Source organism: Flavobacteriales bacterium (genome assembly GCA_016779935.1).
In the GTDB taxonomy this organism is placed as follows: domain Bacteria; phylum Bacteroidota; class Bacteroidia; order Flavobacteriales; family UBA7312.
In genome coordinates this window covers 57,672-100,583 of the sequence record JADHMQ010000005.1, presented here as the reverse complement: position 1 = coordinate 100,583, position 42,912 = coordinate 57,672, and the positions used below count along the sequence as shown (strand labels likewise).

At 35.4% G+C, this 42,912-nt stretch carries 56 protein-coding genes (1 of these 56 cut by a window edge); 43 read left to right on the top strand and 13 right to left on the bottom strand.

Annotated elements, in window-relative coordinates:
• The 39 genes from ISP73_04425 to purT form a co-directional block, all read left to right on the top strand.
• On the top strand, positions 1-291 hold a 291-nt coding region (locus ISP73_04425; protein ID MBL6657833.1), incomplete at its 5' end, for a T9SS type A sorting domain-containing protein.
• 162 nt (positions 292-453) lie between these two features.
• Positions 454-828, top strand: a complete 375-nt coding sequence (locus tag ISP73_04420; protein ID MBL6657832.1) for a 30S ribosomal protein S12 — start codon at positions 454-456, stop codon at positions 826-828.
• A gap of 25 nt (positions 829-853) precedes the next feature.
• Entirely contained in the window at positions 854-1,324 is a 471-nt protein-coding gene (gene rpsG / locus ISP73_04415) for a 30S ribosomal protein S7 (GenBank protein ID MBL6657831.1), read from the top strand.
• 4 nt (positions 1,325-1,328) lie between these two features.
• The gene (gene fusA / locus ISP73_04410) at positions 1,329-3,440 is read left to right on the top strand and encodes an elongation factor G (GenBank protein MBL6657830.1); all 2,112 of its coding nucleotides are present in this window, start codon (positions 1,329-1,331) and stop codon (positions 3,438-3,440) included.
• 13 nt (positions 3,441-3,453) lie between these two features.
• Positions 3,454-3,759 carry a 30S ribosomal protein S10 gene (gene rpsJ, locus ISP73_04405; protein ID MBL6657829.1) on the top strand — a complete coding sequence of 102 codons (306 nt, stop codon included), beginning with the start codon at positions 3,454-3,456 and terminating at the stop codon, positions 3,757-3,759.
• Positions 3,760-3,793: 34 nt separating this feature from the next.
• Entirely contained in the window at positions 3,794-4,411 is a 618-nt protein-coding gene (gene rplC / locus ISP73_04400) for a 50S ribosomal protein L3 (protein ID MBL6657828.1), read from the top strand.
• The gene (gene rplD / locus ISP73_04395) at positions 4,411-5,037 is read left to right on the top strand and encodes a 50S ribosomal protein L4 (protein ID MBL6657827.1); all 627 of its coding nucleotides are present in this window, start codon (positions 4,411-4,413) and stop codon (positions 5,035-5,037) included. Before rplC ends, rplD begins: the two co-directional genes overlap by 1 nt.
• 4 nt (positions 5,038-5,041) lie before the next feature.
• On the top strand, positions 5,042-5,332 hold the full coding sequence (gene rplW, locus ISP73_04390; GenBank protein ID MBL6657826.1) for a 50S ribosomal protein L23: 291 nt from the start codon (positions 5,042-5,044) through the stop codon (positions 5,330-5,332).
• A 12-nt stretch (positions 5,333-5,344) separates the two neighbouring features.
• Entirely contained in the window at positions 5,345-6,172 is an 828-nt protein-coding gene (gene rplB / locus ISP73_04385) for a 50S ribosomal protein L2 (GenBank protein ID MBL6657825.1), read from the top strand.
• Positions 6,173-6,180: 8 nt separating this feature from the next.
• Entirely contained in the window at positions 6,181-6,450 is a 270-nt protein-coding gene (gene rpsS / locus ISP73_04380) for a 30S ribosomal protein S19 (protein MBL6657824.1), read from the top strand.
• Between the two features lie 5 nt (positions 6,451-6,455).
• Entirely contained in the window at positions 6,456-6,869 is a 414-nt protein-coding gene (rplV, locus tag ISP73_04375) for a 50S ribosomal protein L22 (protein MBL6657823.1), read from the top strand.
• Positions 6,869-7,579: a 30S ribosomal protein S3 gene (gene rpsC, locus ISP73_04370; protein MBL6657822.1), complete on the top strand. Its 711-nt coding sequence runs from the start codon at positions 6,869-6,871 to the stop codon at positions 7,577-7,579. The genes rplV and rpsC overlap by 1 nt, the downstream gene beginning before the upstream one ends.
• Positions 7,580-7,604: 25 nt before the next feature.
• Positions 7,605-8,027 carry a 50S ribosomal protein L16 gene (gene rplP, locus ISP73_04365; GenBank protein ID MBL6657821.1) on the top strand — a complete coding sequence of 141 codons (423 nt, stop codon included), beginning with the start codon at positions 7,605-7,607 and terminating at the stop codon, positions 8,025-8,027.
• A 10-nt stretch (positions 8,028-8,037) separates the two neighbouring features.
• Entirely contained in the window at positions 8,038-8,241 is a 204-nt protein-coding gene (gene rpmC, locus ISP73_04360; protein ID MBL6657820.1) for a 50S ribosomal protein L29, read from the top strand.
• Positions 8,242-8,248: 7 nt separating this feature from the next.
• Positions 8,249-8,500: a 30S ribosomal protein S17 gene (rpsQ, locus tag ISP73_04355; protein MBL6657819.1), complete on the top strand. Its 252-nt coding sequence runs from the start codon at positions 8,249-8,251 to the stop codon at positions 8,498-8,500.
• Between the two features lies 1 nt (position 8,501).
• Positions 8,502-8,870: a 50S ribosomal protein L14 gene (gene rplN, locus ISP73_04350; protein MBL6657818.1), complete on the top strand. Its 369-nt coding sequence runs from the start codon at positions 8,502-8,504 to the stop codon at positions 8,868-8,870.
• A 12-nt stretch (positions 8,871-8,882) separates the two neighbouring features.
• Positions 8,883-9,206 carry a 50S ribosomal protein L24 gene (rplX, locus tag ISP73_04345; protein MBL6657817.1) on the top strand — a complete coding sequence of 108 codons (324 nt, stop codon included), beginning with the start codon at positions 8,883-8,885 and terminating at the stop codon, positions 9,204-9,206.
• Positions 9,206-9,751 (top strand): 50S ribosomal protein L5, encoded by a 546-nt coding sequence (rplE, locus tag ISP73_04340; protein MBL6657816.1) that lies wholly within the window; start codon positions 9,206-9,208, stop codon positions 9,749-9,751. The genes rplX and rplE overlap by 1 nt, the downstream gene beginning before the upstream one ends.
• 3 nt (positions 9,752-9,754) lie before the next feature.
• Positions 9,755-10,024: a 30S ribosomal protein S14 gene (gene rpsN, locus ISP73_04335; GenBank protein ID MBL6657815.1), complete on the top strand. Its 270-nt coding sequence runs from the start codon at positions 9,755-9,757 to the stop codon at positions 10,022-10,024.
• A gap of 21 nt (positions 10,025-10,045) precedes the next feature.
• Complete coding sequence (rpsH, locus tag ISP73_04330) at positions 10,046-10,438, top strand: 30S ribosomal protein S8 (protein ID MBL6657814.1); 393 nt, start codon at positions 10,046-10,048, stop codon at positions 10,436-10,438.
• A 23-nt stretch (positions 10,439-10,461) separates the two neighbouring features.
• Complete coding sequence (rplF, locus tag ISP73_04325) at positions 10,462-11,016, top strand: 50S ribosomal protein L6 (protein MBL6657813.1); 555 nt, start codon at positions 10,462-10,464, stop codon at positions 11,014-11,016.
• Positions 11,017-11,036: 20 nt separating this feature from the next.
• Complete coding sequence (gene rplR, locus ISP73_04320; protein ID MBL6657812.1) at positions 11,037-11,378, top strand: 50S ribosomal protein L18; 342 nt, start codon at positions 11,037-11,039, stop codon at positions 11,376-11,378.
• Positions 11,379-11,390: 12 nt separating this feature from the next.
• Positions 11,391-11,903: a 30S ribosomal protein S5 gene (gene rpsE, locus ISP73_04315; GenBank protein MBL6657811.1), complete on the top strand. Its 513-nt coding sequence runs from the start codon at positions 11,391-11,393 to the stop codon at positions 11,901-11,903.
• A gap of 12 nt (positions 11,904-11,915) precedes the next feature.
• Positions 11,916-12,098: a 50S ribosomal protein L30 gene (rpmD, locus tag ISP73_04310; GenBank protein MBL6657810.1), complete on the top strand. Its 183-nt coding sequence runs from the start codon at positions 11,916-11,918 to the stop codon at positions 12,096-12,098.
• A 20-nt stretch (positions 12,099-12,118) separates the two neighbouring features.
• The gene (gene rplO, locus ISP73_04305; protein ID MBL6657809.1) at positions 12,119-12,568 is read left to right on the top strand and encodes a 50S ribosomal protein L15; all 450 of its coding nucleotides are present in this window, start codon (positions 12,119-12,121) and stop codon (positions 12,566-12,568) included.
• Between the two features lie 9 nt (positions 12,569-12,577).
• A complete protein-coding gene (secY, locus tag ISP73_04300) occupies positions 12,578-13,963 on the top strand; it encodes a preprotein translocase subunit SecY (GenBank protein MBL6657808.1) in 1,386 nt (461 codons plus the stop codon).
• A gap of 10 nt (positions 13,964-13,973) precedes the next feature.
• A complete protein-coding gene (map, locus tag ISP73_04295) occupies positions 13,974-14,750 on the top strand; it encodes a type I methionyl aminopeptidase (GenBank protein MBL6657807.1) in 777 nt (258 codons plus the stop codon).
• A gap of 2 nt (positions 14,751-14,752) precedes the next feature.
• Positions 14,753-14,968 carry a translation initiation factor IF-1 gene (gene infA, locus ISP73_04290; GenBank protein MBL6657806.1) on the top strand — a complete coding sequence of 72 codons (216 nt, stop codon included), beginning with the start codon at positions 14,753-14,755 and terminating at the stop codon, positions 14,966-14,968.
• A gap of 5 nt (positions 14,969-14,973) precedes the next feature.
• Positions 14,974-15,090: a 50S ribosomal protein L36 gene (gene rpmJ, locus ISP73_04285; protein ID MBL6657805.1), complete on the top strand. Its 117-nt coding sequence runs from the start codon at positions 14,974-14,976 to the stop codon at positions 15,088-15,090.
• 16 nt (positions 15,091-15,106) lie between these two features.
• Complete coding sequence (gene rpsM, locus ISP73_04280; GenBank protein ID MBL6657804.1) at positions 15,107-15,484, top strand: 30S ribosomal protein S13; 378 nt, start codon at positions 15,107-15,109, stop codon at positions 15,482-15,484.
• Between the two features lie 10 nt (positions 15,485-15,494).
• The gene (gene rpsK / locus ISP73_04275) at positions 15,495-15,878 is read left to right on the top strand and encodes a 30S ribosomal protein S11 (GenBank protein MBL6657803.1); all 384 of its coding nucleotides are present in this window, start codon (positions 15,495-15,497) and stop codon (positions 15,876-15,878) included.
• Positions 15,879-15,904: 26 nt separating this feature from the next.
• The gene (rpsD, locus tag ISP73_04270) at positions 15,905-16,507 is read left to right on the top strand and encodes a 30S ribosomal protein S4 (GenBank protein MBL6657802.1); all 603 of its coding nucleotides are present in this window, start codon (positions 15,905-15,907) and stop codon (positions 16,505-16,507) included.
• Between the two features lie 22 nt (positions 16,508-16,529).
• Positions 16,530-17,522: a DNA-directed RNA polymerase subunit alpha gene (locus tag ISP73_04265; GenBank protein MBL6657801.1), complete on the top strand. Its 993-nt coding sequence runs from the start codon at positions 16,530-16,532 to the stop codon at positions 17,520-17,522.
• A gap of 4 nt (positions 17,523-17,526) precedes the next feature.
• Positions 17,527-18,132, top strand: coding sequence for a 50S ribosomal protein L17 (gene rplQ / locus ISP73_04260; protein ID MBL6657800.1), 606 nt, complete (start codon positions 17,527-17,529; stop codon positions 18,130-18,132).
• A gap of 80 nt (positions 18,133-18,212) precedes the next feature.
• Positions 18,213-19,322 (top strand): glutamine-hydrolyzing carbamoyl-phosphate synthase small subunit, encoded by a 1,110-nt coding sequence (gene carA, locus ISP73_04255; GenBank protein MBL6657799.1) that lies wholly within the window; start codon positions 18,213-18,215, stop codon positions 19,320-19,322.
• Positions 19,322-20,611: a phosphopyruvate hydratase gene (gene eno, locus ISP73_04250; GenBank protein MBL6657798.1), complete on the top strand. Its 1,290-nt coding sequence runs from the start codon at positions 19,322-19,324 to the stop codon at positions 20,609-20,611. The genes carA and eno overlap by 1 nt, the downstream gene beginning before the upstream one ends.
• A gap of 5 nt (positions 20,612-20,616) precedes the next feature.
• Positions 20,617-21,903: a citrate synthase gene (locus ISP73_04245; GenBank protein ID MBL6657797.1), complete on the top strand. Its 1,287-nt coding sequence runs from the start codon at positions 20,617-20,619 to the stop codon at positions 21,901-21,903.
• 67 nt (positions 21,904-21,970) lie between these two features.
• On the top strand, positions 21,971-23,746 hold the full coding sequence (locus ISP73_04240) for a UbiD family decarboxylase (protein ID MBL6657796.1): 1,776 nt from the start codon (positions 21,971-21,973) through the stop codon (positions 23,744-23,746).
• A complete protein-coding gene (gene purT / locus ISP73_04235) occupies positions 23,743-24,906 on the top strand; it encodes a formate-dependent phosphoribosylglycinamide formyltransferase (protein MBL6657795.1) in 1,164 nt (387 codons plus the stop codon). The genes ISP73_04240 and purT overlap by 4 nt, the downstream gene beginning before the upstream one ends.
• A gap of 485 nt (positions 24,907-25,391) precedes the next feature.
• Here purT and ISP73_04230 read toward each other — a convergent pair whose 3' ends face one another.
• From ISP73_04230 to ung, 6 genes are all read right to left on the bottom strand, one after another.
• The gene (locus tag ISP73_04230) at positions 25,392-25,781 is read right to left on the bottom strand and encodes a hypothetical protein (GenBank protein MBL6657794.1); all 390 of its coding nucleotides are present in this window, start codon (positions 25,779-25,781) and stop codon (positions 25,392-25,394) included.
• 133 nt (positions 25,782-25,914) lie between these two features.
• Entirely contained in the window at positions 25,915-27,150 is a 1,236-nt protein-coding gene (locus tag ISP73_04225) for a DEAD/DEAH box helicase (protein ID MBL6657793.1), read from the bottom strand.
• The gene (gene rlmB, locus ISP73_04220; protein MBL6657792.1) at positions 27,147-27,893 is read right to left on the bottom strand and encodes a 23S rRNA (guanosine(2251)-2'-O)-methyltransferase RlmB; all 747 of its coding nucleotides are present in this window, start codon (positions 27,891-27,893) and stop codon (positions 27,147-27,149) included. Before rlmB ends, ISP73_04225 begins: the two co-directional genes overlap by 4 nt.
• On the bottom strand, positions 27,880-29,118 hold the full coding sequence (rmuC, locus tag ISP73_04215) for a DNA recombination protein RmuC (GenBank protein MBL6657791.1): 1,239 nt from the start codon (positions 29,116-29,118) through the stop codon (positions 27,880-27,882). Before rmuC ends, rlmB begins: the two co-directional genes overlap by 14 nt.
• Positions 29,119-29,144: 26 nt before the next feature.
• Positions 29,145-29,618 (bottom strand): L,D-transpeptidase, encoded by a 474-nt coding sequence (locus ISP73_04210; protein MBL6657790.1) that lies wholly within the window; start codon positions 29,616-29,618, stop codon positions 29,145-29,147.
• Between the two features lie 98 nt (positions 29,619-29,716).
• Complete coding sequence (gene ung / locus ISP73_04205) at positions 29,717-30,394, bottom strand: uracil-DNA glycosylase (protein MBL6657789.1); 678 nt, start codon at positions 30,392-30,394, stop codon at positions 29,717-29,719.
• Positions 30,395-30,599: 205 nt separating this feature from the next.
• Between ung and ytxJ the strand changes: the two genes are divergently transcribed.
• The 4 genes from ytxJ to gap all read left to right on the top strand — a co-directional run bounded on the left by ytxJ (position 30,600) and on the right by gap (position 35,641).
• Positions 30,600-30,923 carry a bacillithiol system redox-active protein YtxJ gene (gene ytxJ / locus ISP73_04200; protein ID MBL6657788.1) on the top strand — a complete coding sequence of 108 codons (324 nt, stop codon included), beginning with the start codon at positions 30,600-30,602 and terminating at the stop codon, positions 30,921-30,923.
• Positions 30,923-31,777 carry a lipoyl synthase gene (lipA, locus tag ISP73_04195; GenBank protein ID MBL6657787.1) on the top strand — a complete coding sequence of 285 codons (855 nt, stop codon included), beginning with the start codon at positions 30,923-30,925 and terminating at the stop codon, positions 31,775-31,777. The genes ytxJ and lipA overlap by 1 nt, the downstream gene beginning before the upstream one ends.
• Before the next feature lie 74 nt (positions 31,778-31,851).
• Positions 31,852-34,596 (top strand): T9SS type A sorting domain-containing protein, encoded by a 2,745-nt coding sequence (locus ISP73_04190; protein ID MBL6657786.1) that lies wholly within the window; start codon positions 31,852-31,854, stop codon positions 34,594-34,596.
• A 46-nt stretch (positions 34,597-34,642) separates the two neighbouring features.
• Positions 34,643-35,641 (top strand): type I glyceraldehyde-3-phosphate dehydrogenase, encoded by a 999-nt coding sequence (gene gap, locus ISP73_04185; GenBank protein ID MBL6657785.1) that lies wholly within the window; start codon positions 34,643-34,645, stop codon positions 35,639-35,641.
• Here gap and ISP73_04180 read toward each other — a convergent pair.
• The 7 genes in view from ISP73_04180 to hemE are tightly spaced (at most 23 nt apart) and all read right to left on the bottom strand, a layout consistent with a single transcriptional unit that may run on beyond the window.
• Complete coding sequence (locus ISP73_04180) at positions 35,628-36,362, bottom strand: UDP-2,3-diacylglucosamine diphosphatase (GenBank protein MBL6657784.1); 735 nt, start codon at positions 36,360-36,362, stop codon at positions 35,628-35,630. The two genes, gap and ISP73_04180, sit on opposite strands and share 14 nt — an antisense overlap.
• The gene (locus tag ISP73_04175; protein ID MBL6657783.1) at positions 36,355-37,470 is read right to left on the bottom strand and encodes an AhpC/TSA family protein; all 1,116 of its coding nucleotides are present in this window, start codon (positions 37,468-37,470) and stop codon (positions 36,355-36,357) included. Before ISP73_04175 ends, ISP73_04180 begins: the two co-directional genes overlap by 8 nt.
• The gene (gatB, locus tag ISP73_04170) at positions 37,467-38,918 is read right to left on the bottom strand and encodes an Asp-tRNA(Asn)/Glu-tRNA(Gln) amidotransferase subunit GatB (GenBank protein MBL6657782.1); all 1,452 of its coding nucleotides are present in this window, start codon (positions 38,916-38,918) and stop codon (positions 37,467-37,469) included. Before gatB ends, ISP73_04175 begins: the two co-directional genes overlap by 4 nt.
• Before the next feature lie 23 nt (positions 38,919-38,941).
• Entirely contained in the window at positions 38,942-40,225 is a 1,284-nt protein-coding gene (hemL, locus tag ISP73_04165) for a glutamate-1-semialdehyde 2,1-aminomutase (protein MBL6657781.1), read from the bottom strand.
• The gene (gene hemB / locus ISP73_04160; protein ID MBL6657780.1) at positions 40,218-41,198 is read right to left on the bottom strand and encodes a porphobilinogen synthase; all 981 of its coding nucleotides are present in this window, start codon (positions 41,196-41,198) and stop codon (positions 40,218-40,220) included. The genes hemL and hemB overlap by 8 nt, the downstream gene beginning before the upstream one ends.
• 10 nt (positions 41,199-41,208) lie before the next feature.
• Positions 41,209-42,111, bottom strand: coding sequence for an oxygen-dependent coproporphyrinogen oxidase (hemF, locus tag ISP73_04155; GenBank protein ID MBL6657779.1), 903 nt, complete (start codon positions 42,109-42,111; stop codon positions 41,209-41,211).
• Positions 42,112-42,116: 5 nt separating this feature from the next.
• Positions 42,117-42,912: the 3' portion of a uroporphyrinogen decarboxylase gene (hemE, locus tag ISP73_04150; GenBank protein ID MBL6657778.1), read on the bottom strand. 245 nt of this gene lie beyond the right edge of the window; only the last 796 of its 1,041 coding nucleotides appear in the window; the start codon falls outside the window, past its right edge; its stop codon occupies positions 42,117-42,119.

The window sequence follows — 42,912 nt, the reverse complement described above, 5'->3', positions numbered from 1 at the left end:
GTGACTAGAGACTTCACAAAGGTTGGATTAGATGAGTTTAGCAGTATGGATGTATTGATTTATCCAAATCCTGCGAGAGATTACTTTACAGTGGATCTATTGGGAAATAGTAATGATAATGAGTATACCTTTAAACTAAAGGATTCCAGAGCACGAGTATTACGAGAGTCTACCATCACTAATTCTATAGTAATAGAAAGAGGTGATTTAGCTTCTGGAATATATTTTATTTCCGTTGAAAATGGAACTAAAATAATACGTCAAAAAATACTTTTTGCTGAAAAAAAATAACATTAAGTATATCAAATACAAACTTTTGAGGCACTCACATAAATTTATGTGAGTGTTTTTTTTATGAAAAAAAGCCTAAATTCTATTTGATAGTTAAGAAAAATGATTAGATTTGCACCCCCTAAAAACGGGGTTTTAACTAGAAACAAAATATGAAATAGTATGCCAACTATTCAACAATTAGTAAGAAAAGGAAGGACTAGAATCACGAAAAAGTCCAAATCTATAGCGTTAACAAGCTGTCCGCAAAGACGTGGAGTTTGTACGAGAGTTTATACAACTACTCCTAAAAAGCCGAACTCAGCAATGAGGAAGGTTGCTAGGGTAAGATTGACCAACGGAAACGAGGTTAATGCTTATATTGGTGGTGAAGGTCACAACTTGCAGGAACACTCAATTGTGCTTGTGAGAGGTGGTAGAGTTAAGGATTTGCCGGGTGTACGTTATCACATCGTGAGAGGTGCTTTAGACACTGCCGGTGTTGACGGAAGAACTCAGCGAAGATCTAAGTATGGTACTAAACAACCAAAAAAATAATTTAGCTTTTTAAGAATAAATAATAATGAGAAAAAGTCCAGCTAAAAAAAGAAGATTGTTGCCAGACGCAAAGTTTAACGACACTATGGTAACACAGTTCGTTAACAATATGATGTTAGACGGCAAGAAATCTACAGCGTTCAAAATATTCTATGATGCACTTGAAACGGTAGAAAATCGAGTTGATGATGTATCTGCTCTTGAAGTATGGAAGAAAGCAGTTGAAAATGTAACTCCTGCGGTGGAAGTAAGAAGCCGTAGAATTGGAGGTGCTACTTTTCAGATACCACAGCCTATTAGAGATTCTAGAAAATTATCTATGGCTATGAAATGGATGATAGGTTATGCTAGAAAGCGAAACGATAAAAGTATGAGTCAGAAATTAGCTGCTGAAATTGTTGCTGCGTACAAAGAAGAGGGTGCTGCATTCAAGAAAAAACAAGATACTCACAGAATGGCTGAAGCTAATAAAGCATTCTCACACTTTAGATTCTAAGAAAATGGCAAAAAGAGATTTAACATATACAAGAAATATTGGTATTGCAGCTCACATTGATGCTGGTAAGACTACTACTACTGAGAGAATTTTATACTATGGTGGTGTAAGTCACAAGATTGGTGAAGTGCATGATGGTGCTGCTACTATGGACTGGATGGAGCAAGAGCAAGAAAGAGGAATTACCATTACTTCTGCCGCTACTACTCTTAACTGGAACTACAGAGATAAAGATTATCATGTTAATATTATTGATACTCCAGGTCACGTTGATTTTACAGTTGAAGTAAACCGTTCATTAAGAGTATTAGATGGTTTAGTATTCCTATTTAGTGCAGTTGATGGTGTAGAGCCGCAATCTGAAACTAACTGGAGACTAGCTGACAATTACAATGTTCCTAGAATTGGATTCGTAAATAAAATGGATCGTCAAGGTGCTGACTTTTTGAATGTATGTAAGCAAGTAAAAGAAATGCTTGGTAGTCATGCATTGCCTCTGCAAATTCCAATTGGTAATGAAGATAACTTTAAAGGAGTTGTTGATTTAATCAACTTTAAAGGTATTGTTTGGAATGAAGAAGATATGGGTATGACTTTTGAAGAAATCGACATTCCTGCCGATGTTATTGATGAAGCAAGAGACTATAGAGGAAGACTTCTAGAAGCAGTTGCTGAATTTGACGACACATTACTTGAAAAGTATTTCGAAGATGAAAACTCATTAACTGAGAGAGAAATCCTTGATGCTTTAAGACAAGCAACCATTGGTGGTAAGGTAATACCAATGATGTGCGGTTCAGCTTTCAAAAACAAAGGTGTTCAAGCAATGTTAGACATGGTGATGGAAATTCTTCCATCTCCAATTGACACAGAAGCAATTACAGGTACAAACCCAAGAACAGAAGCGGAAGAAAGTAGAAAACCTTCAATTGAAGAGCCGTTTGCAAGTTTAGCATTTAAAATTGCTACCGACCCTTATGTGGGAAGATTATGTTTTACAAGAGCATACTCAGGCGTACTTAATTCTGGTTCTTATGTATTAAATACAAGAACAAGCAAGAAAGAACGTATTTCTAGAATATTCCAAATGCACGCTAACAAGCAAAATCAAATTGACAGCCTACAGGCAGGTGATATTGCTGCATTAGCTGGATTTAAAGATATTAGAACTGGTGATACGTTATGTGCTGAAAATGCACCTATTGTATTAGAATCAATGGATTTCCCAGATCCGGTAATTGGTATTGCTATCGAGCCTAAAACTCAAAAGGATATGGATAAATTAGGCGTAGCTTTAGGAAAGCTTGCTGAAGAAGATCCAACATTTACAGTTAAAACGGATGAGGATTCAGGTCAAACTATTATATCAGGTATGGGTGAGTTACATCTTGATATTATCATTGACCGTTTAAAAAGAGAATTTGGTGTTGAATGTAATCAAGGTGCTCCAAAGGTGGCCTACAAAGAAACGATTACATCATCAGTTACAACTCGTGAAACATATAAGAAACAATCTGGTGGTAGAGGTAAATTTGCCGATATGCAATTTGAATTATCTCCAGTTGATGAAGACTTCGAGGGCGAAGGTTTACAATTTGTTGATCAAATTAAAGGAGGTTCAATTCCAAAAGAATTTATCCCAGCTATCGAAAAAGGATTTAAACAAGCAATGCAAAATGGTGTTTTAGCAGGTTACGAAGTTGATACATTAAAGGTCAGACTATTTGATGGTTCATTCCATGATGTGGATTCTGACCAGTTATCGTTCGAGATATGTGCCAAACTAGCATTTAAAAATGCTTGTAAACAAGCTAATCCTGTACTTCTTGAACCAATTATGAAAGTTGAAGTTGTTACACCAGAACAAAACATGGGTGATGTTGTAGCTGACCTTAACAGAAGAAGAGGTATCATGCAAGGTATGGATTCGAGAAATGGTGCAGAGGTTGTAAAAGCTCACGTGCCACTTTCAGAAATGTTTGGATATGTTACAACTTTGAGAACAATTACATCAGGTAGAGCAACATCTACTATGGAGTTTTCACATTTTGCACAATGCCCTAACAATGTTTCTGAATCAGTAATTGCAGAAGTAAAAGGATTAAAACAAGCATAAATTCATTAAAATAATGAGTCAAAAAATAAGAATCAAGCTTCAATCGTATGATCACAATCTAGTAGACAAGTCTGCTGAGAAGATTGTTAAAACTGTAAAATCAGCCGGTGCTGTAGTTAGTGGGCCAATTCCATTGCCAACACACAAGCTTATATATACTGTTTTACGTTCACCTCACGTAAACAAAAAGTCTAGAGAGCAATTTCAATTGTGCGCTCATAAAAGATTGATGGATATTTATTCTTCATCATCTAATACCATCGATGCGTTGATGAAATTAGAGCTTCCAAGTGGAGTTGATGTTGAAATAAAAGTATGATAGTTTAAATTAAGAAAACTAAAAGACAATAAAAATGTCAGGAATAATTGGAAAAAAAATAGGTATGACCAGCATATATGATGCTAATGGAAAGAACATTCCATGTACTATCATTGAAGCTGGACCATGCGTAATTACTCAGGTTAAGACTCCTGAGACGGATGGTTACAGTGCCTTACAGCTTGGTTTTGAAGACCAAAAAGAAAGTAGAGTTAACAAACCTAAAATGGGACATTTTAACAAATCTAAATCTACACCTAAGAAAAAATTAGTTGAATTCAGAGATTTTGATGGCGACTATAACTTAGGAGATTCGGTGTCTGTTGATATTTTCGAAGAAGGTGAATACGTTGATGTTGCTGGTACTTCAAAAGGTAAAGGGTTTCAAGGTGTTGTTAAAAGATATAACTTTAGAGGTGTAGGTGATGCTACACACGGTCAGCACAACAGAATGCGTGCTCCAGGTTCTATTGGTGCTGCATCTTACCCTGCTCGTGTATTCAAAGGGATGCGAATGGCAGGACAAATGGGTAACAAGAGAGTCAAAGAGACCAACCTTATGGTAATGAAGGTTTTTCCTGAAAAGAACTTATTAGTTGTTAAAGGAGCTGTACCAGGAGCAAAGAATTCATACGTAATTATTGAGAAATAATGGAATTAGCAGTATATAATATAAGCGGAAAAAAGACTTCTAAAACAGTGAAGTTGGATAAAAATATATTTGGTATAGAACCTAATAACCATGCCGTATATCTTGATGTAAAGCAGTATTTAGCTAATCAACGTCAAGGAACACACAAGGCAAAGGAAAGAGGTGAAATTACTGGATCAACCAGAAAAATTAAAAAGCAGAAAGGTACAGGTACTGCTCGTGCTGGTTCAATCAAAAACCCATTATTCAGAAGTGGTGGTAGAGTATTCGGTCCACAGCCAAGAGACTACGGTTTTAAATTGAACAAGAAACTAAAAAGAGTGGCTCGTATATCTGCGTTGTCTCAAATGGCAAAAGATAAAAACATTACTGTATTAGAAGATTTCAATTTTGATACTCCTAAAACAAAGCAGTATGTCGACATGCTTTCAAATTTTGAGTTAGATGGAAAGAAAACTCTTTTGATTTTGGATAAACCAAATCAAAATATCTATTTATCAGCAAGAAATTTAGAAAGAACACACGTTACAACTTCAACAAACTTGAATACTTACCAAATTATGAATGCAGGTAATATTCTTATGGTTGAAAGTTCTGTTAAAGAAATAGAAAACATTTTAAGTTAAGACGATGAGTATTTTAATAAAACCTATCATAACTGAGAAAATGACTGCCGCAAGCGAAGAATTCAATCGCTATGGTTTTGTTGTTGATAGAGCTGCAAACAAAATTCAAATTAAGGGAGCAGTTGAAGAAGCGTATGGTGTTACAGTTGATTCTGTAAGAACTATGAATTACGCAGGTAAATCAAAAAGTCGTTTTACTAAAGCTGGAGTAATTAGCGGACGTACAAGCCACTTTAAGAAAGCTATTGTACAGCTTGCAGAAGGAGATACTATTGATTTTTATAGCAACATCTAATTAAGATATAAGATGGGATTAAGAAAACTAAAACCAACCACACCTGGACAACGTTTCAAAGTAGTAAATGACTTTGAGCAGTTGACAATTGGAAATAAACCAGAGAAATCATTGATTTCTAAAAAGTCAAAATCAGGTGGTAGAAATAATACCGGTAAAATGACTATGCGCTACTCTGGTGGTGGTCACAAAAAGAGATACCGTGTTATTGATTTTAAAAGAAATAAGTTTGGAATACCTGCAATAGTAAACACTATTGAGTATGATCCAAACAGATCAGCGTTTATTGCTTTGTTAAACTATGTTGATGGTGAAAAGAGATATATTGTTTCTCCTAATGGTTTAAAAGTTGGTCAGACTGTTGTTTCAGGAAAAGATGCTCCCCCTGAAGTAGGCAATGCATTATTCCTTTCTGAGATACCACTTGGTGCAACAATTCATAATATTGAATTAAGACCAGGTCAAGGTGGAGTACTTGTAAGAAGTGCTGGTGCATATGCACAACTTATGGCAAGAGACGGTAAGTATGCTATTATCAAATTAGCTTCAGGTGAAGTTAGAATGATTTTGCAAACCTGTTTAGCAACAATGGGTTCAGTATCAAACTCGGAGCACAGTTTACAGAACTCTGGAAAAGCAGGTCGTAGCCGTTGGTTAGGTAGAAGACCAAGAACAAGACCAGTAGCGATGAACCCTGTTGATCACCCAATGGGAGGTGGTGAAGGTAGAGCATCTGGAGGTCATCCAAGATCAAGAAAAGGTATACCAGCTAAAGGGTTTAAAACTCGTGCTAAGAAAAATAACTCTAACATTTATATAGTCGAAAGACGTAAAAAATAAATTAGGCTATGGCTAGATCATTAAAAAAAGGTCCATATATACACTTCAAACTTCAGAAAAAAGTTGAAGAGAATGTTTCCTCAGGAAAAAATAATGTTATCAAAACTTGGTCACGTTCGTCAATGATTTCACCAGAATTCGTTGGTCAAACAATTGCAGTCCATAACGGTCGTCAGTTTATTCCTGTTTTCATTACTGAAAATATGGTAGGACACAAGTTAGGTGAGTTTTCTCCTACTAGGACGTTTAGAGGCCACTCTGGTAACAAGAAAAAATAATTGAAATGGGAGTAAGAAAAAGAAATACAGCTCAAGAGTTAAAAGAGGCAAGAAAAAACGTTGCCTTTGCTAAGCTTAACAATTGCCCTACATCACCAAGAAAAATGAGATTAGTTGCTGATATCATTAGAGGTGAAAATGTAGAGAAAGCATTAAATATTTTAAGATTCAATGCAAAAGAAGCTTCTGGTAGATTAGAAAAATTATTGATGTCTGCTATAGCTAATTGGGAATCTAAAAACGAAGGTTCTAAAATAGAAGATAGTAACCTTTTTGTTAAAGAAATAACTGTTGATAGTGGTAGAATGTTAAAACGTGTTCAGCCTGCACCACAAGGTCGTGCACATAGAATTAGAAAAAGATCTAATCATGTTACCCTCGTATTAGGAAGTAGAACACAAGAAAACCAAGATTCATAATGGGACAAAAGACAAATCCAATAGGCAATAGATTAGGATACATCAAAGGATGGGATTCTAACTGGTATGGTGGAAGAAACTACGGCGATAAAATTGCTGAAGACAGTAAAATTCGTCAGTATGTAGGCGTAAGACTTTCAAATGCAAGTGTTGCAAGAGTTGTAATCGAAAGAACACTTAAGATGGTTACAGTTACTATCCATACTGCACGACCTGGAATTATTATTGGTAAAGGTGGGCAAGAAGTTGATAAGTTAAGAGAAGAGCTTAAGAAAATCACCAAGAAAGAGGTTCAAATTAACATCTACGAAGTAAAGCGTCCAGAGCTTGATGCAACATTAGTAGCTGCTAGTATCGCTCGACAAATCGAAGGAAGAATATCTTTCCGTCGTGCTATCAAAATGGCAGTTGCAGGAACCATGAGAATGGGTGCAGAAGGAATTAAAGTAAAGATTTCTGGTCGTTTGAATGGCGCTGAAATGGCTCGTTCAGAAATGTTTAAAGACGGAAGAACTCCACTTCACACTTTTAGAGCTGACATTGATTATGCTTTAGAAGAAGCACACACAACATACGGAAGAATTGGTATCAAAGTGTGGATATGTAAAGGAGAAGTTTATGGCACAAGAGATTTATCACCAAACGTTGGTTTATCAAACAAGCCAAAGGGAATGAAACCTGGTGGAAAATTTAAGAGAAAAAGAAAATAATTTAGTTTAAAAGCGTAATACAGATATGTTACAGCCAAAGAAGACAAAGTTTAGAAAGATGCAAAAGGGCAGAATGAAAGGAAATGCCCAAAGAGGTCACCAGTTGGCTTTCGGATCTTTCGGAATAAAAGCATTAGAAGAAACGTGGATAACTGCTCGTCAGATTGAAGCTGCTCGTATTGCTGTTACCCGTTATATGAAAAGACAGGGTCAAGTTTGGATTCGTATTTTTCCAGACAAACCTGTTACTTCAAAGCCTGCAGAGGTAAGGATGGGTAAAGGTAAAGGTGCTCCTGATTATTGGGCTGCAGTTGTAAGGCCTGGTAGAGTACTCTTCGAATGTGATGGAGTCTCTCATGAAATAGCTCAAGAAGCTTTGCGTCTTGCAGCTCAGAAGTTACCAATTAAAACAAAATTTGTCGTACGTAGAGACTACGTTGAGGCTTAAAAATTTAGTAATGAAACAATCAGTAATTAAAGAAAAGACAACTAACGAACTCGAAGATCTTTTAGGATCTGAGAAAGCTCGTTTAGAAAAAATGAGAGTAAATCATATGGTATCTCCTTTAGAGAATCCAAAGCAAATTACTTTCGCTAGAAAAACTGTAGCTAGAATTCTAACTGAGTTGAAATCTAGAGAATTAAACGAAGTTCAAAACTAATAAGGAAATGAGAAACCTCAGAAAGGAAAGAATAGGTGTTGTAACTAGTGACAAAATGGATAAGTCTGTTGTTGTTTCTGTTACAAGAAGAGAAAAACACCCTCTCTATGGAAAGTTTGTTATGAAAACAAGCAAGTTTACTGCTCATGATGAAAAGAATGAATGTAACCCAGGAGATACAGTAAAAATTATGGAAACCCGTCCAATCAGTAAAAACAAATGTTGGAGGTTAGTTGAAATTATAGAAAGAGCTAAGTAAAATGATACAACAAGAAAGTAGATTAAAAGTAGCCGACAATTCTGGAGCTAAAGAAGTTCTTTGTATTAAAGTTCTAGGTGGAACTAAGCGAAGATATGCTTCTATTGGTGACACTATTGTGGTAACAGTTAAAGATGCAATCCCTTCAGGTAATATTAAAAAAGGTACCGTTGCTAAAGCTGTTGTCGTAAGAACAAGAAAAGAAATTCGTCGTCCAGATGGTTCATACATTCGTTTCGATGATAACGCTTGCGTATTGTTGAACCCAACAGGTGAAATGAGAGGTACACGTATATTCGGACCTGTTTCAAGAGAATTGAGAGATAAGCAATTCATGAAGATTGTTTCATTAGCACCTGAAGTGCTGTAATAAAAAATAATTATGTCGAAGTTACACATAAAGAAAGGAGATACTGTAAAGGTAATTGCAGGAAACTCAAAAGGTCAAGAGGGCAAAGTAATTGAGGTTTTAGTTGCAAAATCTAGAGCACTTGTTGAGGGTGTTAATATGGTTTCAAAACATACTAAACCTAATGCTGCAAATCCTCAAGGTGGTATAATAAAACAAGAATCATCTATTCATATTTCTAATCTTATGGTTGTTGACCCAAAATCTGGAGAAGCAACTAGAATTGGTAGAAAAATAGATGAGAAAACAGGAAAATTAACTCGTTATTCTAAAAAATCAGGGGAGGTAATTAAGTAATGTATACACCTAGATTAAAATCAAAATATTCAGAGGAAATCGTAGCAAGGCTACAAGAAAAGTACTCTTACAAATCAGTAATGCAAGTGCCAAAACTTGTTAAAATCTGTCTAAACCAAGGGTTAGGTGATGCCGTTTCTGATAAGAAAATGGTTGACCAAGCTTGTAGTGAAATGACATTGATTACTGGTCAGAAAGCTGTTGCTACGAAATCAAAAAAAGATATCTCTAACTTTAAGTTAAGAAAAGGTATGCCAATTGGAGCTCGTGTAACACTTAGAGGAGACAAAATGTTTGAATTCTTAGACAGATTGATTACATCTTCTTTACCTAGAGTACGTGACTTCAGAGGAATTAACGCTAAAGGTTTTGACGGTAGAGGAAATTATAACTTAGGAATTAAGGAGCAAATCATTTTTCCTGAAATCGATATTGATCAAGTAAACAAAATTACTGGTATGGATATCACCTTTGTTACTACAGCAACTACTGATGACGAAGCAAAAAGTTTATTAACCGAATTTGGTTTACCATTTAAAAAATAAATTATGGCAAAAGAATCAATGAAAGCAAGAGAAGTGAAGCGCCAAAAGTTGGTTGAGAAGTATGCTGAGAAAAGAGCAGCTCTCAAAGCAGCCGGTGATCACGAAGCACTTCAGAAACTTCCTAAGAATGCGTCTCCTGTTCGTTTACACAATAGATGTAAATTAACTGGTCGTCCAAAAGGATACATGAGACAATTTGGAATCTCTAGGGTAACTTTCAGAGAAATGGCAAATCAGGGACTAATCCCTGGTGTTAAAAAAGCAAGTTGGTAATTTTTTACTCAATATAAAGATATGTATACAGATCCAATAGCAGATTACTTGACGCGAATTAGAAACGCTTCAAAAGCAGGGCACAAAGTTGTTATGATTCCTTCTTCAAACACAAAGAAGGAAATGACAAAGATTTTGAAAGATAAAGGTTATATCTTAAACTATAAGTTTGAAGAAGATAACAAACAAGGGATGATTAAAATCGCTCTAAAATACAATGGTTCAACTCCAGCTTTCGAAAAGATTGAGAGAATCAGTAAGCCTGGTTTAAGAAAATATGCAAACAAACAAACTATGCCAAGAGTCCTTAACGGATTAGGTATAGCAATATTATCAACATCAAAAGGTGTTATGACAGACAAGGAAGCAAAAAACCTTAATGTTGGTGGTGAAGTTTTATGTTACGTTTATTAATATATTTTAATTAGAGATATAAAATGTCTAGAATAGGAAACAACCCAATTACATTGCCACAAGGAGTCACTATCTCCAAAGGTGAAAACAACACCTTTGTTGTAAAAGGTAAGTTAGGGGAATTAACTAAAACTTTTCATCCTGATATGGATGTTAAAGTAGAAGAAACATCAGTTGTTGTAGCACGTCCATCTGACAGTAAAGAACATAAGTCATTTCATGGACTAACACGTTCTTTAATCAACAACATGATTATAGGAGTTAACGAAGGATTTAAAAAACAACTAGAACTAGTTGGTGTAGGATATAGAGCCAGTAATTCAGGACAAAAACTGGAACTAGCTTTAGGTTTTTCGCACAATGTTATATTTGAAATTCCTTCTGAAGTAAAGGTTGAAACACTTTCTGAAAAAGGGCAAAACCCAACCATTACATTAACGTCAACTGACAATCAATTATTAGGGGTTGTTGCCGCTAAAATTCGTTCACTAAGAAAACCTGAACCGTACAAAGGGAAAGGAATTAAATTTGTAGGAGAACAATTGAGAAGAAAAGCTGGTAAAACTTCTGCTAAGTAATAGAAATAAAAAATAAGAAAATGGCATTTTCAAAAGATTCAAGAAGAAGAAAAATTAGAAAAAGAATTAGAGCAACTATTTCTGGCTCAGCACAGACGCCAAGACTTGCGATATTCAGAAGTAATAAAGAGATATACGCTCAAGTAATAGATGATATTAGTGGTAATACTCTAGCTGCTGCATCTTCGAAAGAGGTTCAGGGAACAAAAATTGATCAAGCTACAGAGGTAGGTAAGTTGATTTCTGAGAAGAGTCAAGCTGCTGGTATTTCAAATGTCGTATTTGATAGAGGTGGTTATCTATACCATGGTAGAGTGAAAGCTCTAGCCGAAGGTGCACGTGAATCAGGATTAAAATTTTAAGAATTTATATACATGTCAAACATCAAAAAAGTAAAAGCAAGCGACATTGAGTTAACGGATAGGCTAGTTGGTATCCAACGAGTGACTAAAGTAACTAAAGGTGGTCGTACATTCAGTTTTTCTGCAATAGTTGTTGTAGGAGACGGAAATGGAATTGTAGGTCATGGCCTAGGAAAGTCGCAAGAAGTTACTGTCGCTATCAGTAAAGCTATTGATTCAGCAAAGAAAAATTTAGTTAAAGTATCTATTCATAAAGGCACTATTCCACATGAACAAGAAGCTAAGTTTTCAGGCTCTCAAGTTTTAATTAAGCCAGCATCAAACGGTACTGGAGTAAAGGCTGGTGGTGCAATGCGTGCTGTTCTTGAAAGTGCAGGTGTTCACGATGTATTAGCAAAGTCTAAAGGTTCATCCAACCCTCATAACCTTGTTAAGGCTACAATGAAAGCATTAACTGATTTAAGAAGCCCTAAGCAGGTAGCTAATCAAAGAGGTGTGAATGTAGAAACAGTTTTTAACGGATAAAAAAATAAACTGATGGCTAAAATCAGAGTAACACAAGTAAAAAGTAAAATCGGACGACCAGAGAGTCAAAAAAGAACAATTTTGGCATTAGGTCTAAAGAAAATTAATCATAGTGTAGAGCACGAAACTACTCCTCAAGTGTTAGGAATGGTAAAAAAAGTTGCTCACCTATTGAAGGTAGAAGAAGTAAAATAATTTAAGTTTTAAAGAAAACTATGGATTTAAGTAATCTAACTCCTGCAAAAGGGTCAATAAAAAATAGAAAAAGAATCGCTAGAGGTGAAGGTTCTAAAAAAGGTGGTACTTCTACAAGAGGTCACAAAGGAGCTAAATCTAGATCTGGTTATTCAAGAAAGATTGGTTTTGAAGGTGGTCAAATGCCACTTCAAAGAAGAGTTCCAAAGTTTGGATTTACAAACCCAAACAGAAAAGAATTCAGAGGTGTTAATTTACACACACTTCAATCTTTAGTTGACAACAAAAAAATAAAAGATACTATTGACTTAGATGTTTTAATTGCAAACGGTCTAGCTCATAAAAACGATTTAGTAAAAATATTAGGAAGAGGTGAATTAAAAGCTAAACTTAATATTACTGTTCATGGTTTTTCCGCTACAGCAAAGTCTGCAATCGAATCAGTTGGAGGTACAGCAACTACTTTGTAACGAATAAATATGAAAAATTTAATCACTACATTAAAGAATATTTGGAAGATTGAGGAACTAAGAAATCGTATCTTAGTAACTCTTGGATTTATCCTCATATATAGATTAGGAGCACAAGTCCCACTTCCTGGTATTGATGCAAGGGTTTTATCTGCTGCCAATGAAGCTAGTGGTGGACCTGATGGATTATTGGGTCTATTAAATTTATTTACGGGTGGTGCTTTTGCACAAGCTTCAATATTTGCACTTGGTATCATGCCATATATTTCTGCATCTATTGTAATTCAGTTAATGGGTATAGCAGTACCTTATTTCCAAAAGTTACAGAGAGAAGGTGAAAGTGGAAGAAGAAAAATCAACAATATTACACGTTATTTAACTATTCTTATTACTGGTTTCCAAGCACCAGGATTTATATCTAACCTTAAGAGTCAGTGGCTTAACAAGCCCATTGAGCTTGCAGATGGAACTATTGGTTATGTATTTGTGAATAACGAAGCTACATTCTTTTTCTCTATCATGTCCATCATTGTTCTAGTAACAGGAACCATGTTTGTAATGTGGTTAGGAGAAAAAATTACAGATAGAGGTATCGGTAATGGTATTTCAATAATCATTATGATTGGTATTATTGCAGCATTACCAGGATCATTATTTGCTGAGTTTGCTACATCATTAGAAAGTCAAGGTGGTGGATTAGTTATGTTCCTCATAGAAATCCTTGCTCTAATGCTTGTGATACTCGTTAGTATATTACTAGTCCAGGGAACACGAAGAATACCAGTCAATTTCGCTAAGCGAGTAGTTGGTAATAAACAATACGGTGGCGTTCGTCAATACATCCCACTAAAAGTTAATGCATCTGGTGTAATGCCAATTATATTTGCTCAAGCTATTATGTTTGTTCCCATTACCTTAGTTGGATTTTCAGAATCAGAAGCATTGCAAGGATTTGCAGCTGCTTTTACTGATTTCGCAGGATTTTGGTACAACCTAGTATTCTTTTTCATGGTTGTAATTTTCACATATTTTTACACAGCTATTACTGTTAATCCAAAACAAATGGCTGATGATATGAAAAAGAATGGAGGATTTATACCAGGTGTAAAACCTGGACGTAAGACAGCAGAGTTTTTAGATGACGCAATGTCAAAAATTACTTTGCCTGGCTCTTTATTTCTAGCATTTGTGGCTATTCTTCCAGCATTTGCTATGCAGTTTGGAGTTAACCAAGGATTCGCTCAGTTTTATGGCGGAACCTCATTATTAATTATGGTAGGGGTAGTGTTGGATACACTACAGCAGATTGAAAGTCACTTATTAATGCGTCATTATGACGGATTAACAAGTACTGGAAGGATAAAAGGAAAGTCATCTGGAATGATGGCACAATAAAACGGATTCGATGATCTTTTTAAAGACCGACGAAGAAGTTGAATTGATAAGAAAAAGTTCTTTACTTGTTGCAAAGGCACACGCCGAAGTTGCCAAAATGATTGAGCCCGGAGTTAGTACTCTAAAACTTGATCAACGTGCTGAAGAGTACATAATGGATAATGGAGGCGTACCAGCTTTTAAGGGATACAATGGGTTTCCGAACACATTGTGTATGTCACCAGACAGTCAAGTGGTGCATGGTATTCCGAATGATGAACCTTTAAAAGAAGGCTCAATACTTTCGGTAGATTGTGGAGTTTTGATGAATGGATTTTATGGTGACTCTGCTTATACCTATGCTATTGGTAGTATAGATGCAGAAACTCAAAAGCTACTGGACGTGACCAAAGACAGTTTGTACAAAGGAATTGAACAAGCTGTTGTGGGTAACCGAGTTGGAGATATCAGCTATGCGATACAGCAATTCGCAGAATCTCATAAATACGGAGTTGTTCGCGAGTTAGTTGGACATGGTGTGGGTGAACATTTACATGAAAGCCCGGAAGTGCCGAATTATGGTAAAAGAGGACGTGGTCCTAAGTTACAAGATGGATTAGTCATTGCGATAGAACCAATGATTAATTTGGGAGTTAAAAATATCCGTCAACATTTAGATGGATGGACAATAACTACCGCAGATAACAAACCTTCTGCACATTTTGAACACACTGTAGTTGTAAGACAAGGAAAAGCGGATATTTTATCAAGCTTTGAATGGATTGAGAAAGAATTGAATAAAAAATAAATATGGCCAAACAGGCACACATAGAACAAGATGGAGTAATAACTCAAGCACTCTCAAACGCAATGTTTAGAGTGGAACTTGAAAATGGGCATATTATTACAGCTCATATTTCAGGTAAAATGAGAAAATTTTACATCAAATTGTTACCAGGAGACAAAGTTAAATTAGAAATGTCTCCATATGATTTAACAAAAGGAAGAATAACTTACAGATACTAAGAAAAATGAAAGTTAGAGCATCATTAAAAAAGAGAAGTGAAGATTGTAAAATTGTTCGAAGAAAAGGACGATTATACGTTATCAATAAAAAGAATCCTAAGTTTAAACAACGTCAAGGTTAATTTTAAAAAATAGTAAATGGCTAGAATTGCAGGTATAGATTTACCAAAAAACAAAAGAGGTGTTATAGGACTTACCTATATTTTCGGTATAGGTTCGACCGTAGCTAAACAGATTTTAGATAAAGCTGGTATTGATCACAGTGTTAAAGTTCAAGACTGGAACGATAAGCAGCTTTCAGACATTCGTCAAATTATAGGTGACGAAATTAAAGTTGAAGGTGAGCTACGTTCTGAAACACAAATGAACATTAAGCGTCTTATGGATATAGGATGTAACAGAGGTATTAGACATAGAGTTGGTTTACCTTTAAGAGGTCAGCGTACCAAGAACAATTCCAGAACTAGAAAAGGAAGAAGAAAAACAGTTGCTAATAAAAAGAAAGCTACTAAATAATCACTGAAATATGGCTAAATCAAATCAGAAGAAAAGAACTGTAAAAGTTGATGCTGTTGGACAAGCTCACATTCAAGCGACGTTTAACAACATTATTATTTCACTAACCAATAATCAAGGTCAAGTAATCTCTTGGTCTTCAGCTGGTAAAATGGGATTTAGAGGTTCAAAGAAAAATACTCCTTATGCTGCACAAACAGCTGCACAAGATTGTGCAGGTAGAGCACACGAAGCAGGTTTAAGAAAAGTAAAGGTATATGTTAAAGGACCTGGAGCTGGAAGAGAATCTGCTATTAGAACTCTCCATAATAATGGAATAGTAGTAACTGAAATTGTTGATATTACACCAATCCCTCACAATGGATGTCGCCCTCCTAAAAGAAGAAGAGTTTAATTTATTAAGCATAAACAAGCAAAAAAATGGCAAGATATAGAGGTCCTCAATCAAAAATTGCAAGACGATTCAACGAACCAATCTTCGGTCCTGATAAAGCATTGGAAAGAAAGAATTATGGTCCAGGTCAGCACGGTAACAACCGTAGATCTAAAAAATCGGAATATGCTGGTCAGTTAGCTGAAAAGCAAAAAGCTAAGTATACTTATGGTATTTTAGAAAAGCAATTTTCTAACTTATTTAAAGAAGCTACAAGAAGAAAAGGTATTACAGGTGAAATTTTATTACAATTGTGTGAAACTCGCCTAGATAATATCGTATATAGGCTAGGAATAGCCCCAACACGAAGAGCAGCAAGACAATTAGTTACGCACCGTCACATAACAGTAAATGGTCAAATAGTTAATATACCATCATTTTCAGTTAACGTAGGCGATAATGTAGCTGTTCGTGAAAAATCAAAATCACTAGAAGTTATTTCTAACTCTCTAGTTAATTCAACTGATAAGTGTGAATATGTTGAATGGAATTCTGACCTTATGTCTGGTAAGTTATTAGTATTACCACAAAGAGAGCAAATTTCAGAAAATATTAAGGAACAACTGATTGTTGAATTATATTCTAAATAATAACTAAAACAAGCTTACTGATATGTCAATTTTAGATTTTCAAAGACCAGATAAAGTATATATGATTGAGTCAACAGACTCACATGGAAACTTTGAGTTTAGACCTCTCGAACCTGGGTACGGTCTAACTATAGGAAATGCCTTAAGAAGAGTATTATTATCTTCTTTGGAAGGTTTTGCTATAACTTCGGTAAAAATAGAAGGTGTTGAGCATGAGTTCTCATCTATATCGGGTGTTGTTGAGGATGTTACAGAAATGATTCTTAACCTAAAACAAATTCGTTTAAAGCAACAAATCGAAGATGAAAACTCTGAGAAAGTAACTGTTCGTTTTGACGGTAAAAATCAGTTTACTGCTGGTGATATAGGTAAAAACCTAGCATCATTTCAAGTTCTTAACCCAGAGCTAGTTATCTGTAACTTAGATAAGTCAGTTAATTTAGAAATGGAACTTACTATCGAAAAAGGTAGAGGATATGTTCCATCCGAAGAGAACAAAAAGGCGACAGCTCCATTAGGAACAATATTCATTGACTCTGTATTTACACCTATTAAAAACGTTAAATTCAGTGTTGAGAACTTTAGAGTTGAGCAAAAAACTGACTACGAAAAGTTGGTTTTTGAAATAGCTACTGACGGTTCAATCCACCCTAAAGACGCTTTAACTGAAGCTGCGAAGATTTTAATTCAGCACTTTATGTTATTTGCTGATGAAAACGTAACTTTTGAGCAAACTGAGTCAGAAAATACTCACGAGTTTGATGAAGATACACTTCATATGCGTCAATTGTTAAAAACAAAGCTAACTGATTTGGAATTATCTGTTAGAGCATTAAATTGCTTAAAAACAGCTGAAGTAGAAACTCTTGGAGAATTAGTTTCTTTCAACAAGTCAGATTTATTAAAGTTTAGAAATTTCGGTAAAAAGTCTCTAACTGAACTTGAAGAAATGGTGCTTGTTAAAGGACTTAACTTTGGTATGGATGTAGCTAAATATAATTTAGATAAGGAATAACATAATGAGACACGGAAAGAAATTTAATCATTTAGGTAGAAAAGCAGCTCACAGAAAAGCGATGCTTTCTAACATGGCATGTTCTTTAATTGAACACAAAAGAATCAAAACAACAGTTGCTAAGGCAAAAGCTCTTAGAAAATTCGTTGAGCCTTTAATCACTAAATCAAAAACAGATACTACTCATTCCAGAAGGATTGTCTTTAGTCATTTAAGACAAAAGGAAGTCGTTACAGAATTATTTGGAGATGTGGCTTCAAAAGTATCTACTAGAGATGGAGGGTATACACGTATCTTAAGAACTGGTAATCGATTAGGTGATAATGCTGAAATGTGTTTCATTGAGTTAGTTGATTTTAACTCAACCTACACAACGGACAAACCTAAGAAAAAGGCTAAGTCAACTAGACGTTCTGGTGGAGCTAAAAAAGCTACTGCTGAAACAGTTGCACCTACTGTTGAAGAGGCTACAGTTGTTGAAGAAACTACAGTAAAATCTAAGGTAGAAGAAGTGTTAGCTGAAGAAACTACAGAAGCTACAGAGGTTACTGCTGAAGAAACAGAATATAATAAAGACAACGCTAAAGAGGAAGAAGAAAAGAGTGAGTAAACTCATTTATTTTCTTAAATACTAATTTCAAAGGGGGTAGGCGTTAGCGTTTCATCCCCTTTTTTTTGATAATTATGAAGATGAAATATCGAAGTAAATCAGATGCTGTTCTTTTACTAGAGGATGGCACTGTGTTTTATGGGAAGTCTGCTGGAAAGGTAGGGACTGCTACCGGTGAGATTTGTTTTAATACTGGTATGACTGGATATCAAGAAATTTTTACTGACCCTTCTTATTATGGTCAAATAATGCTTACTACCAATGCTCACATTGGTAATTATGGTATTCATTCAGAAGAAATTGAATCTGAAAATATGAAAATTTCAGGTTTAATTTGTAAGAATTATAATGTCAATTTTTCTAGACCAGACGCTACTGAATCAATTCAAGACTACTTTGAGTCTGAAGAAATGGTAGGAATCTCAGACGTAGATACAAGATCATTAGTGCGTCATATTCGAGATAAAGGAGCAATGAATGGTATAATTTCATCTGAAACTACAGATTTAGAAGTTCTAAAAGAAAAATTAAGTTTTGTGCCATCAATGAAAGGCTTACAATTATGCGATAAAGTATCTACTAAAGAGCCTTACTTTTTTGGTGATGAGAATGCCAAATTTAAAGTTGCTGTACTAGACTTCGGTGTAAAGAAGAATATCTTAAGGTGTCTTTCAGAAAGAGGATGCTATTTAAAAGTATTCCCTTACAATACACCTTTTGAAGAATTAGAATCATGGAATCCCGATGGATACTTTTTATCAAACGGACCTGGTGACCCTGACACAATGCCAGAGGTGATTGAAAATGTAAAGAAGATAACTTCAACATTATTTCCTGTCTTTGGAATCTGCCTTGGTCATCAAGCCTTAGCTATTTCTGAAGGTATTTCAACTTATAAAATGCACAATGGACACAGAGGGATTAACCATCCTGTTCAAAATTTAACCACTGGAAAGTGTGAAGTTACATCTCAAAACCATGGATTTGGAATCAAAACTGAAGATGTTGAAAATCACCCAACAGTAAAAGCTACTCACATTAACTTAAACGATAATACAATTGAAGGGATTGCAGTAAGCGATAAAAATGCTTTTTCTGTTCAATACCATCCTGAATCATCACCTGGACCACATGATTCTAGGTATTTATTCGATAACTTTATTAACTCTATACAAGAACATAAAAAATAATGACTAAAATAGTTAGCATACACGCAAGACAAATATTAGACTCGAGAGGTAACCCTACAGTTGAGGCGGATGTAACCACTGAAAACGGTATTGTCGGAAGAGCAGCAGTTCCTTCAGGAGCTTCTACGGGAAAACATGAAGCCGTTGAATTAAGAGATGGAGATAAAGATGTTTACGTTGGTAAAGGCGTGTTAAAAGCAGTTAATAATGTTAATACTTTAATCTCAGATGAATTAAAGGGAATGTCTGTCAATAATCAAGCTTCTATTGATAAGGCTATGATTCAGCTTGATGGTACTGAAAATAAAAGCAAGTTAGGAGCGAATGCTATGTTGGCAGTCTCTATGGCTGTTGCAAAAGCTGCCGCTCTAGAAAATAATCAAATGCTATTTCAATACTTAGGAGGTAACGATTCTACTATCTTACCAATTCCGATGATGAACATTCTAAATGGAGGTTCACATGCTGATAATAGTATAGATTTTCAAGAATTTATGGTAATGCCTGTTGGAGCCGACTCATTTAGTGATGCTTTACGTATGGGTACCGAAGTTTTTCATAATTTGAAAGAGGTTTTAAAAAGTAAAGGTTTCTCGACAAATGTTGGTGATGAAGGTGGATTTGCACCAAATATTGGATCTAATGTAGAAGCTATTGAAATCGTATTACAGGCTATCGAAAAAGCAGGCTATAAGCCAGGTGACGATATGTATATTGCAATGGATGCTGCTGCTTCAGAATTTTATCATGCTGAAGAAAATGTATATCATTTTCACCAATCCACTGGAGATAAATTAACACCTTCAGAAATGGTTAGTTTCTGGAAAGACTGGTCAGAAAAGTATCCTATCCTTTCAATTGAAGATGGATTAGACGAGGATGATTGGGATGGTTGGAAACAACTCACCGATGCAATAGGCGATAAAGTTCAACTAGTAGGAGATGACTTGTTTGTTACTAATGTTAACAGACTATCTACAGGTATAGAAAAAGGCATAGCAAACTCTATTTTGGTAAAAGTAAATCAAATAGGAACTTTAACAGAAACAATTGACGCTGTTAAACTAGCACAAGATAATTCTTTCACCTCTGTAATGAGTCATCGTTCTGGAGAAACTGAAGATACTACCATTGCTGATTTAGCAGTAGCATTAAGTACAGGACAAATTAAAACTGGTTCTGCTTCACGTTCAGATAGAATGGCAAAATACAATCAACTCTTAAGAATTGAAGAGAAATTAGGAGACGAAGCGAAATATTTAGGTAAATCATTTAAGTTTTTAAAATAAGATATATGTCAAACAAAGCCGAATTGCACTACAAAGGGAATGTGTACCAAATCCCTGTTATTGAAGGTTCAAAGCAAGAAAAAGCTCTAGATGTAAGTAGACTAAGGGCAGAATCTGGTCTAATTACATTAGATAAAGGGTTTAAAAATACTGGTTCTACCGAAAGCTCTATTACATTTTTGAATGGAGAAGAAGGTATTTTAGAGTATAGAGGCTATTCAATAGAAGAATTGGCTGAAAAATCTAGTTTTGTCGAAGTTTCTTACTTGCTGATATATGGAGAATTACCTACCCAAAGTCAGTTAGATTCGTTTAAATCTGAAATTACGAACCATACTTTAGTTCATGAGGATGTAAAGTCAATTCTTGATGGTTTTCCATCAAAGTCTCATCCAATGGGTGTGCTCTCTTCACTAGTATCATCCTTAACAGCATTTTATCCTATGTCATTAGATCCAAATCGTTCTATTGAAAAGGTAAACGGAACTATTATTCGCTTGTTGGCGAAACTTCCAACATTAGCAGCTTGGAGTTATAAAAATAGAATGCGCCAGCCTGTAGTGTATCCTAAAAACAGTTTAGATTATTGTTCTAACTTTTTAAGAATGATGTTTGCTCTTCCAACCGAAGACTATGAAATCAACCCTGTCGTTGCAAATGCGTTAGATAAGTTATTGATTTTACATGCTGATCATGAGCAAAACTGTTCGACTTCAACTGTAAGAATAGTCGGCTCATCACATGCTAGTTTATACACTTCTGTTTCAGCAGGAATAGCTGCTTTATGGGGTCCGCTTCATGGTGGAGCTAATCAAGCTGTTATAGAAATGCTCGAATCTATTAGAAAAGATGGAGGCGATATTGAAAAGTATGTAGCTAGAGCTAAAGATAAATCAGACCCATTCAGATTGATGGGCTTTGGACACCGTGTATATAAAAACTTTGATCCAAGAGCAACTATTATTAAGAAAGCGGCTGATGACGTATTAAGAGAATTAGGAGTAGATGACCCTGTGTTAGATATTGCTAAAAAGCTCGAAGAAATAGCTTTAAATGATGAGTACTTTGTGGCAAGAGGATTATATCCTAATGTTGATTTTTACTCTGGAATTATATACCGTGCTCTAGGAATACCAACCGATATGTTTACTGTTATGTTTGCTATTGGAAGGCTTCCAGGATGGATTGCACAATGGAAAGAAATGCGTGAAAACAATGAACCTATAGGTCGACCAAGACAAGTCTATCAAGGGCATGTCGGAAGAGAATATGTGTCGATTGAAAAGCGTTAGAATAGATTAATTACAATTACTTTAAAAAAAGGGCTCTTTTAAGATGCCCTTTTTTTATTTTTGTACCATGGCTTACAAGTCTCTAAAAGATTGCATAACAGATTTAGAAAAAAATGGAATGCTCATTCGTATTAAGGATGAAGTAGATCCATATTTAGAGATGTCTGCAATTCATCAATTGGTATTTAAAAATCACAAAAAAGCCATTCTATTTGAAAATGTAAAAGGAAGTAGATACCCAGCTGTATCGAATCTATTTGCAACTCTAGAGCAGAGTCAATTTATTTTTAGGAAGACCTTGAGTTCTGTAAAAGACTTGGTGGGTTTAAAAGGCGACCCTATGTTAGCATTTAAAAAGCCATTAGCCTATGTGTCATCCATTTTCCAAGCTCCCTTAGCCCTGCCTTTAAAAAAATGGACCCATCAATTTGAAGAAATAAAAATAGACGATATTCCTCAGATTCAATGTTGGCCTATGGATGGTGGTCCTTTTGTAACGCTACCTCAAGTATATTCGGAAGATATCGATAAGCCTGGAATAATGAATTCTAATTTGGGAATGTATCGAATTCAATTAGGAGGTAATGATTACGTTCAGAATAAAGAAATAGGCTTACACTATCAAATTCATAGAGGTATTGGAGTGCATCAAACAAAGTCTAATGCCAAGGGTCAACCTTTAAAGGTTAGTATTTTTGTAGGTGGACCTCCATCACATTCATTAGCAGCCGTAATGCCATTGCCAGAAGGAATGAGTGAATTAACCTTTGCAGGTATTATGGGAGGGAGAAACTTTAGATATCATGTTGTTGATGGATATACCCTTTCTACAGATGCAGATTTTGTAATTTGTGGTGAAATAAATGCAGATGATGTAAAAGTTGAAGGACCCTTCGGAGATCACCTGGGCTACTACAGTTTGAAGCATTATTTCCCTGTATTAAAAGTGCATAAAGTATACGCCAAGAAAGACGCAGTTTGGCCCTTTACCATTGTAGGTCGACCACCACAAGAAGATAGTCAATTCGGTGCATTAATACATGACATTACAGATGGAATTATTCCAACAGAAATACCAGGCTTAAAAGCTGTTAATGCAGTTGATGAAGCGGGCGTTCATCCTTTGTTGCTGGCTGTTGGTAGTGAGCGTTATACCCCTTATCAAAAAACACGACGACCACAAGAGCTACTTACAATAGCTAATCATATTTTAGGAAAAGGTCAGTTAAGTTTAGCAAAGTATTTGTTTATAGTTGCCCAAGAAGATAATCCTGATTTGGACGTTCAAAATGAATATGATTTTTTCCAACATTTCTTTTCAAGAGTAGATTGGTCAAGAGATTTACATTTTCAGACAAAAACAACAATGGATACACTAGATTATAGCAGTACTGGTGAAATTAATGAAGGCTCAAAGGTGGTTTGTGCTGCTGTGGGAGAAGAAAAACGCAAGCTATTAACTTCGATATCCGATTATACTTTTCCAAATACTATTCGTCATGCAAAACTAGTGATACCCGGGGTTTTAATTATTGAAGGGGATAATATAGAAAGTGTGAAAGCGGCTTTAGAGCCTATGGACTTAGAAGGAATAGCCCTTATAACATTAGTTGACGATGCTAATTTTGTTGCTGAAGATATTAGCAATTGGTTATGGGTTACATTTACGCGTTCCAATCCAGCTGAAGATATTTTTGGTTTAAATGAAAAAGTGGAGCAAAAGCATTGGTCATGTCGACTTCCGATAATTGATGCACGTGTAAAGCCTCATCACGCCCCATCAATGCAAATGCCAGAAGAAGTTATACTATCTGCAAAAGAAAAATTACAAAAGTCACTATGAGAAAAAAGATTTTACTTTTAGGTTCAGGAGAATTAGGCAAAGAGTTAGTAATAGCTTTGCAAAGATTAGGACAGTATGTAATAGCAGTTGATAGCTATGAGAATGCACCAGCTATGCAAGTAGCACATGAATTTGAAATCATTGATATGCTTGATGGTAATGCTCTTGACGAATTAGTAAATAAACATCAACCAGATTTGATAGTTCCAGAAGTGGAGTCCATTCGTACTGAACGTTTCTTCGATTATGAAAAGCAAGGCTATAAGGTTATACCATCAGCTAAAGCGGCAAACTTTACAATGAATAGAAAAGCCATAAGAGACTTAGCGGCTAAGGAATTAGGTATAAGAACAGCGACATATCGCTATGCTAAAAATTACGATGAGTTGGTTGACGGAGTTGAGGTTTGTGGAATGCCTTGCGTTGTAAAACCTCTGATGTCGAGTTCAGGAAAAGGACAGTCCATAATAAAAACAGAAGAAGATATTCAAAAAGCATGGGATTATGCCATGGAAGGTTCTCGAGGAGATTTAGCAGAAGTTATTGTTGAAGAGTTTATTGATTTTGATTTTGAAATTACCCTTTTAACGCTTACACAAGATAATGGAAAAACATTGTTTTGCCCACCAATAGGTCACCGACAAGAAAGAGGAGATTACCAAGAAAGTTGGCAGCCTATGTCCATGAAAGAGGATGATTTAATAGAAGCTCAAACTATGTCTGATAAAGTAACTGCTGCTCTAAAAGGCTCTGGAATATGGGGAGTTGAGTTTTTTATTGCTAAGAATGGAATCTATTTTTCTGAGTTATCGCCACGTCCACATGATACTGGTATGGTTACTTTAGCTAATACACAGAACTTTTCAGAGTTTGAGCTTCATGCCAGAGCTATACTTGGAATTCCGGTAAATGAAATAAATCTTTTAAAAAATGGTGCTAGTGCCGTTGTATTAGCGAAAGAAAATAACCTTAATTTTCCAGTCTTTAAAGGCTTAGAAAAAGCAGCATTAATACCTAATTCTGATTTCAAAATTTTTGGTAAGCCATCTAGTAGTCCTTACAGAAGAATGGCAGTAGGGTTATCTTATGGAATAAATGAGCCTGTTGAACAATTGGTTAAAAGAGCTAAGCAAATAGCAGGTTTAATAAATATAGATTAAAGCCATTTTTTTTATAATTTAGTGATTTGAGTTATGATATATGACAACTTTAACTTTATTATTCCCACTAGCACCACTCTTTTTTGTTTTAATTGGACTAATTAAAAGAGATAGATTTTACTTCCTTTTAGGTTATACTGTTTTCGCGTTTTTAATAATAGTATCAGAATTCATTTTTTTTAAATCAGATAACAATTTAACCCATTTACTTGTATCTTCATTGTTCTGCGTTCAATTAGTGATTTCTTTCCCAAATAATTTGAAGTATGATGGGACATCTCTGTTTAGATTTCGTTCATATAAAAACTGTTTAATTTTAAGTTTAATTAATAGTGTTGGGATTTTTATTGTTCTAGATAATACTGAAATTAGCATTATGGGAGTAGCGTATCATTCTATATTCGCTGTACTTCCGTTTAGATTTTATTTTCTAACACTATCAAACAGGATATCTCTCTATGAGGCACCTATTAAATAAGAAGTTTTTAGTCTTTAGTTTTACCCAAACTATATCCAATCACACCACACATTATTGCTGTTGATACAGTCGTGATAAGTACGTCTGTAATAAAGTGATCAACGTTTAAGTCACTTGAAGAATACATGAAGAAATTCATGCTTATACTGTATAAAATTCCTAAATATATACCTGCTATAGTTCCGCTTTTAAATGTGCTGATATGAGCCCATTTGCTAAATATTAATGAGAAAATTAAGGAGTAAAAAAGACAACCAACAAATATAAAAGTTAGTGATTTTTCACTTCCAGTAGTCGGATAAATTTCTGTAAAAAGTGTTCCGTAAAATAGCCATCCTAAAAGATAGTAAACTAGAGTTCCAGCGATGGCTGATAATGTAAATGATTTAATGTGCATTTTTTCAAAGTTTTAAGTTAATAAATGAGTTATCTATAAAGAAAATAATCAGTACAGCTACATCAAAAAAATTAAGAGAAAGTGAGGGAAAGAATTTAAAGTTCCTATGGCTAATATATACAAAAAAATAAAGTTAAGATTTAGGCTTTCTTTTTTCATTGAAATGCTTTTTCTTTCCTTTAGAGTGTTTTTTAAATTTTTTTCGTCCACCACCTTTTCTATTGGTGTTGTAAATTGGAGCAGCTTCAAAGCCTGGTGGAAGAGGTTCTTTTTCTAGATTTCGCTCAATCAGATCTTCAATTTGCTTAAATTTCAAGCATTGCTCGCCATTAATGAATGTAATAGCCTCACCTTTACGGTCAGCCCTTGCAGTTCTTCCTATTCTGTGAACATAATCTTCAGCATCATTTGGTACTTCATAATTAATTACAATCTCAATACCTTTTATATCAATACCTCTTGACAGAATATCTGTAGCTACTAAAATTTTAATTTTCTTATTTTTAAAGTCGAGGAGTGCTTTTTCTCTTTCCTCTTGCTCTAAATCTGAATGAATATCCTTAGCGGGAAGACCAGCTTTATTTAAACTTCTGGTTAAATCTTTCACACTTTTCTTCGTTGAGCAAAACACTAAAACATGATTAAGTTCTTTATCTTTCAAAAGCTCTTTGGTTAGAGCAATTTTTTGATTGTCGTGAACCATATAAGCCTTTTGAGTAATTCCTTCAGCTGGTTTTGAAATACTAAGGCTTATGCTTTCAGGTTTTACCAATATCTCTCCAGCTAGTTTTCTTATTTTAGGTGGCATGGTAGCCGAAAACATAAGGTTTTGTCTGCTTTTAGGTAGCTTTTTAGCAATATCCATAATGTCATCATAAAAGCCCATGTCAAGCATTCTATCTGCTTCATCTAGTATGAAATGCTTTACGCCAGATGGATCAAAGTAATTAAATTTCATATGTGCCAATAAGCGTCCTGGGGTACAAACTAATATGTCTGAACCATTTTTAATAGCTTTTTTCTGAGCGTCAAAATCAGAGCCAGTTCCACCGCCATAAATTGGAAATGAAGAAGAATTTGTAAAATAACTAAACCCCTCAATTTGCCTATCAATCTGCATGGCCAATTCTCTAGTTGGAGATACAATGATGGTGTTGATTTTTGATGATTTTCCTTTGCAAAGTTTGTTTAGAATCGGTAATACGAAGGCGGCAGTTTTTCCTGTTCCCGTTTGTGCACAGGCAATCAAATCTTTGTTTTTTAATATAATGGGTATGGCTTTTTCTTGTATTGGTGTGGGTGTATTGAAGCCCATCATTTCTAAGCCTTCTTGAAGTTGAGGTTCAAATCCTAAATCGTCAAATTTCATAATTGTCGTTGTCTTACTGCTTCATAGAGTATTACTCCTGCTGAAACAGATACGTTTAATGACCCAATTGACCCCATCATTGGTATTTTAGTTTTGTGAGTACTGCGTTTTAAATATTCATCAGAAATACCATCTTCTTCTGAGCCCATAATTACAGCAGTAGGGAGTTTGTAATCAGGCTCATAAATCATCTCATCTGTTTTTTCGGTGCAGGCTACAATTTGAAGTCCACTATTTTTTAGAAAGTCAATAGAAGCTTTTAAATTAAATTCTCTGCAAATAGGAACACTACTCAATGCACCAGCAGAAGTTTTCATAGCATCTCCATTGATGGCGGCACTGCCTTTTTCCGGAACAATGATAGCATGAACACCAGAGCATTCTGCACTTCGTACTATGGCTCCAAAGTTTCGCACATCCGTTACTCTATCTAAAATTAAAATAAGAGGATTTTTACCCTCTTCAAATAGTTGTGGGATTATGTTTTCAGTTCTGTGAAAAGTTATGGGGGAGATAAAAGCAAAAACACCTTGGTGGTTTTTTCGAGTTAAACGGTTTAATTTTTCAACAGGAACGTGCTTGTAATTAACACGGTGTTTTTTGACAAGCTCCCATAATTCCGGAAAAATATCTCCTTTAAGTCCTTTTTGGATAAAAAGCGTATCAATTTCTTGACCAGCATGTATTGCTTCAATGATTGGACGAAGTCCAAAAATAGCATTCTCGTATCTAGTTATCTTCATCTTTAACAGCTCGGTCAATTATATTTTGTGGTAGACTCTTTTTTGTTTTTGCACCCAATTGTTTCAGGTTTTCAATTTTTTTGACGATGTTACCATTACCTTCAGTTAATTTGTTCATGGCCTCATCATAACTGTCTTTAGAAGTTTTCAAGCTATTTCCAACTTTAATTAAGTCTTTGATGAAGCCTTCAAATTTGTCATACAATAAGCCACCTTCTTTTGCAATTTCCAATGCGTTTCGTTTTTGGTCTTCTTGCTTCCAAATTGAGGCTACAGTACTTAGTGTAGCTAATAGGGTCGAAGATGAAACAAGTACTATGTTTTTTTCCAAGGCATTAATATACAAGTTGCTATCTTCGTTTAAGGCTAACATTAATGCGGGTTCGTTGGGGACAAACATTAATACATGATCAGGGGAATTTATACCATACAAATTTGGATAGTCTTTATCGCTGAGTTCAATATAATGTCTTTTTAAACTGTCCAAGTGTTTTTTCATGGCTAGTTTTTCTTCGTTTTCGTTTTCTGCATTATAGTATTCAACATAAGCAGTCAACGAAACTTTAGAGTCGATAATAAGGTGTTTATTGTCAGGAAGATTAACTATAAAATCTGGTTTTTTCAATTTCCCTTCTTCATCTTTATATCCGCCTTGAGTAGAGAAGTGAATGCCATTTTTTAAGCCTGACTTTTCAAGAAGAAGTTCAAGTCTATTTTCACCCCAGTCACCTTGAGTTTTGGAATTTCCCTTTAGTGCGTTGGTAAGGTTAAGAGCATCTTGACTGAGTTTGCTGTTTAACGATTCTAGACTATTAATTTTTTGCATTAAAATGGCATTACGTTCAACGCCCTTTTCATTGGTGTCTTCAACTTTCTTTTTGAACTTTTCTATTTGTTCACTCAAAGGGTTAAGAAGATTGCCCAATTGCTCTTTATTTTGTTTTTTGAATTTTTCAGAGTTGAGTTCTAAAATTTTATGGGCTAAATTTTCAAACTCCTTTGTCAGTCGTTTTTCTATTTCTTCTTTTGAATCTTGACTGTCTTGAAGTTGTTCGTTTAGAATTTTTATGCGTTCATCCTTAGCGCTTAACTCAGACTTTAACTCAATGACTTGCTGGATTAAGTCATCGGTCTTAGCGTCATCACTTTTTTTAGGCTGTGTTCTGTTTTGATACACCAACCATCCAAAACCAATAAATAATAAGATGATAATAAATAACTCCATAATTCGTGATGGCTAAGTTAAGGTTATTATTCTAAGATTAGAACTTTTGTGTTCAGCTTTACAACAGAAAATAATTCAATGATATCTTTATTTCTCATTCTAATGCATCCGTGGGATGCTGGAGTACCTATTTTTCCTTCTTCAGATGTGCCATGAATATAGATATAGCGTTGATATGAATCGATGTTTTTGCCTTTGTTGATTCCGAACTCCTCACCACTGAGCCACATTATACGACTTGTAATATCATCCGTCTTTGAAGTAGTTGTATCATTGTCTATGGTAGCAATCTGTCCATAAAATATTCTGCCAATCATTCTGCCGTTTATAGGGGTTTCAGCTCCATGTTTTTCCTTTATTGAATGTAAGCCCAAAGGTGTTTTATCGCTGTTTTTTTGATTTCCAACACCTTTTTTAGCCGATGAAATTGGGTATTCGCTAATAATACTGTTGTTTTTTATATAAAACAGTTTTTGCTTACTTATTGAAACGAATAATATTTCATCATATGTAGTTCCTTTTTTATCAATACAGTATTGGTTTACTTTCTCAACAAGATCATTATTTGCCGAGCAAAGAAACATCAATAACGAAAGAATTATATGAACCATTGGATTTGAGTTTTATTTTGTTGTTTAAGGATAGCATTTGTTTTGGAAAAATGATTGCAGCCAAAAAATCCCGAATGCGCTGAAAAAGGTGAGGGGTGAGCAGCTGTAAGGATATGATGCTTACTAGAATCAATAAGTTCAGCCTTATTTTGTGCGAAGCGACCCCAAAGAAGAAAAATCAACCCTTTTTTTTCGTTAGAAAGAGTTTTGATTACAAAATCCATGAACTCTTCCCAGCCTTTTTTTTGGTGTGAACCCGCTTGTTGTGCACGAACGGTAAGTGTAGCGTTCAACATTAAAACACCTTGTTTTGCCCAATGTTCAAGATTTCCAGAAAGTGGTATTTCATCACCAATATCATTATTTATTTCTTTAAAAATATTCTTCAAAGATGGGGGTGGTTTAATTCCATCTGAAACCGAAAAACACAGTCCATTTGCCTGATTAGGACCATGATATGGGTCTTGACCAATAATTACTACTTTCGTATTATCAAAAGGGCAGAGGTTGAAGGCTGAAAAGATTTTATTTCCAGGAGGATAAATAATGTATTTCGTCTTTTCCTCAACTAAGAAATGTTTGAGAAGCAAAAAGGATTCAGTCTGAAATGCAGGAAGCAATTTATTTTTCCAACTTGACTCTATCTTTACAGCATTGTTTTTCACATTTCAAAGTTAGTCAATTGGATATTTTTTCAAAATAAAATCGTTAAATTTGTACATTCTTAATTTTACAAAAAATAAAATGAAAAAAGGTATTTATCTTATGGTCTCTTCATTGATGATTTCGCTTTTGATTTCCTCTTGTGGTGTTACAGAACCTTGTCCTAATTATTCTCACTCTGACACTTACAATGAAACTCCAGCATAAATGAATTGGAATTCATTATCAGAAATTAGTCAACTTAGCACTATCAAGACTGACTCGACTTTACCCATACTTATTTTTAAACACAGTACTAGATGTTCAATAAGTAAAATGGTCTTGTCTCGTTTTGAAAGAGAACATGATAATACAGAAATGAAAATGTACTTTTTGGACTTATTAGCCCACAGAGAAATTTCAAATCAGATTTCTAAAGACTTTGATGTAAAGCATGAGTCACCTCAAGTGCTTTTAATCAAAAATGGGCAATGTATAGCTCACGCGAGTCACAATTCAATTAATCAACTTGACCTTTACGAACACCTATAATGTCCGAACAGCAATTCAAAAAAAAACCAAAATGGCTTAGAGTAAAGCTGCCAACTGGCAAGAACTATAAGCATGTTAGAAAGTTAGTCACAGACAATAAATTACATACTATCTGTGAAAGTGGTAACTGTCCCAACATGGGAGAGTGTTGGGGAGAAGGAACAGCTACCTTTATGATTTTAGGTAATATATGTACACGTTCTTGTGGTTTTTGTTCAGTTGCTACAGGGCGACCCCTTCCAGTTGATTGGGAAGAGCCTGAAAAAGTAGCCGATTCTGTAAAGTTAATGGAGGTTAAACACTGTGTTATAACTTCAGTGGATAGAGATGAGCTTCCTGATGGCGGCTCTCTTGTTTGGGTCGAAACGGTAAGGGCTGTACGTCGAAAGAGTCCAGGAACAACTATGGAAACTCTTATTCCTGATTTCAAAGGAATTGAAGAGCAAGTACAACGAATAATTGATGTTGCTCCAGAAATAGTTTCCCATAACATTGAAACTGTCAGAAGGTTAACTAAAGAGGTTAGAATTCAAGCCAAATACGATAGAAGTTTAGCCGTACTTAAACAATTAAAAGATGGTGGTATGCGAACCAAATCAGGTATAATGCTTGGTCTTGGTGAAACCGAAACTGAAATATTAGAAACTATGGATGATTTGCGTTCAGTTGGTGTTGATATAATGACTATTGGGCAATATTTACAGCCTACACCAAAGCATTTGCCTGTTAAAGAATTCATAACTCCAGAGCAATTTGAAAAATTGAGACTGATAGGGCTTAAAAAAGGCTTTCGTTTTGTTGAAAGTTCCCCTCTTGTGAGATCATCTTACAGAGCTGAAAAACATCTTGGATAAATTATTTTGTTGGCATAATAATGTGAACAAAATAATTCGTAAATTTATCCCTCTAAATTTAAAATTTATAAAGAATGAAAAATTTTATTACCACATTATTATCAGTCGCTTTTCTATCATTTTTTGTTGTAGACTCATTCAATACGTCTGAACAAACTTATGTGCCTGTTAATGAAAGAATTGCAGCTCCAAACAAGGGTGCTAAAGGAGCTTTAGAATATCTTCATCGTCTTAAAGCAAACAGTGATGGTGTTGTTCCAGTTGAATCTGTTATTAGTGCAAGAGAAGCAGTAAACAGTAGAAGAGCAGCCAGACAATCGTCTGCCAACACAACACTGTTGTGGACTGAAATGGGTCCTGATAATGCCGGTGGAAGAACACGAGCTATTTTAATTGATAAAGATAATTCTAACTTGATATATGCCGGTGGTGTTTCTGGAGGTTTATGGAAATCTACTAATGGAGGAAATAGCTGGAATATCATTGAAGGAACAGATAGATTGGAATTTTCTGGTGTGGTAAGTATTTGTCAAACTTCCAACGGTGATATATACTTTGGAACCGGTGAAGGAGCTACTTCAAACATGGGAGGAAATTCTAACGGGTCTTCAGCATTTATTGGTGGTGGAATTTACAAATCAACTGATGGTGGAAATTCTTTCACTCAATTGGCTTCTACTGCTCCTTCTAATTTCATTTCTACTGGTTTTGCTTTTTCATCTGTAACAGAACTAGCGGCGCACAGAACAGAGCCAAACACTTTATATGCAGCTACTAGAGGTGGATTAAAATTATCCAAAGATGGTGGTACCACATGGACTACAGAAGCTACTGGAGAATTTTTCGATGTTGAGGTAAACTCTGATAATTCTGTCTTAGCTTCGAAATTTAATACGATATTTTTCTCTGAAGATGGTACACCAGGTTCTTTTACTAGCTTACCTTCAGTTCCACTTACATTTGGTGGTGGGGCTAATGGAAGAATTGAAATTGCTATTGCTCCATCTGATGCAAATTACATTTATGCAATTTATTCTAACCAAGGTGGCTTAGGAAAATACAAAGGCATCTATCGTTCTACTGACAAAGGACAGTCTTGGGAATTAATTTTGCCAGGATGGAGCGGCAACACTCCTCCAGTTTATAACATTTTCAATGAACAAGCAAACTACGCTATGACTTTAGCAGTAGATCCATTGAATAAAAACAGAGTAATTATTGGGGGGCTAGATTTATGGGAATACGAATATGGAGTTGGTATAGAGCCTATTTCATATTGGGCAGTTTCTGATTATTCTAGCTTTTATGTGCATGCTGACCAACATGATATTGTCTTTGATCCAAACAATCCACAACGTTTCTATATTGGTAATGATGGTGGTGTATATAGAACTGATGATAATGGTGAAAATTTCTCTTCAGTTAATAGAGGGTACGGCGTTACTCAATTCTACACAGTAGATTATTCTAGTGATGGTAAAGTAATTGGTGGCACACAAGATAATGGAACACAGTTTGTGGATTTCAGCAATCCAGCATCTAATCTCGCATCCTTTGAAGTTTCTGGTGGTGATGGTGGGTATACTCAAATATCTTACATTAACCCTGATATCTTATTTTGTGAAAGTCAAAATGGTTCTGCAAGACGTTCTGCTGATGGTGGAGAAACTGTAGGTACTCTTGAGAATTTCTTAGGTGATACTATGGCTGGTCTACATGAAACTGCACAAAGTGAAGGTGCAGGTTTGTTTGCAACATTCATCAATCCTATGAATCTTTGGGAAGAGGTTGATCAGGATGGAAACCCTGTTGACACCAGTATGTTTTTTGCAGCTACTACAGAAATTTATACCAGTGCTTCTGACTACTGTGTATATATGACTAAACAAGCGTTAGATTTTAGTATTACTCCAACTTGGTTCCAAGTCACTCCAATATATTCATCTCCAATTGAACGTATTTCAGTAACTGCAGATGGAAATCATATGTTTTTTTCAATAGGTGGTTCTCTATATAGAACCGATAATTTAAATCTTAATTCTGATACTGTTTCTGATACATATCAATTTTTAGATGTAGGCTCAACTGCTGATAATGATGAAGGTGATAATCCAGATGCTGTTGTATCAACTACAAGTATTTCAAGTTCAGGTTTTCAGTACACTATTACTGATATTGCTATAAATCCTAATAATAAAGACCATATCGTAGTAACAGTAGGTGGTTATCAAAATATTACTCATGTATTTGAATCAACTAATGCTACTTCTGCAAATCCAACATTTACTTCAATTCAAGGTAATTTGCCTGATATGCCAGTTTACTCGGCTGTAATTGATGTACACAATTCAGATAATATCATTATTGGTACTGAGTTTGGTGTTTGGTCTACTTCTAATGGAAATAACTGGACGTTAGAGGACGATGGTATGCCTATTGTACCTTGTCACATGTTACGTCAGCAATATTTACCAGGTGAAAACAAAGGTGTTATTTATGTTGGTACACACGGTAGAGGTATCTTCAAGTCATCTAATACTTCATCAATCTTTGACTTCTCAGATAATGGAGATAATAAGCCTATGGAGTTATTATCAATTTACCCTAATCCAGCTGAATCTTTTGTAAATGTAGAGTTATCTTCAGACACAAAAGAATTTGATATAAGTATCATTGATTTGATCGGTAAAGAGGTATATTCTTCATCTAAAACAAACAATTCAAGAATTGATATTTCAACTTTAGAAGCAGGTAACTATGTTGTTATTGTTATCGCTGATGGAAATAAACAATTAGGAAAGTTTGTAAAAACTAAGTAATTAATAATTACATAAAAGCTCTGCTTATTGCAGAGCTTTTTTTTTAATGAAGACTAGAATTGCAATAAACGGTTTCGGTAGAATTGGTCGTGTTTTTTTACGCGCAGTACTAAATAATCCTAATATTGAAGTGGTAGCAATTAATGATTTGGCTAGTGCACATACAATGAGTCACTTGTTTAAATACGATTCTATACATGGTGTTTTTTATGGTGACGTTCAAAGTACTGATGATTCACTTATCATTAATAATCATTCAATTAATTATTTTTCATCTTCCAAAATTAAAGATATCTCTTGGCAGGAATATAATGTAGATATTGTTGTTGAATGTACCGGTCTTTTTAAAGATAGAAAAAGCGCTTCAGCTCATCTAAGATCAGGAGCAAAAAAAGTAATTATTTCTGCCCCTCCAAGTGATGATTCCATTAAAACAATAGTTGTAGGTATAAATGACCATTTAATCGATGATAAGGATATAATTTTATCCAACGCATCATGTACTACAAATAGTGCAGCTCCTTTGATTCAGTTAATTAATCAAAATTATGGCATTGAAAGTGCTTATATTACCACTATTCATTCATATACTACTGATCAACGCTTACATGACTCTCCACATCTAGATTTAAGGCGTGCTAGAGCAGGTGCTACATCAATAGTGCCAACGACTACTGGAGCAGCAAAAGCGTTAACTAAAATTTTTCCCGATTTATCGGATAGAATTGGAGGGTGTGGCATTAGAGTACCTGTGCCGGATGGCTCCTTAACAGATATTACGTGTATAGTTAATAATGAAACGTCTGTTGATGAAATTAATGATTTATTTAAAAAAGCTTCCTCTTCCTCATTAAATGGGATTCTCAGCTATATAGAAGACCCTATTGTATCAGTAGATGTATTAGGAAATACACATTCTTGTGTATTTGATTCTCAGCTGACCTCTGTTATTGGTAAAATGGTGAAAGTTGTTGGCTGGTACGATAACGAAACGGGCTATTCAAACCGATTATTAGACCTAATAGAAAAAGTTAGTAACGTTTAAGTTCTAGCTTATTTCCATCAAAGACAGCATAGCTATTATAGTTCACCCATTCTCCTAGGTTAAAATAGTATGAGCCATTTCCCAAGTCTATTTCAAGAGGTAAGTGTCTGTGCCCAAAAATGAAAAAATCTATTTTTTTTAATTTCAACGTTTCTTTACAAAATTGAGTGAGCCATTCATTTTCACCGTGGAATGTTTCATCTTTTTGACCGTTTGCTATTCTACTTTTTCGAGACCAGTATTCAGCAATGCTAATACCAAGGTTTGGATGTACTCTAGCAAATAGCCATTGACACAGCTTATTAGAAAATATCTTCTTTATAATTTTATATCCTTTGTCGTGTGGACCAAGTCCATCGCCATGTCCAATAAAAAAGGATTTATCATTAATAGTGATTTCCTGAGGCTCTTTATAGATTTTTAAATTGATTTCTTTTTCGAGATAATCAAATACCCACATATCGTGGTTTCCAGTAAAAAAATGAATGGGAATGCCAGAATCACTAATTTCAGCAAGTTTTCCTAATAGTCTAACATATCCTTTTGGCACGGCTTTTTTGTATTCAAACCAAAAATCAAAGACATCACCAACTAAGTAAATAGCTGAGGCATCTTTTTTGATTTCATCAAGCCATTTGACAAAACGCTTTTCTCGCTCTAAACTTTTTTCTTTGTTAGGAACGCCAAGATGTAAATCTGATGCAAAATATATCTTAGTCAAAAATTTCTATTAGTTTATTTCTTAATACTGTACCTCTCAGATTCCTGCTGATAATAACTCCGTTTTCATCAATTAAGAAGGTAGAGGGAATACTTTCGATTCCGTATTCCTTACAAACTGGTGATTCAAAACCTTGTAATTCGCTAAGTTGTGGCCATTTTAAACCATCTTGATTAATGGCTTTTAACCATTCATCTTTGGCCGACGCCGTGCGGCTAGTATCATCTAAAGATATGCCAATTATTTCTAATCCTTTTGGTTTGTATTCTTTATATAACTCTACGATAAGCGGATTTTCTTTTCGGCATGGCGCACACCATGAGGCCCAAAAATCTAGCATTACTACTGAGCCTCTTAGAGAAGATAAGCTAAAGGCTTTGCCGTTTACATCATTTATAGTAAAGTCTGGAGCAATAGCACCAACCGCTGTTTTTTCTAGTAAAAGAACATTTTCTTTGATGTTATTTACCCAAACATTGTTTGGATATTTTGTCTCCAGATTTGTGTAAATTTTCTTGTAGTACTCAATATTGTCTGCGATACTTCCAAGTTGTTGACCTGCAATAAGATTTATAAATAAGCCAGGGTGATTGTCTATAAAACTCTTTATGTTTTCTTTATGGTTTGAAAGTATTTGGTCGTATTGTAATCTAATACGTTCCATAACTATTTGTTCTTCTTCACTTCCAATAGATTTTTGAAATACGGATGAAAGCGAGTCAGTTTTTAGTTTTAATGAACGTATTATTGATAATAGCTTAGAATTACCTTCTACTTCTTCTGAGCCACTGGCTTCATAATCAACTAAAGCAGATGCTTCAGCTTTAAACTCAATAGTGTCGCCTTTGTCAAAAGCAATTAAAGCGTAATTATCTTCATTTAATGATATTCTATAAAAATCTATAGAATCTGTTGAGTAATTAAATGAGAAGGTATTGTTTTCAATTTTACAAGAGTCTATTTTGATAACATCAGTAGGTGTGATTTTCTCCAAGTAAATCCAGTTGTCATTTTCAGCATTTGTTAGTATGCCGTTAATAGTGCTCTTGTTAGACGAACACGCTACAAGAGTAATTGTTAGTATACTGAAAACAAGATATCTCATCATTTTTCTAATGCTTCTCTAACTAGTTTATTAGCAACTTTAGGGTCTGCTTTACCTCTAGATAGTTTCATAACTTCTCCCATAAACAAACCAATAAGTCCTTTTTTGCCAGCTTTATACTCTTGTACTTTTTCGGGGTATTTACCTATTGCTTCTTGCACGAAAGCTTGTAAAGCACCCGAATCACTCTCTTGAATCCAATTATTGTTTTTAGCAATATCTTCTGGATTTGAGTTATTATCTATCATAGCACCAAAAAGTTTTTGGGTAGCTACTGAGTTACTTACTTTGCCATCATCAATGAGTTGTATCAATTGGGCTAGGCGACTTGGAGTAATACTGAAATTAGTCATCTCAATTGCATTTTCATTGAGGTATGATTTTACGCTACCGATTATGAAATTAGCCGCTGCCTTATAGTTTTTTGTGTACTGGCACAATTCATTGAAGTATAGTGCAATTTCTTTTTCTTCAATGATGACATTGGTATCGTATTCAGAAAGACCATAGTCATTGGTAAACTTTATAAACAATTCCTTTGGTAAAGGGGGTAAGGTTGCTTTGACTTTTTCAATATAGTCTTGTTTAACTATTACGGGCTGCAAATCAGGTTCTGGGAAATACCTATAATCGTTGGCATCTTCTTTGCTTCTCATTAGAGATGTTGTGCCTGTGTTGGCATTAAAACTACGGGTTTGCTGTTCTATTATACCTCCGTTTTCTAAAATGTCTATCTGCCTGTCCATCTCATGTTCTATGGCTCTTTTTACATTTCTCAAAGAGTTCATGTTCTTGACTTCAGTTCTGTTACCAAAGGTTTTACTCCCTTTTAGCATTACTGAAATATTAGCATCGCATCTCAAACTACCTTCTTCTAAGTTTCCATCGCAAATATCTAGATAACGGACTAGTTTTCTAACTTCAGCTAAGTATTGATAAGCTTCGTCAGAACTTCTAATATCGGGTTCGGATACAATTTCAATAAGAGCGACACCCGCTCTGTTCAAATCGACCAATGAGTTGAAGGGATCCAAATCGTGAATACTTTTACCTGCATCTTCCTCCATATGTATTCGGGTGATATTGATGGCTTTCTTTTGACCTTCAGCATCTTTTACATATATGGTACCACCATTACATATTGGTGTAGTGTCTTGTGTGATTTGATAGCCTTTTGGTAAATCGGGGTAAAAATAATTTTTACGAGAGTATTCATTGCGTTCTCGTATAGTAGAGCCACAAGCTATTCCCATTTTAACGGCATATTCAATTACTTTTTTATTACTTTTTGGCAAAGTTCCAGGGTGTCCAAGCGTAATGGGACTTGTTTGGGTATTAGGAGCAGCGCCGTATTCTGTTGAATCGTTGCAATAGGCTTTCGTATTGGTAGAAAGTTGAGCATGAACTTCTAAACCTACCACTAGTTCGTATTTATCTCTAAGGCTACTCATTGAATAATTTTGTGTAAATATAATTAAAGTATCTCTTCCAAGCTTTGCTCAATAGCTGCTATGGTTTTATCTAGCAAAGCTTTGGTGTGAGTGGTTGATAAAAATAAACTTTCAAAGGCTGAAGGGGCAAAATAAACACCTCTTTTAAGGACACCATGAAAGAGCTCTTTAAACAAGTCGGAATTGGCATTACAGGCATCGTCAAAGTTATTGACTGCTTCAACATCAAAATGAAAACTAATCATTGAGCCAACTCTGTTAATAGCATATTGAAGCTTGTATGCGTCAAATACTCTTCTTAATTCATGTTCAAAATAAGCCGTGTTTTCCTCCAGTTGGGAATAAATAGAGGGATTTTCATTTAGCTCTTTGAGTAGGGTATAACCACAGCTCATTGCAATAGGATTACCACTAAGTGTTCCGGCTTGATAGATAGGTCCAACTGGTGCTACCATATCCATAATTTCTTTTTTTCCTCCAAATGCTCCTACGGGCAAACCGCCACCAATAATTTTACCTAAAGTGACCATATCTGGAACAATACCATAATGTTCACTTGCGCCACCTTTAGCTAATCTGAAACCAGTCATGACTTCATCGAAAATAAGAACAATATGGTGTTTGTCGCATAAGTTTCTTAAACCCTCTAAAAACCCTTTTTTAGGAGGAATACAACCCATATTTCCCGCTACGGGTTCAAGTATGATAGCCGCAATTTGATCAGGATTTTCGTCAATAATTCTTTTAACAGCATCCAGGTCGTTATAGGGTGCTAGTAAAGTGTCTTGAGCTGTACCTTTGGTTACGCCAGGACTATTTGGTACTCCAAGTGTAATGGCACCACTTCCTGCTTTGATCAGAAAGGCATCAGCATGACCATGATAGTTGCCTTCAAATTTGATAAATTTCTCTCTATTGGTGTATCCTCTAGCTACTCTAATAGCACTCATGCAGGCCTCTGTGCCTGAATTGGTCATTCGTACTTTCTCCACAGCAGGAACCATCTCACAAATGAGCTCGGCAATATCTGCTTCCAATTCAGTTGGTGCGCCAAATGAGGTGGTGTTGTTTGTTGCTTCTTGAAGAGTTTTTACAATGGGCTCGTGACAATGTCCTAATATCATAGGTCCCCAAGAGCCAATAAAATCAATGTATTCTTTATCATCAACATCTGTAAGAATAGAACCTTTAGCAGATTTAAAAAATAAAGGCGTTCCTCCAACTGAGCGAAAGGCTCTTACTGGTGAGTTTACCCCGCCAGGGATAAATAATTGAGCCCTTTCAAAAAGTAATTCGCTGTTATTCATTGTTCAGTAGTTTTGAAGCTTCTTTAGCAAAATATGTAGCTATGAGTGTTGCACCAGCTCGTTTGAAACCAATGAGGCTTTCCATCATGACACTATCGTGGTTGAGCCACCCTTTTTCGCTAGCTGCTTTTATCATTGCATATTCGCCTGATACTTGATATACACTCACTGGAATATCAAATTGAGAACTGACTTGTTTGACCATGTCCAAGTAGGGTGTTCCGGGTTTTACCATTATGATATCTGCACCTTCATCTATATCGTTATCCACTTCGCTTATGGCCTCAGATGAATTTGCTGGGTTCATTTGATAGCTTTTTTTATCTCCAAAACCTGGCTTAGAATCTAGAGCATCTCTAAAAGGGCCGTAAAAAGAAGAGGCATACTTTACACTGTATGACATAATACCTACATGTGGAAAACCTTCATCTTCTAAGCGTTCCCTAATAGCGCCTATGCGACCATCCATCATATCTGATGGAGCAACCATATCAACACCCGCTTCGGCATGTGATAGTGCCATTTCTGCTAAAACATCAACGGTTTCGTCGTTGAGTATTTCTTGACCATCTACAATGCCGTCGTGTCCATGAATGGAGTAGGGGTCCAGGGCCACATCACTCATCAAGTACATTTCTGGAATCTCTGATTTTAATAATCGAATAGCTCTTTGCATCAAACCTTTAGGATTAACGGCTTCTTTTCCCTCATTATCTTTGAGTTGGTCTTCCACTTTGGCAAAGAGTAGTGCAGACCGAATACCTAAATCAAAACAACTTTGAACCTCTTGTATGAGCAAGTCTAAAGAGTAACGATAATAGCCTGGCATAGAAGTGATTTCTTCTTTTTTGTTTTCGCCTTCCATAAAGAAAATTGGAACAATAAAATCGCTAGGATGAAGTCTATTTTCTTGTACCATATCTCTTATGGCATTGTTTTTTCGTAATCGTCTATTTCTATTTTCTGGAAACATAGTACTTAGATTAGACCCAATTTTTTGGGTTTTTTAATACTTCAATTAGTTTTTCTTCTTCACTACCCTTATCTGGCTTATGGTTGTATTCCCACCTAACAGTAGAGGGTAAACTCATGAGTATAGATTCCGTTCTTCCTTTGGTTTTAATGCCAAAATGGGTGCCTCTATCGTGTAGTAAATTGAACTCTACATACCGTCCTCGACGAATTTCTTGCCATACTTTTTCTTCTTCCGTAAAGTTTTCGTTCTTATGTTTTTCTACTATTGGTAGATAGGCTTCAAGAAAGGCGTTACTCGAGTCTATACTGAAATTCATGATTTCTTTCATACTTCTATTTTCATCGGCTTTCTGATAGTCAAAGAAAATACCACCTATTCCTCGGCATTCTCCACGGTGGGAATTATAAAAATAGGTGTCGCACTCTTTTTTAAAGTTGGAGTAATAGCTAGGATTATGTTTATCGCATACACTTTTATTAATTTGATGGAAGTGTTTTGCGTCTTCTTCATCTAGGTAATAGGGCGTAAGGTCTGTGCCACCGCCAAACCAGGCTGTTTTGATATCTCCGTTTTTGTCGTACATCTCAAAATACCGCCAATTTGCGTGAACGGTAGGTACTTTGGGACTCAAGGGATGAATGACTAAGGATAAGCCACAGGCATAAAAACTAGCTTCATCAACTTTAAATTTTTCTTTGAATAAATCTGGCAAATCTCCGTGAACTACAGAGACATTAACGCCCCCTTTTTCAATGACCTTACCATTGTTTAGGATACGCGTTTTACCACCACCTCCACCTTTTCTATCCCATTGATCTTCTACAAATTTTGCCTTACCATCCGATTGTTCTAAGCCCTTACAAATCCGATTTTGTAAATCAAAAATATGCGCTTCGAATGTTTGTTTGATAGACATTAGGCTGAATAATTTTTTATGGCATTGATGAATACCTTAGCATTTTCAACGGGCACGGTAGGTAAAATTCCATGACCTAAGTTTGCAATGTATTTGTCTTTGCCAAATCCGTCAACCATTTCTTTAGCTAGTCGTTCAATTTTATCGTGTGGGGCAAAGAGCCAAGCTGGGTCGAAGTTTCCTTGTAAAGTAATATTTGGACCCGCTAGTTTTCTCGCTTCTTGAGGGGTCAAGGCCCAATCTACACCAATTGCATTTGATCCTAATGCCACTAAGTCTTTGATGGCGTACCATACTCCTTTAGCAAATACTATGGTAGGTGCACCACTGATGTTGTCAACGATTTGTTTGATATAGGGTAGAGCAAACTCTTGAAAATCTTGGGGCGATAGTAAACCTGCCCATGAATCAAAGATTTGTACAGCTTGTGCACCTGCTTCAATCTGAGCGTTGAGATAAGCGATGGTGGTGTCGGTTATTTTTTGAAGTAAAAGATGAGCAGCATCTTTCTCGGAATGGCAGAAGGCTTTGGCTTGAGAAAAATCTTTAGAGCCCTGACCTTGCACCATATAGCATAATATGGTAAATGGTGCGCCAGCGAAACCGATAAGTGGAACTTTACCATTGAGGTCTTTTCGTGTGAGTGTCACCGCATCCATAACATAGCCTAATTTTTGGTGAACATCAGGGACTTCAATGGCTTCAGCATCTTTGAGATTGTTAACCGTTTGTGGAAGAAATGGGCCTTTGCCAGCTATCATTTGCACCTCGTAGCCAAGGGCTTGTGGTACGACC

Bases quoted from the DNA above. Each gene is read 5' to 3' on its own strand.
- ISP73_04420 (MBL6657832.1), top strand. From the start codon at position 454: ATGCCAACTATTCAACAATTAGTAAGAAAAGGAAGGACTAGAATCACG.
- rpsG (MBL6657831.1), top strand. From the start codon at position 854: ATGAGAAAAAGTCCAGCTAAAAAAAGAAGATTGTTGCCAGACGCAAAG.
- fusA (MBL6657830.1), top strand. From the start codon at position 1,329: ATGGCAAAAAGAGATTTAACATATACAAGAAATATTGGTATTGCAGCT.
- rpsJ (MBL6657829.1), top strand. From the start codon at position 3,454: ATGAGTCAAAAAATAAGAATCAAGCTTCAATCGTATGATCACAATCTA.
- rplC (MBL6657828.1), top strand. From the start codon at position 3,794: ATGTCAGGAATAATTGGAAAAAAAATAGGTATGACCAGCATATATGAT.
- rplD (MBL6657827.1), top strand. From the start codon at position 4,411: ATGGAATTAGCAGTATATAATATAAGCGGAAAAAAGACTTCTAAAACA.
- rplW (MBL6657826.1), top strand. From the start codon at position 5,042: ATGAGTATTTTAATAAAACCTATCATAACTGAGAAAATGACTGCCGCA.
- rplB (MBL6657825.1), top strand. From the start codon at position 5,345: ATGGGATTAAGAAAACTAAAACCAACCACACCTGGACAACGTTTCAAA.
- rpsS (MBL6657824.1), top strand. From the start codon at position 6,181: ATGGCTAGATCATTAAAAAAAGGTCCATATATACACTTCAAACTTCAG.
- rplV (MBL6657823.1), top strand. From the start codon at position 6,456: ATGGGAGTAAGAAAAAGAAATACAGCTCAAGAGTTAAAAGAGGCAAGA.
- rpsC (MBL6657822.1), top strand. From the start codon at position 6,869: ATGGGACAAAAGACAAATCCAATAGGCAATAGATTAGGATACATCAAA.
- rplP (MBL6657821.1), top strand. From the start codon at position 7,605: ATGTTACAGCCAAAGAAGACAAAGTTTAGAAAGATGCAAAAGGGCAGA.
- rpmC (MBL6657820.1), top strand. From the start codon at position 8,038: ATGAAACAATCAGTAATTAAAGAAAAGACAACTAACGAACTCGAAGAT.
- rpsQ (MBL6657819.1), top strand. From the start codon at position 8,249: ATGAGAAACCTCAGAAAGGAAAGAATAGGTGTTGTAACTAGTGACAAA.
- rplN (MBL6657818.1), top strand. From the start codon at position 8,502: ATGATACAACAAGAAAGTAGATTAAAAGTAGCCGACAATTCTGGAGCT.
- rplX (MBL6657817.1), top strand. From the start codon at position 8,883: ATGTCGAAGTTACACATAAAGAAAGGAGATACTGTAAAGGTAATTGCA.
- rplE (MBL6657816.1), top strand. From the start codon at position 9,206: ATGTATACACCTAGATTAAAATCAAAATATTCAGAGGAAATCGTAGCA.
- rpsN (MBL6657815.1), top strand. From the start codon at position 9,755: ATGGCAAAAGAATCAATGAAAGCAAGAGAAGTGAAGCGCCAAAAGTTG.
- rpsH (MBL6657814.1), top strand. From the start codon at position 10,046: ATGTATACAGATCCAATAGCAGATTACTTGACGCGAATTAGAAACGCT.
- rplF (MBL6657813.1), top strand. From the start codon at position 10,462: ATGTCTAGAATAGGAAACAACCCAATTACATTGCCACAAGGAGTCACT.
- rplR (MBL6657812.1), top strand. From the start codon at position 11,037: ATGGCATTTTCAAAAGATTCAAGAAGAAGAAAAATTAGAAAAAGAATT.
- rpsE (MBL6657811.1), top strand. From the start codon at position 11,391: ATGTCAAACATCAAAAAAGTAAAAGCAAGCGACATTGAGTTAACGGAT.
- rpmD (MBL6657810.1), top strand. From the start codon at position 11,916: ATGGCTAAAATCAGAGTAACACAAGTAAAAAGTAAAATCGGACGACCA.
- rplO (MBL6657809.1), top strand. From the start codon at position 12,119: ATGGATTTAAGTAATCTAACTCCTGCAAAAGGGTCAATAAAAAATAGA.
- secY (MBL6657808.1), top strand. From the start codon at position 12,578: ATGAAAAATTTAATCACTACATTAAAGAATATTTGGAAGATTGAGGAA.
- map (MBL6657807.1), top strand. From the start codon at position 13,974: ATGATCTTTTTAAAGACCGACGAAGAAGTTGAATTGATAAGAAAAAGT.
- infA (MBL6657806.1), top strand. From the start codon at position 14,753: ATGGCCAAACAGGCACACATAGAACAAGATGGAGTAATAACTCAAGCA.
- rpmJ (MBL6657805.1), top strand. From the start codon at position 14,974: ATGAAAGTTAGAGCATCATTAAAAAAGAGAAGTGAAGATTGTAAAATT.
- rpsM (MBL6657804.1), top strand. From the start codon at position 15,107: ATGGCTAGAATTGCAGGTATAGATTTACCAAAAAACAAAAGAGGTGTT.
- rpsK (MBL6657803.1), top strand. From the start codon at position 15,495: ATGGCTAAATCAAATCAGAAGAAAAGAACTGTAAAAGTTGATGCTGTT.
- rpsD (MBL6657802.1), top strand. From the start codon at position 15,905: ATGGCAAGATATAGAGGTCCTCAATCAAAAATTGCAAGACGATTCAAC.
- ISP73_04265 (MBL6657801.1), top strand. From the start codon at position 16,530: ATGTCAATTTTAGATTTTCAAAGACCAGATAAAGTATATATGATTGAG.
- rplQ (MBL6657800.1), top strand. From the start codon at position 17,527: ATGAGACACGGAAAGAAATTTAATCATTTAGGTAGAAAAGCAGCTCAC.
- carA (MBL6657799.1), top strand. From the start codon at position 18,213: ATGAAATATCGAAGTAAATCAGATGCTGTTCTTTTACTAGAGGATGGC.
- eno (MBL6657798.1), top strand. From the start codon at position 19,322: ATGACTAAAATAGTTAGCATACACGCAAGACAAATATTAGACTCGAGA.
- ISP73_04245 (MBL6657797.1), top strand. From the start codon at position 20,617: ATGTCAAACAAAGCCGAATTGCACTACAAAGGGAATGTGTACCAAATC.
- ISP73_04240 (MBL6657796.1), top strand. From the start codon at position 21,971: ATGGCTTACAAGTCTCTAAAAGATTGCATAACAGATTTAGAAAAAAAT.
- purT (MBL6657795.1), top strand. From the start codon at position 23,743: ATGAGAAAAAAGATTTTACTTTTAGGTTCAGGAGAATTAGGCAAAGAG.
- ISP73_04230 (MBL6657794.1), bottom strand. From the start codon at position 25,781: ATGCACATTAAATCATTTACATTATCAGCCATCGCTGGAACTCTAGTT.
- ISP73_04225 (MBL6657793.1), bottom strand. From the start codon at position 27,150: ATGAAATTTGACGATTTAGGATTTGAACCTCAACTTCAAGAAGGCTTA.
- rlmB (MBL6657792.1), bottom strand. From the start codon at position 27,893: ATGAAGATAACTAGATACGAGAATGCTATTTTTGGACTTCGTCCAATC.
- rmuC (MBL6657791.1), bottom strand. From the start codon at position 29,118: ATGGAGTTATTTATTATCATCTTATTATTTATTGGTTTTGGATGGTTG.
- ytxJ (MBL6657788.1), top strand. From the start codon at position 30,600: ATGAATTGGAATTCATTATCAGAAATTAGTCAACTTAGCACTATCAAG.
- lipA (MBL6657787.1), top strand. From the start codon at position 30,923: ATGTCCGAACAGCAATTCAAAAAAAAACCAAAATGGCTTAGAGTAAAG.
- ISP73_04190 (MBL6657786.1), top strand. From the start codon at position 31,852: ATGAAAAATTTTATTACCACATTATTATCAGTCGCTTTTCTATCATTT.
- gap (MBL6657785.1), top strand. From the start codon at position 34,643: ATGAAGACTAGAATTGCAATAAACGGTTTCGGTAGAATTGGTCGTGTT.
- ISP73_04175 (MBL6657783.1), bottom strand. From the start codon at position 37,470: ATGATGAGATATCTTGTTTTCAGTATACTAACAATTACTCTTGTAGCG.
- gatB (MBL6657782.1), bottom strand. From the start codon at position 38,918: ATGAGTAGCCTTAGAGATAAATACGAACTAGTGGTAGGTTTAGAAGTT.
- hemL (MBL6657781.1), bottom strand. From the start codon at position 40,225: ATGAATAACAGCGAATTACTTTTTGAAAGGGCTCAATTATTTATCCCT.
- hemB (MBL6657780.1), bottom strand. From the start codon at position 41,198: ATGTTTCCAGAAAATAGAAATAGACGATTACGAAAAAACAATGCCATA.